The organism is Psychrobacter sp. I-STPA6b (assembly GCF_020662265.1).
Classification (GTDB): domain Bacteria; phylum Pseudomonadota; class Gammaproteobacteria; order Pseudomonadales; family Moraxellaceae; genus Psychrobacter.
Map to the genome: position 1 here is coordinate 115,344 of NZ_VEWM01000057.1, position 57,671 is coordinate 173,014.

The 57,671-nt window shown below is 39.5% G+C and carries 41 protein-coding genes and 1 tRNA gene (2 of these 42 cut by a window edge); 14 read left to right on the top strand and 28 right to left on the bottom strand.

The annotated features are described in order from the left end of the window. The 3 genes from FHK88_RS04500 to pheA form a co-directional block, all read right to left on the bottom strand. Positions 1-591 carry the 5' end (the start) of a bifunctional prephenate dehydrogenase/3-phosphoshikimate 1-carboxyvinyltransferase gene (locus FHK88_RS04500; protein ID WP_227429568.1) on the bottom strand. It extends 1,719 nt beyond the left edge of the window, so the window shows 591 of its 2,310 coding nt (coding positions 1-591); its start codon is at positions 589-591; its stop codon lies beyond the left edge, outside the window. A gap of 3 nt (positions 592-594) precedes the next feature. Beyond that, entirely contained in the window at positions 595-1,722 is a 1,128-nt protein-coding gene (hisC, locus tag FHK88_RS04505) for a histidinol-phosphate transaminase (protein ID WP_227429683.1), read from the bottom strand. A 129-nt stretch (positions 1,723-1,851) separates the two neighbouring features. Further along, on the bottom strand, positions 1,852-2,991 hold the full coding sequence (gene pheA / locus FHK88_RS04510) for a prephenate dehydratase (protein WP_227429569.1): 1,140 nt from the start codon (positions 2,989-2,991) through the stop codon (positions 1,852-1,854). A gap of 223 nt (positions 2,992-3,214) precedes the next feature. Between pheA and FHK88_RS04515 the strand changes: the two genes are divergently transcribed. Beyond that, positions 3,215-4,150, top strand: a complete 936-nt coding sequence (locus tag FHK88_RS04515; RefSeq protein ID WP_227429570.1) for a transaldolase — start codon at positions 3,215-3,217, stop codon at positions 4,148-4,150. A gap of 215 nt (positions 4,151-4,365) precedes the next feature. Here FHK88_RS04515 and FHK88_RS04520 read toward each other — a convergent pair whose 3' ends face one another. Beyond that, entirely contained in the window at positions 4,366-4,914 is a 549-nt protein-coding gene (locus tag FHK88_RS04520; RefSeq protein WP_227429571.1) for an adenine phosphoribosyltransferase, read from the bottom strand. 363 nt (positions 4,915-5,277) lie between these two features. On the opposite strand from FHK88_RS04520, the gene FHK88_RS04525 reads away from it, so the two are divergent. Together FHK88_RS04525 and FHK88_RS04530 are read left to right on the top strand one after the other, a co-directional pair. Next, positions 5,278-5,442, top strand: coding sequence for a rubredoxin (locus tag FHK88_RS04525; RefSeq protein WP_227429572.1), 165 nt, complete (start codon positions 5,278-5,280; stop codon positions 5,440-5,442). A gap of 355 nt (positions 5,443-5,797) precedes the next feature. Continuing rightward, a complete protein-coding gene (locus FHK88_RS04530) occupies positions 5,798-6,712 on the top strand; it encodes an alpha/beta fold hydrolase (RefSeq protein WP_227429684.1) in 915 nt (304 codons plus the stop codon). A gap of 142 nt (positions 6,713-6,854) precedes the next feature. Here FHK88_RS04530 and FHK88_RS04535 read toward each other — a convergent pair whose 3' ends face one another. From FHK88_RS04535 to glmM, 6 genes are all read right to left on the bottom strand, one after another. Next, on the bottom strand, positions 6,855-7,259 hold the full coding sequence (locus FHK88_RS04535) for a DUF4377 domain-containing protein (protein ID WP_227429573.1): 405 nt from the start codon (positions 7,257-7,259) through the stop codon (positions 6,855-6,857). A gap of 196 nt (positions 7,260-7,455) precedes the next feature. Further along, complete coding sequence (gene argJ, locus FHK88_RS04540; RefSeq protein WP_227429574.1) at positions 7,456-8,682, bottom strand: bifunctional glutamate N-acetyltransferase/amino-acid acetyltransferase ArgJ; 1,227 nt, start codon at positions 8,680-8,682, stop codon at positions 7,456-7,458. Positions 8,683-8,963: 281 nt separating this feature from the next. Then, positions 8,964-9,794 (bottom strand): exodeoxyribonuclease III, encoded by an 831-nt coding sequence (gene xthA / locus FHK88_RS04545; RefSeq protein WP_227429575.1) that lies wholly within the window; start codon positions 9,792-9,794, stop codon positions 8,964-8,966. Between the two features lie 261 nt (positions 9,795-10,055). Further along, positions 10,056-11,726, bottom strand: coding sequence for a fatty acid--CoA ligase (locus FHK88_RS04550; RefSeq protein WP_227429576.1), 1,671 nt, complete (start codon positions 11,724-11,726; stop codon positions 10,056-10,058). A 178-nt stretch (positions 11,727-11,904) separates the two neighbouring features. Then, complete coding sequence (pdxH, locus tag FHK88_RS04555; RefSeq protein ID WP_227429685.1) at positions 11,905-12,555, bottom strand: pyridoxamine 5'-phosphate oxidase; 651 nt, start codon at positions 12,553-12,555, stop codon at positions 11,905-11,907. Positions 12,556-12,572: 17 nt separating this feature from the next. Beyond that, positions 12,573-13,934, bottom strand: a complete 1,362-nt coding sequence (glmM, locus tag FHK88_RS04560) for a phosphoglucosamine mutase (RefSeq protein ID WP_227429577.1) — start codon at positions 13,932-13,934, stop codon at positions 12,573-12,575. Between the two features lie 265 nt (positions 13,935-14,199). Between glmM and FHK88_RS04565 the strand changes: the two genes are divergently transcribed. Then, positions 14,200-14,511, top strand: coding sequence for a hypothetical protein (locus FHK88_RS04565; RefSeq protein ID WP_227429578.1), 312 nt, complete (start codon positions 14,200-14,202; stop codon positions 14,509-14,511). Positions 14,512-14,754: 243 nt separating this feature from the next. Here the strand turns inward: FHK88_RS04565 and FHK88_RS04570 are convergent, their stop codons facing one another. The 3 genes from FHK88_RS04570 to cysS form a co-directional block, all read right to left on the bottom strand. Further along, positions 14,755-16,791 carry a tetratricopeptide repeat protein gene (locus FHK88_RS04570; protein WP_227429579.1) on the bottom strand — a complete coding sequence of 679 codons (2,037 nt, stop codon included), beginning with the start codon at positions 16,789-16,791 and terminating at the stop codon, positions 14,755-14,757. Positions 16,792-16,910: 119 nt separating this feature from the next. Next, a complete protein-coding gene (guaB, locus tag FHK88_RS04575) occupies positions 16,911-18,383 on the bottom strand; it encodes an IMP dehydrogenase (RefSeq protein WP_227429580.1) in 1,473 nt (490 codons plus the stop codon). A gap of 155 nt (positions 18,384-18,538) precedes the next feature. Next, the gene (gene cysS / locus FHK88_RS04580) at positions 18,539-19,999 is read right to left on the bottom strand and encodes a cysteine--tRNA ligase (RefSeq protein WP_227429581.1); all 1,461 of its coding nucleotides are present in this window, start codon (positions 19,997-19,999) and stop codon (positions 18,539-18,541) included. Between the two features lie 144 nt (positions 20,000-20,143). On the opposite strand from cysS, the gene FHK88_RS04585 reads away from it, so the two are divergent. Beyond that, the gene (locus tag FHK88_RS04585) at positions 20,144-20,800 is read left to right on the top strand and encodes a cob(I)yrinic acid a,c-diamide adenosyltransferase (RefSeq protein WP_227429582.1); all 657 of its coding nucleotides are present in this window, start codon (positions 20,144-20,146) and stop codon (positions 20,798-20,800) included. A 139-nt stretch (positions 20,801-20,939) separates the two neighbouring features. Here FHK88_RS04585 and FHK88_RS04590 read toward each other — a convergent pair whose 3' ends face one another. Further along, on the bottom strand, positions 20,940-21,974 hold the full coding sequence (locus tag FHK88_RS04590) for a hypothetical protein (protein ID WP_227429583.1): 1,035 nt from the start codon (positions 21,972-21,974) through the stop codon (positions 20,940-20,942). Positions 21,975-22,480: 506 nt separating this feature from the next. Here FHK88_RS04590 and FHK88_RS04595 point away from each other — a divergent pair. From FHK88_RS04595 to FHK88_RS04625, 7 genes are all read left to right on the top strand, one after another. Further along, entirely contained in the window at positions 22,481-23,356 is an 876-nt protein-coding gene (locus FHK88_RS04595) for a glycerophosphodiester phosphodiesterase (RefSeq protein WP_227429584.1), read from the top strand. Positions 23,357-23,703: 347 nt separating this feature from the next. After that, entirely contained in the window at positions 23,704-25,128 is a 1,425-nt protein-coding gene (locus tag FHK88_RS04600; RefSeq protein WP_227429585.1) for an acyl-CoA desaturase, read from the top strand. Positions 25,129-25,294: 166 nt separating this feature from the next. Next, the gene (locus FHK88_RS04605; RefSeq protein WP_227429586.1) at positions 25,295-26,797 is read left to right on the top strand and encodes a protein adenylyltransferase SelO; all 1,503 of its coding nucleotides are present in this window, start codon (positions 25,295-25,297) and stop codon (positions 26,795-26,797) included. Between the two features lie 403 nt (positions 26,798-27,200). Next, positions 27,201-29,480 (top strand): NADP-dependent malic enzyme, encoded by a 2,280-nt coding sequence (locus FHK88_RS04610; RefSeq protein ID WP_227429686.1) that lies wholly within the window; start codon positions 27,201-27,203, stop codon positions 29,478-29,480. A gap of 288 nt (positions 29,481-29,768) precedes the next feature. Beyond that, entirely contained in the window at positions 29,769-30,983 is a 1,215-nt protein-coding gene (locus tag FHK88_RS14155; RefSeq protein WP_264480609.1) for a tRNA nucleotidyltransferase, read from the top strand. 100 nt (positions 30,984-31,083) lie between these two features. Then, a tRNA-Ile gene (locus tag FHK88_RS04620) sits at positions 31,084-31,160 on the top strand. Between the two features lie 202 nt (positions 31,161-31,362). Then, entirely contained in the window at positions 31,363-32,598 is a 1,236-nt protein-coding gene (locus FHK88_RS04625; RefSeq protein ID WP_227429587.1) for a cupin domain-containing protein, read from the top strand. A 91-nt stretch (positions 32,599-32,689) separates the two neighbouring features. Here the strand turns inward: FHK88_RS04625 and FHK88_RS04630 are convergent, their stop codons facing one another. The 14 genes from FHK88_RS04630 to FHK88_RS04695 form a co-directional block, all read right to left on the bottom strand. Then, positions 32,690-34,129, bottom strand: coding sequence for an SLC13 family permease (locus FHK88_RS04630; RefSeq protein ID WP_227429588.1), 1,440 nt, complete (start codon positions 34,127-34,129; stop codon positions 32,690-32,692). A 251-nt stretch (positions 34,130-34,380) separates the two neighbouring features. Further along, positions 34,381-35,286, bottom strand: coding sequence for an OmpA family protein (locus tag FHK88_RS04635; protein WP_227429589.1), 906 nt, complete (start codon positions 35,284-35,286; stop codon positions 34,381-34,383). A gap of 91 nt (positions 35,287-35,377) precedes the next feature. Then, positions 35,378-43,600: an ESPR-type extended signal peptide-containing protein gene (locus FHK88_RS04640; protein ID WP_227429590.1), complete on the bottom strand. Its 8,223-nt coding sequence runs from the start codon at positions 43,598-43,600 to the stop codon at positions 35,378-35,380. 1,266 nt (positions 43,601-44,866) lie between these two features. Next, on the bottom strand, positions 44,867-46,402 hold the full coding sequence (purF, locus tag FHK88_RS04645) for an amidophosphoribosyltransferase (protein WP_227429591.1): 1,536 nt from the start codon (positions 46,400-46,402) through the stop codon (positions 44,867-44,869). A 143-nt stretch (positions 46,403-46,545) separates the two neighbouring features. Continuing rightward, the gene (locus tag FHK88_RS04650) at positions 46,546-47,043 is read right to left on the bottom strand and encodes a CvpA family protein (RefSeq protein WP_227429592.1); all 498 of its coding nucleotides are present in this window, start codon (positions 47,041-47,043) and stop codon (positions 46,546-46,548) included. Between the two features lie 96 nt (positions 47,044-47,139). Next, positions 47,140-48,177: a quinone-dependent dihydroorotate dehydrogenase gene (locus FHK88_RS04655; RefSeq protein WP_227429593.1), complete on the bottom strand. Its 1,038-nt coding sequence runs from the start codon at positions 48,175-48,177 to the stop codon at positions 47,140-47,142. 205 nt (positions 48,178-48,382) lie between these two features. Next, positions 48,383-48,877, bottom strand: a complete 495-nt coding sequence (locus FHK88_RS04660; protein ID WP_227429594.1) for a DUF4870 family protein — start codon at positions 48,875-48,877, stop codon at positions 48,383-48,385. 91 nt (positions 48,878-48,968) lie between these two features. Next, on the bottom strand, positions 48,969-49,547 hold the full coding sequence (gene gspM / locus FHK88_RS04665; protein ID WP_227429595.1) for a type II secretion system protein GspM: 579 nt from the start codon (positions 49,545-49,547) through the stop codon (positions 48,969-48,971). A 181-nt stretch (positions 49,548-49,728) separates the two neighbouring features. Then, positions 49,729-51,054, bottom strand: a complete 1,326-nt coding sequence (locus tag FHK88_RS04670) for a type II secretion system protein GspL (protein ID WP_227429596.1) — start codon at positions 51,052-51,054, stop codon at positions 49,729-49,731. Between the two features lie 134 nt (positions 51,055-51,188). Beyond that, positions 51,189-51,644, bottom strand: a complete 456-nt coding sequence (gene sixA, locus FHK88_RS04675) for a phosphohistidine phosphatase SixA (protein WP_227429597.1) — start codon at positions 51,642-51,644, stop codon at positions 51,189-51,191. Positions 51,645-51,685: 41 nt separating this feature from the next. Next, the gene (locus FHK88_RS04680; protein ID WP_227429598.1) at positions 51,686-52,960 is read right to left on the bottom strand and encodes an NAD(P)H-dependent glycerol-3-phosphate dehydrogenase; all 1,275 of its coding nucleotides are present in this window, start codon (positions 52,958-52,960) and stop codon (positions 51,686-51,688) included. Positions 52,961-53,021: 61 nt separating this feature from the next. Continuing rightward, positions 53,022-53,654: a nitroreductase gene (locus tag FHK88_RS04685; RefSeq protein ID WP_227429599.1), complete on the bottom strand. Its 633-nt coding sequence runs from the start codon at positions 53,652-53,654 to the stop codon at positions 53,022-53,024. 80 nt (positions 53,655-53,734) lie between these two features. After that, positions 53,735-54,835 (bottom strand): cell division protein ZapE, encoded by a 1,101-nt coding sequence (zapE, locus tag FHK88_RS04690; RefSeq protein WP_227429600.1) that lies wholly within the window; start codon positions 54,833-54,835, stop codon positions 53,735-53,737. A gap of 151 nt (positions 54,836-54,986) precedes the next feature. Beyond that, entirely contained in the window at positions 54,987-55,655 is a 669-nt protein-coding gene (locus FHK88_RS04695) for an alpha/beta hydrolase (protein WP_227429601.1), read from the bottom strand. A gap of 432 nt (positions 55,656-56,087) precedes the next feature. Between FHK88_RS04695 and FHK88_RS04700 the strand changes: the two genes are divergently transcribed. Next, complete coding sequence (locus tag FHK88_RS04700; RefSeq protein WP_227429602.1) at positions 56,088-56,456, top strand: hypothetical protein; 369 nt, start codon at positions 56,088-56,090, stop codon at positions 56,454-56,456. Positions 56,457-56,626: 170 nt separating this feature from the next. Beyond that, positions 56,627-57,671, top strand: the 5' portion of a protein-coding gene (gene xseA, locus FHK88_RS04705) for an exodeoxyribonuclease VII large subunit (protein ID WP_227429603.1). 470 nt of this gene lie beyond the right edge of the window; the window shows 1,045 of its 1,515 coding nt (coding positions 1-1,045); it begins with the start codon at positions 56,627-56,629; the stop codon falls past the right edge of the window.

Consider the following 57,671-nt stretch of genomic DNA (forward strand, 5'->3'; position numbering starts at 1 on the left):
ATGATAATCTGCGGTCATTTTCATCACCGTTGCACCCACTGCTTGCCACAATGACTGCAAACGTAAAATAGCCGTTGCTGAACTAGATGGCAACTCACACACTATCACACTATGATTAACAAATAAGTCAGCTCGGCGGGCATGGAAACCAGAGTTTTCAGCACCAGCAATCGGATGTGCTGGCACAAGTCCCACTGGCAATGTCTGACCAAAAGCTGTCTGAGCCGCCGCAATAACATTTTTTTTGGTGCTACACACATCACTAATCACACACTCAGTGCTAATCAGTCCTTTGTGCATGGCTTGCTGTATCTCTACAAATGCCTGCCCTACAGCTTTTACGGGAATGGCAATCACAATACAGTCACTACCTGCCACCACCTGTTGCAATGAGGCAGCACCCGCATCAATAACATCTTCTGCCAAGGCGGCTTCTATACTGGCAAGGTTTCTATCTACAGCCACTATACGTGTGCTTAACTGACGATTGCGAATCGCCTGTGCCAAACTTGCACCAATCAAGCCCAAACCAATAATACAAACTTGCTTAAATATTGGCGACTTAGCATGTTTATCTATATAGGGTTGCATGGCTTAACTCAATACAGTTTTCAATGTATCAATCAATAATGTATTTTCTTCTGGTAATCCTACTGTAATTCGTAACCACTCAGGCAAACCATAACCTAACAATGGACGCACAATAACGCCCTGCTCTAACAATGCTTGATTTACCTTGGCAGCATCACCCACGTTGACCATGATAAAGTTACCTGCTGAGGGTATAAAACCCAGCCCCAACGCATCAAACTGCTTTGATAACCAGCGCATTTGTCCATCGTTTAGTTTACGAACCTTTTCAATATACTCTTGGTCTTTTAAAGCTGCTTTTGCTGCTGCTTGAGCAACCGCACTGACATTAAACGGCTGACGAATGCGATTAAGCATATCAGCAACATAAGGAGAACTTAGCGCATAGCCAACACGCAGACCCGCTAGACCATAAGCCTTAGACAAAGTACGCACTAAAATCACATTATCAAACTCATCAATTAAAGCACGGTTATTGCTATTTGGACTATACTCAATATAGGCTTCATCAATCACCACCACAACAGTAGATGGCACTTGACTGACAAACTCATATAACGCTTCTCGGCTAAGTAATGTCCCTGTAGGATTATTAGGATTGGCAATAAAAACGAGCTTTACAGGGGCTTGTGAGCTGTCTGAAAAGCTGGATTGTACAGCCGTAAGCATCGCCTCCAAATCATGACCAAAACGCTTGGCAGGTACTTCAACTGCCTGCGCTCCCAGCATTTTTGTCAGCATAGAATACACAATAAACCCATATTGACTATAAACAATAGCATGATCACGACTAACAAATGTACGGGCAATAATGTCTAGCAAATCATTTGAACCATTACCCAGTGTAATCTGATTCATCTCTGTTTCTGTCAAATCAGCAATAACTTGCTTTAAATAGTAGCCATTACCGTCAGGATAGCGTGCCAACTGCCCCAATTGCTCAGTAACTGCCAAGGTCACCGCAGGTGAACAACCTAACGGATTTTCATTACTCGCCAGCTTCACAACATCATAAATACCATATTCACGAGTTAGCTCATCAACTGGCTTACCTGTCTGATAGGCGGCTAACTGTTGGATACTATCATATGCTGGAGGCAGTCTGGTTGCTATATCAGACTTATCTACCATCTCTACCTCTACGGATGCACTATCAACTGAACTCATAATCAAACCCTTTTATCAATTATTTTGGCATGTGGCATTACTATCTATACTCGCTATACTCGATTAGCTGATATTAATTTTAGTTTTCTTTAACTATAAAACAGCTTTTGGGTAAGAGCCAAGTATACGCAGCTCTTTAACAAGTGGACGTATTTCTTCTATGGCTGCACTAACATTAGGCTCATCAATATGACCATTCATATCAATAAAGAATACATATGCCCACTTATTTGGACGCTCAGGACGGGTCTCAATACTGGTCATTGATACCCCATGCTCTGACAACGGTTTTAAAATCTCAATCAAAGCACCTGCCTTATCATGCGCTGATACCACAATAGAGGTTTTATCTTGTCCAGATGGCGCCACAGACTCACGACCAATGATTAAAAAGCGAGTGGTGTTACCCGGATTGTCTTCAATATTCTCATGAAGCTTATGTAAGTCATACTCTGCAACTGCCACATCACCAGCAATCGCTGCAGAATGCCACTCATTTTTTAAGCGACGAGCAGCTTCACCATTACTAGACACAGAAACACGTTCAACATTAGGATAATTAACATCCAACCAATGGCGACACTGCGCCAACGACTGCTGATGTGAATAAATACGACTTAAACTTTCAACTTTCGTATGTGGTGCAACCAAAAAGTTTTGGTGAATGGGTAACTCAACCTCACCAATAATTTTTAAGGATGAGGATAAAAAGCCATCTAAAGTATGATTAACAACCCCTTCTGAAGAGTTCTCCACAGGTACAACACCATACATTGCAGAGCCTGACTCCACTTCACGAAACACATCAGTAATGGTAGTTAATGGAATAGTGGTCGACGCCTTACCAAAGTGTTTTAATGCAGCAGCATGAGTAAATGTACCAATCGGTCCTAAGAATGCGATTTTTTGTGGCGCTTCTAAATCCAAACAAACAGACATAATTTCACGAAACAACTTACCCATTTTTTCATCAGCAATCGGCCCTGTATTGCGCGCCATCACCGCTTTTAGCACTTGAGCCTCACGCTCAGGACGATAAAATATTGGATGATCTTCGTAGTCTTTTTTAACTGTTGCCACTTTTTGTGCCAATGTCGCACGCTCATTAAGTAGTGTCTGAATTTGTTGGTCAACATCATCAATTTGATGACGCAACTCATTTAAAAAATTCTTACTGACTTGCTCAGACTGTTTATTTTCTGAAGTATTGTCTGTATTTGGTGTACTACTCATAATTTTTTCCTTAATATCTTTCTTAATAGAAATCTTGGGGTTACTATAACAAAATTGACAATTTTTTTGTGAGCCAATTCGCATAAAAACACAACAATATGACGGTTATTTTAATAAACGATGCTATCATCACCTACGAATCCACATTGGCAAAAATATCTTATCGTGTTATGTTCATAAAAAATAGCACAAACCCCATCTTAGACATTTGACAGGAACTTTTATGAATGCGTTAGAACAATTAAAAACGATGACAACCATTGTTGCTGATACTGGCGACTTACAAGCTATCGCTCGCCTAAAGCCAGTCGATGCAACCACCAACCCAAGTCTAATTACCAAAGCACTAACCCACCCTGATAAACAAGCCATGCTTGCTGACACACTCAGCCGTTTTTCTGGTGATATTGATGCGGTTATTGATGACTTAACCATTCAAGTCGGCTGTGACATTCTTGCTCTTATTGAAGGGCGAGTATCTACTGAAGTAGATGCCAGACTCTCATATGATACTGAAGCCACTATCACTAAAGCCCATGAATTTATAGAAGCCTATGCAAAAGCAGGTGTTGACACCCAGCGTATTTTGATTAAGATTGCCGCCACATGGCAAGGAATCGAAGCCGCCAAACAGCTTGAAAAACAAGGCATCCACTGCAACCTAACCCTACTCTTTGGACAACACCAAGCCGTTGCTTGTGCAGATGCAGGCGTGACTCTAATCTCACCATTTGTTGGACGCATCTTAGACTGGCAAAAACGCGAACAAGACCGCCAAGACATTGACGTTAGTGAAGACCTTGGTGTGCAATCTGTTAAGCGTACTTATCAATACTACAAACAACATGGCTACCAAACACAAGTGATGGGCGCAAGCTTTCGCAGTACCGCTCAAATCCTTGCCTTAGCAGGTTGTGATTTACTAACAATCTCTCCCAACCTACTGGACGAACTCAGCACCATCACAGACCCTGTTGTGCAACAGCTATCAGCAGACATGACATGTGAGCCTATGAAAAAAGTCAGTCTTGATGCTCAAGCATTTAGCAATGCCTATGAGCAAGACAGTATCACTCAAGCACTGTTACCAAAAGGTATTGATGGCTTTATTCAAGCCCGAGAGGAACTGGCTCAAGCATTACGTGCTTTATCGCGCTAATCCCTATCAATAGTTATCTCTTTGCCAACCTAATAAGCTCTCTACCGATACATAGCACAATGACAGGTAGAGAGCTTATATTTTATACAGTTATTTAAATATAACTATTTAGATACAGTTGTTTAGATACAGTTATTCAGAGTCTATTGTATACAAACATGCTAACCCATTTAGCAAATATACCAATGAGGAATATCAGTATGTGCATGAATCTACTACGCTTTTAATACAGTATAGACTGGTACAGGAAATTTATCATGCAATGCTTCTAAATCCAATAACACCAGAGCAGCAGCCACATCATGACCTGCTGAGCAACATAACTCATATGCCGTTGTTAACGTACCACCTGTTGCCAAAATATCATCAACCAATAATACTTTTGCACGTGGTAAATCATCTTGCATCTCTAAAGTATCTTTTCCATATTCCAGTGCATATGACTTATTAGCGACAGGTGGTGGCAGTTTGCCTTGTTTTCTTAACAAAATAATGCCTTTACCAAGTCTCCCTGCTAATAAACTAGCAAATACAAAGCCACGAGCTTCAATCGCCGCTAAACAGTCCACCTCATCTAGCAACCCTTCCGGTAAAGCAGCAAGTAAAGCATCAATAACTTGGTCAACATGATTGCGTAATAGTGGTGTGATGTCATAAAAGTCAATACCTGCTTTTGGGAAGTCCGGTACGGTTCGAATAATATCCCAAAAATAATGGCGCTCAGTATTTTGTATTGAAGCATCTACTGATGTAAGCTCTGACATAAAAAAATTCCCATAATGATTGAACAAACCTAAATCGTAAGCTCTATTTATCTATAAGTGCATATTTTCTCTTGCAAAGATATTTATTATCTCTGACAAACATTGGTTAAATGGATAAACTATCCAGCAAACCCCATAAAGCTTTAATCCTATTTTAACAGATAACCAGATGACTGGATAACGGTAAGATAGATAATATACTTCTTTATTGGATTTGCTTATGAAAAGAGTTTATTTTAGTCAACATGCTAAAACTTCATTAAACCTTGAAATATGCTACACTAGCCACAAAATTGGTAACGATAGCAATTTTTGCTCAATTTATAGCGCTGTCAATGTATTATGCAGTAAAGGATCAATGTAATGAAAAAATATGAATGTATCGTCTGTGGCTGGGTTTATGATGAAGAACTTGGTTGTCCAGAAGAGGGTATTGCTCCCGGTACAAAATGGGAAGACATTCCTGATGACTGGACTTGTCCAGAATGTGGTGTGGGTAAACTTGACTTTGAAATGGTTGAGATTTAAGCACAGACTTTATTCTATTTAAGGCGAACATTGCCAGATTACTATTTTTTTATACCGTCTTATTTTGCAACCGAGCAAGCATTTAATAAAAATTTATTAAAACATAGGACACAGTTAACAAGTGTTGGTAGTATAAGCTATAGTAAAGCATCAATACCACACTTGTTAATGATAAGCCCCTACCATGTCAAACTCAAAATCTCACACTGTAGTTGATAAAGATAGCAACGCTTACCCACACCATCATGCTATTGTAGAGCCGACTGCAAACACATCCCCCATACACGCCTCACCTGCTACTCATTGTAACAAGCTTGCAAGGTTTGATTGGCAGCCATCCTCACTATGCCCACAAATGTATGAAACCATGATACCAATCAAGGGGGATTTACAACTGTGTGTCGAAGCAGGTGGTAACCCTCAAAACCCACCAATTATCCTTATTATGGGTCTTGGCTCTCAGATGGTATTTTGGCCAAATAGCTTTATCCAGCGCCTCATTCAAGCAGGATTTTTTGTCATTCGCTTTGATAATCGTGATATTGGCTTATCATCCAAGATTTATCGAGATGATATAAAAATCAGTAAAAGCAACCTGATACAAATGATGTTACGCCTGCAAACAGGGTTAAGTAATCGCCATACCAAAGTTGCCTATCACCTTACTGATTTAGCAGAAGATACTGCCCAACTAATACAAGCTTTGGACTTAGGCAAAGTACATCTGATTGGTGCTTCTATGGGCGGCATGATTGCACAAATACTAGCTGCCCAGTACCCTCATCTTATACAGCGCATGGGCTTATTATTTACCACCAATAACCACCCTTTTTTACCAACGCCAAAACCCAAACAACTATATACCTTTTTCAAAAAGCCTGATAGCCTAAATCAAGAGGATGTCATTCGTCATAGCTTATGGTTTATGGAAACGGTTGGTAGCCCAGGACATATCAATATCCAGCAAACCAATCACATAGCAAAAATACGTTATCAACGTAACTTTTATCCACGGGGAACTGTGCAACAGCTGCATGCTATTTTGGCAACAGGTGCTATTACACATTATAGTCGCCAAGTGACTGCACCAACACTTATTTTACATGGTAGCCAAGATGGACTCCTACCACTATCACATGGACGGCGTGTTGCTCGTGATATACCAAATGCACAATTCCAGCTGATTGATGGTATGGGGCATGATATCCCCGCATACTATCAGCCTTTTATTGTCCAAAAACTAGCACAACACTTTGCTAGCTCTATTTAGATATCCCTACCGTAAAATACCAAACCATAAGAGACAGATATTAAAAAAACCCTTAGTTTATAATCAAACTAAGGGTTTTAATACTACTTTAATATTTATTCAAATTCTAAATATTAACTAGCCAAATAAAAGCTATTTTCAATTACAATACTTCTGCTACTTTTGAAACTTCTTCATTTAAAATCCAAACTGGCTTCACTTGACCAGAAGCTTCATCTGCAACAGTTTCTTGACGAACGTCTAGGACATAACGATGACCTGGCTCGTAGTTGAATCCTTGGATATTACCATGTAAAGTATTGAAGTTCTTTTGGAATGGTTGACGGTATTGTAAACATTCAGACTCAACAACATTACCTTCAGTAGTTGGTACTTCACAAACAGCTTTACGTGGGGCAATTTCTACTTTAAAGCTAGGAATGTTAACTACTTTTACTACAGTAGGCTCGCCATCAACAACAAGTTGACGCTCATTATCTAGTTGGGTAGTTGAACAACCAGCTAACGCTAAACTAGCAAGAAGTGATGCTATTGCAAATTTTTTCATTATATACCCTCTTCTATTAATTACTGTGTTAATAATGGATTTTAATTAACATTATCATTAAGTAGTATTCGTTTAAAATAACACTTGATATGTCAAAAAATTGAACTTAAAAGTAAGTTTCCGTCAAAAAGTATACAAGAGCAAACAAGTTTCAATCTATGTTTACTTTGTAAATTAACGTAAGGATTTATCACAATTAACTGCGATAATCTGCATTAATTTTTATATACTCATAGGATAAATCGCAAGTATATACCGTATCTGTATAGTCACCTCGACCCAAATCAATCTCAATTACTATCTCTGGACGCGACATCGCTACCTGTCCTTGCTCTTCAGTATAATCTGGCGCAATTTGACCACGCTCACAAATACTCACCTCATTGAGCTTAACAGAAACCAAGTGTTGTTGCAGATCTGCCACCCCTGCATAGCCAATAGCTGCTAAGAGTCGTCCCCAGTTTGGGTCACTTGCAAAACAAGCTGTTTTTACCAATGGTGAGTGAGCCACTGCATAAGCAACATCACAACATTCTTGCTGCGTTCTACCCCCTGCCACTGTAACAGTAATAAACTTTGTCGCACCTTCACCATCACGTACAATCAAATGTGCCAAACGTAAAAATACTTTTTTCAATGCTTCGAAAAGCACTTGATAATGTGGATGCTGTACAGAGTCAATCACAGTCTGGCTTACCTGAGCAGTTGCCATCAATACACAACAGTCATTCGTCGATGTATCACCATCAACAGTAATTCGGTTAAACGACTGCTCAGTGAGCTCATTAAGCATCTGCTGTAAAAGCTGCTGTTCAATATTTGCATCCGTTGCCACAAAGCCTAACATGGTTGCCATATTTGGGCGAATCATGCCAGCCCCTTTAGAAATACCGGTAATATGATACGTTGTACCATCTTCTGTCACAACTTGAACACTATCAAGCTTTGGTACAGTATCGGTAGTACAGATACCTTTGGCTGCTCGCACCCAATTATCTGTTTTAAAATCAGCAACAATATCATCCAAGCCAGCGATAATTGCTTGATGGCGCAATGGTTCACCAATCACTCCTGTTGAAAACGGCCATACAGCTTGTGGTGCTATACCCATTTTATCTGCCACTGCCTGACAGGTTTCATACGCACTTTTTAGCCCAAGCTCGCCTGTCCCTGCATTGGCATTACCTGTATTAATAATCAGATAGCGACTATCTGCTTGCTGGCTATGTTCACGTACTACCTGCACAGGGGCAGCGCAAAAACCACTTTGTGTCGTCACGACAGCACTCTTCGTACCTTCTACTAACTCAAAAACCACCAAATCATCACGGTTTTTATAGCGCACACCAGCCGATGTTACACCAATACGTACACCTTGAATTTCAAAAATAGTCTCTGGAATCGCAACATTACCAACTGCCATAACGCTTGTCCTTTTATTTATTACAGTGAAGAAATTAATCAATTATTAAGTTTTAGGGTCTGTTGAACACTCACCCCGTTAGGCTAATGCCTACAAGGAATACAGCTATTTTTTACTTTCATGTAAAAATTGGCTAAATTTGCCTTATTCTGCGTCAATGAACTGGTTAATATCCTGCTTTGATAAATAAGCTACCTGCGTTCATTGCCTTGACTAAGTCACTGTTTATTAAAATCAGTATCTCAATTTTTCCTATGAAGATGAATGTTCAACAGATCCTACTATTTTTCACCATTCGATGAAAAATCAAACGCAGCCCAGATAGGTGCGTGATCAGATGGTTTATCCATACCTCGAAGTTGATAACTAATACCTGCATCTTGGCAATGTGATTTTAAATTTGGTGTGCACAAAATATGGTCAATACGTAATCCTCGTTTTGGATCATCATTAAATCCACGGCTACGATAATCAAACCAACTTAACTCCTGACTTTCTGGATAGTGCAAACGATAAGTATCATAAAGCTCTCGAGACATAAGGCTAGAGTACCACTCGCGCTCCTCTGGTAAAAAAGAGCATTTGCCCGTCTTAAGCCAGCGTTTTGCATTCACCTCACCAATGCCCACGTCAATATCTTGTGGTGCAATATTCATATCTCCCATCACAATCAACGCACGCTCTTGAGCAATGAGTTCATCAATATAAGCCATCAGGCTGGCATAGTAAGCACGCTTCATTGGAAACTTAGTCTCATGGCTTCGGCTTTCTCCTTGCGGAAAGTAGCCATTTAACACATCAACTTCCTGTCCATCAAATTCATAACGAGCATGAATAAACCGTTTTTGTGACTCTTCACTATCTGTAGGAAAACCTTTATGCACATAAATTGGTGCAGACTTTGATAATAGCGCCACACCATAATGAGCTTTCTGCCCAAAATACTCAACATGATAGCCCAAGCTTTCTACCTGACTAAGCGGAAACTGCTCATCATGTACTTTTGTTTCTTGTAGCCCTATCACATCAGGGTTTATCACCTCACGTAATGCTTCTAACTGATGTTGACGAGCGCGGATTCCATTGATATTAAAACTAACAAAACGGGGCATACCATATCCTAAATACTATCTAAAACATTAACTAAAGATTAAGTCACTTAAAAATGCTAACTATACTAAATAAGACCTTTGAACAAAATTTCAATAGGTGTTATTTAGGTAACAATCACTCAATTATGACAAATAAATAACCCGTATCCAGCCACTTATCTATATGACTGTTTACGGGTCTATAACAACACTGCTTATGAAAGCTTGCAACTGAATAATGGTAACGGTTTAGAGAAAACCATCACAACCAACACTCTCTATTTATACCTCTGTTTGGTTAGCATACATCTCACGCATGGCTTTTTTATCATGCTTACCAACAGAAGTTTTTGGCATTTCAGTAACAAACTTATACTGCTCAGGTACACCATACTTTGGAATCATACCTTTTTGAGCAGCTTGCTCTGCCACTGCTTGAATATCTTTGGCTTGTGTATCCTGATGGTCTGGTTTAAGCACAATAATGGCTAACGGACGCTCGCCCCATTTTTCATCACGTACACCAATTACCGATACATCCGCTACGGCTGGGTGTAATGATAAAATCGTCTCAATCTCTAATGAAGAAATCCATTCACCACCAGACTTAATGACATCTTTTAGACGGTCAGTAATGGTGATATAACCATCAGCACGCATTTTTGCAATGTCTTGCGTGTGCATATAGCCACCTTCCCACAGCTCTTCACCCGCATCTGGATTTTTAAAATAGCTTTGAGTAAGCCAAGGTGAACGCAGCACCAGCTCTCCAGTTTGCTCATTATCATGAGGCAAAGATTCACCTGACTCATTCCAAATCTGAGCATCAACCATCAACACTGGTTTACCTGTCATACAGCGACGCTGGATATCTTCCTCTTCTGTCATCGCAGGCTCGTTAAGACTAAAATCTGTCAAGCTAATTAATGGTGCTGTCTCAGACATACCATAACCTGTATAGACCTCAATATCCTGTGCTAAAGCTGCTTTTGCCAAGCCTTCTGTTAGACGTGACCCACCGATAATCATTTTTAATCCATCAAATGTCTCATTACGGCTTTGAGCTTCTTTCAGTAGCATTTGCAAAATGGTTGGCACACAATGCGTCAAGCTCACTTTCTCACTTTTGATGAGATTCATCAGTACATCAGGGGCATAGCGTCCTGGATATACTTGCTTTAGTCCAACCATCGTCGCAGTAAATGGGAAGCCCCAAGCCAATACATGAAACATTGGTGTCATTGGCATATAGACATCACCATAGCTAAGACCTTGTTTTGGTGGTAAACAACCCAAAGAAGCCGCTTCTGTCAGCGCATGTAAAACCAATTGACGATGACTAAAAAATACGCCTTTTGGGTTACCCGTTGTACCTGATGTATAAAAAGTACAAGCAATGGTGTTTTCATCAAAGTCTGGAAAATCAAACTCAGTGCTGGCTGACTCTAATAACGCTTCATACTCACCAACGACACGGCTTTGATTACCACCAAAGACACCTTCGCTACTTACCCCATTATCATCAAGCCAAATAATATGCTCAATAGATGAGTTTTCAAACTGATAGTTTTTGACCAAAGGCGCAAACTCAGAGTTTAGTAATAACACCTTAGGCTTAGCATGATTAATGGTATATAAAATCTTTTCTGGAGACAGGCGAATATTTACTGTCTGAATAATTAGCTCAGACATTGGTATGGCAAAATATGACTCCAAATAACGGTGACTATCCCAATCCATCACCGCCACAACATCACCTTTTTCTAGCTTTAAATCTGCCAACACATTAGCAAGTTTATTAATACGGTTAAAAAGCTCTGCATAAGTAAAACGTTTTTTATCTGCATAAAGAATTTCTTGTGTTGAAGAGGTTTGGCGAGAGCGGTTTAACAGTTGTTTGATAAGCAATGGAAAGTGATAGGCTTGTGGAGCAGAAGTATAAACATTTGACATAACTGATGTCTTCCTTGTAAACAATTAACAGTAAAAGCTTTTTAATAGTTGTAATAAAATAGATGCTTTTAATTGCAATTAAAAGCACCCTAATTATATAGATATCACAAAAAATATGATAGCCACAGTATTACAGTATAATACATCACTAAGATAAATAAGCTTATGGTAGTTAACCCTACGGTAAGCGACGCTCTACATGCCAGCCACTATCCTGTGCTGACTGGCGTTGATACACAATGCGGTCATGCATCCGATTTGCTCGTCCCTGCCAAAATTCAATCTCATCTGCAAGCAACTCATACCCACCCCAAAACTCAGGACGTGGTACAACAGCATCATCTGGATACTCAGCTTTTAACTCAGCAAACTTTTGCTCCATCACATCACGGCTCTCCACTACTCCACTTTGGGGCTGACTCACCCATGCTGCTAACTGGCTATCATGTGGACGCTTATGAAAATAAGCATCTGACTGCGCTTCAGGTAGTTTTTTAATCGTGCCACGAATACGAATCTGACGCTCTAATTCATGCCAAAAAAACAATACCTCGGCATGAGGATTTTCTAGCATATCCTGAGCTTTTGCGCTTAAATAGTTGGTATAAAACACCAGCCCATTTTCAGTAATCTCACGCATCAATACAATGCGTACTGAAGGCATGCCATCATCACCACACGTTGCCAAGCTCATGGCATAAGGCTCATTTACTTGCTTATCTATGGCAGTTTGTATCCATTGATGTAACAGTACAAAAGCATCTGTTGGCAAGTTACTTTCATCCAGCATGCTTTTTTCATAAGAAACACGCTGGTCACTAAAATCCATCTTCATACTATCACCTCCTAACCCATCTCAACTTCAATCTTCATCGCAAGCTCTTCAGCCAACTGTTGACAATAAGCGGCATCATCAGACTCAACCATCACTCGAATCACAGGCTCAGTTCCTGATACTCGAATCAACAGCCGCCCTTTGCCTTCCAGACTACTACTTGCTTCAGTAAAAGCCTCAACTAAAGCAGGATAGTTATAAGGGTCTTCTTTTTTGGCCAAACGAACATTAATCAATGTCTGTGGTAGAGCTGTAAATCCTGACACCAACTGACTTAATGTCTTTTTCGTCTCTGCCATGACTGCCAAAACTTGCATCGCTGCGACCAAAGCATCACCCGTACGGCTCTTATCAAGACACAGAATATGTCCTGATGGCTCACCGCCCAATATCCAGCCTTGAGCCTCCAGCCCTTGCATCACATATCGGTCACCAACTTTTGCTCTATCAAAAGGAATATCCGCCTCATGCAATGCCAGCTCTAGGCCCATATTACTCATGACAGTACCCACAACGCCAGCAACCTTGATATTGCCTTGCGTGGCTAAAATATACAAGATACCATCACCATCTATCAGTTCGCCGTGTTCATCAACCATGATAATACGGTCACCGTCACCATCAAGGGCGATACCCAAATCAGCCTGATGCTCAATAACTGCTTTCTGTAGCGACTCTGGATGCGTCGAGCCACAGCCATCATTGATGTTGACACCATCAGGCGTATTATGAATCGCAATAACTTGTGCGCCCAGCTCACGTAGCACACGAGGTCCGACGCTATAACCAGCCCCATTGGCACAATCAATGACAATTTTAAGATGACTCAAGTCATATTGATAAGGGAAACTCCCCTTACAAAACTCAATATAACGCCCTTTAGCATCATCAATACGATGATTTTTTCCAATATTGGCAGGACTAGAGAGTGCTAACTCAGCATCACTGCCTGCTTGTAGCATCTGGCTAAGTTTTTTATTAATAGAGTCCTGCATCGCATCAGGTATCTTTTTACCCTCTGCGGTAAAGAACTTCACGCCGTTATCTTGATAGGGGTTATGTGATGCAGAAATCACCACGCCTGCATCTGCATGAAAACTGCGGGTCAAGTGTGCAATGGCGGGTGTTGGTAAAGGTCCTAACATATGTACATCGACCCCTGCAGCATTAAACCCTGCCTGTAGCGCTGCCTCAATGACATAGCCAGAAAGACGCGTGTCCTTACCAATAACCACACTCGGCTTACGCTCTGGATGCTCATTGCTTTCTACCAAAACCTGTCCTGTCACATAACCGAGCTTTAAAATAAAATCAGGGGTAATTGGAAACTGTCCAAATTGTCCACGAATACCATCCGTTCCAAAATAGCTCATAATATGACAACCTTATTTGAATTAATTTATAAAATGATTAACCAAAGTATAAACCCAGTCAGCAATAGGGTCTAGTAGTTTTTGATAGACAGTTCAGCTAAATAATAATTTTTCATCTATAAAAACTATTTATACAGACCAAGTTTTATATTAAACTTTTTTAATATAAAGCTGCTCACATTCACAATTCATTTTAAATAAATTTTATGATACAATATCCCAATATACTGGTTTATAAAAGAATATAAAAACTATAGGTCAACAAATGGTTAATAAGCGAATTAACACCTATGCTTACCAGTTAGGATTTGTACCCATACTAGATAAATGGTTGCTGACTCTAAACAACCTAATAAATCAAACAAAGATAGATAACACAGAAGATAAAGCTGAGTTTTTAGAAAACTTAGATGCTTTGATTATTTTATATAGCAACGGCACTTACTATGAAGTTGATCAAGACAATATAAAAAAAATCAATAAAATAAAAACAAAATTAAAAAATTTCCTTGATAAATATCAATGGACAGAAGATGAACATGATTTATTATACAGAGTGTACTTACACTCGTTTTAATTTTATGCTCATTATAAACAATTAATAAATAATTATTTAGTTATGCATTTTTTAAATAAAATTTTATTTATGAATTAGTCATACAACTTATCACATCATACCTACCTTATAAATTAATTCTGTAGCTAACTCAAGACAGTACTGTTGCTAAGAAAAATGCGCGAAGGTGTATTTATTTTTATAAAAGCAGGTACTGCAAGCAAGTTTGACGACCTGACCATTTTGTATTGTGCCGACTATAACTTATAAATGTTTCGTCTTAAACGTCACCCAAATGAATACCAATGCCACCATCACAAAAAAGACAATCAAAAATGTATTACGCATTTTGTTTAAAGATTGCTGAGTACTATTGCCAGAAGGGCTGAGGTTATGCGTTTGTAGTATCTGCTGATAGGCTTGGTCTGCATCGAAGCTATCATCTCTTTTTGGGCGATTCGCCATTTCACACTGGCGAATATTTTCACGAATATCAGCAATGGTCATCGCACTTAAAGATTGCTCTACATGGGCTTGCAGTGCTTGACGATACCATTGCAACGCTGTTTTGCTATCTTGTGCCACTCCACGACCATGATGATAACAACTGGCAACTTGTAAAATCCCATCTGCCCAGCCACGTTTTGCCGTTTCTTGATACAGAGAAAATGCCAACTGTTGGGCTTTTTCTAAATTTGGAAATTGCAAACTCAAATCAATGGCTAACTGATGTAACGCTTTGGTATCATACTCTGCACTATTTTGCTGTGCATGCTGTGCCTTTTGATAAATACCATCAGAAAGTTGAATCAGCATCGCACTGGCTTTTTTTGCCAGATCTGGATACTCTCTTTTTTTACTGATACTCTGCAAATATGTCTTGGCTTGTTGTTCGTTTTTCTCTATCCACTCCCCTTTTAAATAGGCATTTGCCATAAAGAATCGGGCAGGTATATGATAATGATTTTCTGCCAAATCTGATAAGCAATCAATGCCATATTTTATATCTTCATTGGCTAAGGCTTGCTGTGCTTTTATCTTATCTAAGGACTTATTAGGTGACGCTTCATTGAGTAACTGCTTATCCAATGATTTCTTTATCGCTTGCGCCTTTTTTATGGTAGCAATTGCCACATAATAGCAAGCATTATTGTGTGGAGCTGAGTCACTATCACCAATCTCAACGACTTTTTTATACAGCTCAACAGCTTGGGTACTATTTTTGGGAACATGAATACCCAAACGATAACAGTTAGCCAACTCATATAATGCCAAATACTGCCCTGACCACTCTTGTTTTGCCAAAGCCTCAAAGTAGTGATAAGCTTTTTTGGCGTATTCTTTATTATCTGTATGATAGTCTGGGTTGTTAGACGAGGCGTTAAAATCTCCATGTTTATAACACAATCCCAGTATAAAATCAGCATTGCGCAATCGTTGCTGGCTGGCTTTTTCTAACCAAGCAAGGGCTTTATCTTTATCTGCTTTGATATGGTAGTTTTCACCACCTTCTACATATAACGTAGCAAGTTCATACTGTGCCAATGCATCACCTGCATTTGCCCCTTTCTCTAAATATTGCCTTGCCATCTGATAGTTTCTATCACACCCTCGACCGATGCTATATAGCCAATATAGATGACAATTTGCTGGTATATAACCACACTTACTAGCCCTTACCATCGCATTGATGCTGAGACTCCATTCTTGTACTTGTTCAAACCATAAAGCTAACGCAAATAAGGCAATCCCTTTTCCTTGCTCTGACAATTGCTCGACACGTTGGTAAAAAAATGCCTCATCCGCATCCACAGGGGAAACTTGCTCATTTGGCATGGTTAATGGCAATAGTCTGTCCGCTATTTCATCTTGGGGAATGGTGACCAAGGTTTTAAAATAGCGTTTTTGTTGCCCACTATTATCAGTGACTGTAAAGCTTTCTATGGTCGGTGACTTTTTACTATTGACACTATTTAATGCCACGCCAATGGGCTCACCATTATCAAAATACAAGGTTTGCCATACTTGGGAGAATTGTGCGCGCACACCACGCCCCTCATAGGTACGAATATGCAAAACAAGGTCACCTTTTTTTATCAAGCGTCCATCGGTATAACGTAGTGGATTTTGCTGAGATGAAAACTGAGTACAATCTTTTAATGGGGCAGGCTTTTTCTCATCATTTTTGACAGAAGCGGGGTGTAAAGACTGCTTTGTAGGTTCACTATTAATCATATTAGATAATTGTTTATCAATATTTTTATTTTGTTGCTGGATTGGATTTTTATTCTGTATGTTCATCTAATCATCTTCGTAGGTAGTAGTTTACTAAATTATTCTATTGTATAAATAAAAGGCAGTTATTTTCCATAACTGCCTCTATCATCTAAAGCTTTAAGACTTTAAAACAGTCATTAATATTAATTTACCCGATAGTTAGGGGCTTCTTTAGTAATTTGCACATCATGAACGTGCGACTCTTTCATGCCCGCAGAAGTCACTTTGATAAATTCTGGTTTGGTACGCATCTCATCAATAGTACCACAGCCTGTATAGCCCATTGAAGAGCGTAAGCCACCAACCAACTGATTAACAATACCACTTACAGGTCCTTTATAAGGAACTCGCCCTTCGATACCTTCAGGAACCAGCTTTTCCACACCGTCTTTAGCATCTTGGAAATAGCGGTCTGATGAGCCATTTTGCCCAGACATCGCACCCAAGCTTCCCATACCACGGTAAGCCTTGTAATAGCGACCTTGGAATAATTCCACTTCACCCGGAGCTTCTTCTGTACCTGCCAGTAATGAACCTACCATAATACAAGATGCGCCAGCAGCGATGGCTTTTGCCATATCACCTGAGAAGCGAATACCACCATCAGCAATCAAAGGTATGCTATCTTTTAAAGCACTGGCAACATTATCAATGGCAGAAATCTGTGGTACACCAATACCAGCGATAATACGTGTTGTACAAATTGACCCTGGACCGATACCAACTTTTACTGCATCTGCACCCGCATCACGCAACGCCAATGCAGCATCACCCGTGGCAATATTACCGCCAATGACTTGAATGTGAGGGAAGTTCTTTTTCACCCAAGCCACTTTTTCAATCACCCCTTTGGAATGACCATGTGCTGTATCTACTACAATAATGTCTGCTGCTGCATCAACCAGCGCTTCAACACGGGCTTCTGTGTCTGCGCCTGTACCCACTGCTGCACCCACTCTAAGGCGTCCTTGTGCATCTTTACACGCATTAGGATTGTTTTCAGCTTTATTAAAGTCATTGACAGTAATCAAACCTTTAAGACGAAAATCATCATCAACAACCACTACTTTTTCGATACGGTGCTCATGTAGTAGTTTTTTGATGTTTTCGTTACTTTCACCTTCTTTTACGGTTACCAGCTTATCTTGTGGAGTCATCACATTACTGACAGGTTGACGCAAATTGGTCTCAAAACGTAAATCACGATGCGTCACAATCCCAACAACTTTTTCACTACCTTGCTCAACAACTGGAACACCAGATATATTATTAGTTTTAGTAATGTGTAGTAGTTCTCCAACAGTAATATCAGGGGTAACAGTAATCGGGTCTACTACAGTCCCTGCTTCAAACTTTTTCACTCGGCGTACTTGCATTGCCTGTTTGGTAATATCCATATTTTTATGCAAAATACCTAAGCCACCAAGCTGGGCCATGGTAATTGCCATATCAGATTCTGTCACTGTATCCATAGCAGCAGAAATAACTGGTAAATTTAAAGAGATCTCTTTTGTTAATCGTGTTGATAAATCAACACTCTTTGGTAAAATTTGCGAATAGGCAGGTAATAATAAAACATCATCAAAAGTTAAAGCTTCAGCAACTATACGTAGCATACATACCCCTTAGCGTGGTTATGGTTATTGTAGTAGCTGTATCAATCACATAAGCCAATCAATATCAGGCTACCTATAAAATAACGGAGCATTATAACAAATAATGCTCTCATTTCGTACTAGAGTCGGTACATTATCCGTATACCTTTTTTCACCTAGCCTTCCCGTCGCCATGTCGTTCCCTGTCGGCTGTCTTCTAAAACAATACCTTGCTCTTTTAATGCTTCACGAATCTCATCAGCACGAGCAAACTCTTTATTTGCTTTTGCCTCTTGACGCTCAGCAATCAATGCCTCAATATCACTATCTGTTAGACCATCTTGACTTTCATCACCCACCACTGCCTGTAAAAATGCTTGTGCGGATTGTTGGACAAGATTGAGGCTCGCTGACAATGTTTTTAGTTGTTGCAGCAAAATAGTGACCTGTGCCTTATTTTCTTCTTTTACTGCTTTATTAATCTGCCTTGCCAGATTAAATAACACACTCATTGCCGCCACAGTATTAAAGTCGTCGTTCATTGCTTGTATAAATGCTTTACCCGCTTCAGAGTCATAAACTTCTTGTTGTATGGCAGTATTTGCGATATCTGCTACATCGCAGGTAATACCCAACTGTTCAGCACTTTTAACAGCTTGATACAAGCGACTTAGCCCAGCATGTGCATCATGCAACGCTGTATCAGAGAAATTCACCTGACTACGATAATGGCTAGATAAGATAAAGAAACGAATCGTCTCTGGGTGGAATTTTTGCATGACCTCTCGAATGGTAAAAAAATTGCCCAATGACTTCGACATTTTTTCACCGTCAACATTAATAAAGCCAACATGTATCCAATTATTTGCATAAGTACAGCCAGTTGCCGCCTCTGATTGGGCGATTTCATTTTCATGATGGGGAAACTGTAAATCGTGACCACCACCATGAATATCAAAAGTATTTCCCAAGCACTTTATAGACATAGCTGAACATTCAATGTGCCAACCGGGGCGGCCATTACCCCAAGGTGACTGCCATTGTGGCTCATTTGGTTTAGCCGCTTTCCATAAAACAAAATCAAAAGGATTGCGTTTAACACTATCTATCTCTACTCGTGAGCCAGCCTGCATATCATCCAGATTTCTATTAGACAATTTGCCATAATCAGCAAAACTATCAACCGCATAATACACATCACCATTCTCAGCAGCATAAGCATGATTGGATGCAACTAAAGTTTCAATCATATCTTGCATTTGAGGGATATGCTCAGTTGCTTTCGGCTCTACATCAGGACGCATACAGCCCAGTGCATCAGCATCTTCATGCATTGCGGTAATAAAACGGTTGGTTAACTCACCAATAGATTCCCCATTCTCAGCAGCTCTAGCGATAATCTTGTCATCTATGTCTGTGATATTGCGTATATAGGTCACATCATAGCCAATCTGCTGAAACCAACGCACCATCATATCAAACGCAACCATGACACGAGCATGACCAATATGACAATAATCATAAACGGTCATACCACACACATACATTGATACTTTGCCTGTTTCGATGGGGGTAAATTGGCGTTTTTGAGTGGTTAGTGAATCATAAATGTATAATGCAGGCATGTCATTCGTCATGATGGGTCAAATCCTCTTAAATAAAACAAATATTTTGTTATGATAAACACTCTATCTTATCGAATTCACACTAAAATTGCCATGATTTACCTTGTTATGGCACATCTTTACACAATTTAGTTAATGTAATTAATCAGGACAATCATGGGCAATCGATTAAGCAAAATTTATACACGTACAGGTGATGATGGTAATACTGGCATGGCTGATGGTCGCCGTCTTAGTAAAGCTGACATCAGATTTGAAGTCATGGGTGATATTGATGAATTAAATGCACATATCGGTATGATTCAATCCCTATTACCTCAATCACCTAGCCATACAGCAGAAAAATCACACGCTATCTTTAACTTAGATAAGACACAAAAACAGCTTCATATACTCCAGCATCTACTATTTAATATTGGCGGTGAGTTAGCAATGCCAGAATATCAAGGTATCGACACAATCCATGTCCAATGGCTAGAAAATAGTATTGATACCATGAATCAACACCTACCCGCATTAAAAGACTTTATCTTACCTGCCGGCAGTCAACTGGTGAGCCAAATCCATATTGCCCGTACTGTTTGTCGTCGAGCTGAGCGTCATGCCGTTTTATTATGTACCGATGATGATAATGCTTTATCTAGTAGCACTCGGCAGTTTATTAACCGTCTCTCCGACTGGCTATTTGTTTTTGCCCGTATTTGCACACGCCTGCCTACAACAACAAATCATGATTCAAGTTTATATCAAAGTGATACTGAGGTTTTGTGGGATAAAAATATCCTATCGCAATCCTTTGACTCAAATACATAACGTATCTATCTAATAGAATCAATCACATAACCGCTATGCTAACAATATATTAAAAAACCACCTATCTACATGCCTACATGACAGTAGATAGGTGGTGTAATATGACACTTTACTAAATATGATTTAAAAAGGTTGCAAACTAATAAGTTGCGTTTTCCTCAATAATTACCATATCAATACTATTATCAGTTGGTGTATTAAGCTTCGTATCTGGTGCAACCACTGTTGTCTCAGGCTGTGTATTCAGCGGACTACTCGCCTGCTCTTCTTTTTCTTTTCTTGCACGAGTAGGCACACGTTTTTCAGTCAAACGACTTTGAGCTTTCACATTACCATTTTCATCTATGGTTGGTTGCTCTAAAGTTGGCAATCTGCGGGCTGATTGCGCTTGAGTCTGATCTTCTACTGTTGGCTCAGGTGGATTACGTACAGGTCTAGGTGGTGTTGGTACAGTAATAACAGCTGGTTTTTGTGTACGCTCTGTGGCTGGTCTTTGTCTTCTTTGTTGCTGTGCAACTGCTGGCTGATTAGCATCCATTAATGCTTTTAATTGAGATTTTGCCACCATGTCTGCCACCACACGAATAATCGCAGGCTGTCCAATAACTTTGGCTACTTTTTGTCCATTTTGAGTACCAACCACATAGGTAAAGTTTTCATCTACCAACATGTTGTTATTTAGACGGATGTTATAAGCCGCCAACATTTGTGGCATATTTTTTCCATCTACTGCATTATACACTTCATTTGCACGATAGATACTTTCACTTGGCAAGGTCAAGCTTAAACTCGCCTGACAAGTTTGCATACCACTGGCAGTAGAGTTTTGTAGCGCTTTAGGTGTACCTAAATCTACCAAGACTTCATCAACTGTACCAACGGCAGCTGAGGTATCCAAACTTGTACCAACTTGATTGGCATAGCCAGTCATGACACTACGTGTTTGTTGCTTGAGTGTATTTTTAATGGAGTCAGATAAACTATTTAGTGCAGACGCATCATCACATGGCACCATCACCACTTCTGGTACAGCCACTTCTTGTACTGTTTCTTCTGTCTCTGTTGCAACAGTTTGTTCTTTATCTTTTTTGCTACATGCTGTCATTGTCATGCCACATAACAAACTTAGACTCAGTACATAGACCCAATTGCCTTTTTGGTGCATAAATGCCATTGCTAAAACCTCACTTAAATGATGAAATACTTCAACTAATATTTGAAATGACTAATAATCTTGTATCTTTATAATATCATTAGCCCAATTGGCAAATTATACCAATCTCAAAACGATAAAACACGAACATATCGTATCAATATGTTCATTTAACAAATTTATGAGACGAAAAGGGGAATTTTTCCGCTAAACTGTATATTTTTTCTTGCCAACTACAAACATTGTAGATGATACAAAACCATACTCTCAACAAAACTTTCTCAACACAAAAAATATGACGTCATTAAAGTATATCATTTCATAATCCTTTAATATCATACTATTAACAACAATACCCTAAAATAGCTATCTACTAAATCCTATTCAACTTTTCATTATATGGATGATATAGACCAAGACATATAATGTCTAAAAAACCAGCACAACTTTCATAATAGCAAAAATCTAGCTAGCGCCAAATAAACCTCTTGAAATTAAATTTTATAAGTTATAGGAGATACCATCATATGACATTTTCACACTCTAATCCTAAATATGAGTATGACTCTACTCAACATCTGCACAGCAAACTACTCGGACATCGTGGCGCTCGTGGGGAATATTTAGAAAATAGTGCCATAGGCTTTGAATACCTACAGTCTCTATCTAATCACTCTCCACAACAGACCATACCAACTCAACCACCCTTAGCCAAACCATCTTTTGCACTCCCCTTAATTGGTGTTGAGTTTGATGTACAGTTAACTGCTGATGGTATATTGGTTGTTTATCATGATGATAACCTAGAGCGCCTCTATCAACATCAAGCGCGCCTTGATGACTTGAGATATCAACAACTGATGCGCCTAACACAACCTACCCTACCCATTTTGCGTTTAGATGAAATGCTGCCCTTTTTGACAGGATATCAACGCATTGAGCTGGAAGTTAAAACTCACATCCGCAGTCATATCCCTGCATTAGTAACAGCCTTACAACACACATTAAGCACCAGTGATGTTGCTTCCAAATTTATGACATTACCCATCACTCTTACCAGTTTTGATACCAGCTTACATGCCAGCTTGCAACGCTGTAAAAAATTGGCTCATTATCCGCGTGGCTTATTGGTAGAAAAAGATAATAACTTTCATAACCATAGCATTAGCACCATCATGGATGAAAAACTAGAGATGGCACAGCGTCTTGGTTGCCAGCATTTAGGACTTCAACATTCACTGATTGACAAAAGCTTCGTACAAAAATGCCATAAAAGGAATCTAACCCTAAGTGCTTGGACAGTCAATGATGAAGAGCAGGTCAAAAAGCTAGCAACACTTGGTGTTCATTATATTATTACCGACTACCCCAGCCTCTTTTCTACGAAAATGATACCAGAATAGAAACAGGACAAAAGTTATGATTTTAGCAGAGTCTGTTGAACATTCATCTTCATAGAAAAACTTCATAGAAAAAATTGAGATACAGCTCCAACCCTGTTAGATATTAGTCTGACGGGGTGAAAGTTCAACAAGAGCCTAGTAATATCAGTGAGATAAAAGCCTACCATATCACATAAGTTAGACAGAGATACAATCAAGTTAGATTGCGACATTTCTACTACAAAGGCGCATGAAAACTACTGCTTTTTATAGTGTATGAGTGTTCACTTTTTTATAAAATTAGAGTAAGCTATAGATACTAACTTCTTACCTAATTTAATATCTTTTCTGTCGTTAGGACTACCACTATGAAAGTAAAACAGATTGCAAAAATGGGCATCCAGCTTCCTCTTAATATCATGCGCCACTCAGTCAATCTTGGTAAGAATCTGTTAAATATAGCAACTGAACAAGTAAATATGCGTTTTAATACAAATTCAGCAGCCAAAAAGACGGGTTCAACACAAGTCAACACGTCAACGGCGCTGAATACTGACTTAACTTCAGTACAATCAGCACAAAATGGTGATACTGTGAATGATGAAAAGGAACTGGCTTTTCGTCATGCTTCTATCAACTGGATTCCTGCAACCATCTTAGTTGCTACACCACTTGCTGCTGCCATTATTACCCCGTGGTATTTAATGACGCATCATGTCAGTACCTCAGTTTGGGTAGTTTTTGGAATATTTATGGCATGGACGGGCTTAAGTATCACCGCAGGTTACCACCGATTGATGGCGCATCGTGCTTACAAAGCACATCCCATCGTTCGTAACTTCTTTTTACTTGGTGCAACTTTAGCCGTTGAAGGCTCTGCATTTGATTGGTGCTCTGGACATCGCACCCACCATCGTCATGTTGATGACCCCATCCAAGACCCGTACTCTGCCAAACGGGGCTTTTGGTTTAGCCATATTGGCTGGATGCTACGTAAATACCCTAGTGGACAGTTTGACTATAAAAATATCCCCGACCTAACCCGAGATAAAGTGCTACAAATCCAGCACAAATATTATGGCTTATGGGTCTTAGCAACCAATATTGGTTTGGTCTCTGCTGTCGGCTGGATGATTGGTGATGTCTGGGGTACATTGGTGCTGGCAGGGCTTCTGCGTTTGGTATTAACCCACCACTTTACATTCTTTATTAACTCATTATGTCACATGATTGGTACACGTCCCTATACAGATACCAACACAGCACGTGACAACTTTATCTTAGCCATCGCAACATGGGGTGAAGGCTATCATAACTATCACCACTTCTTCCAATATGACTACCGTAATGGTGTCAAATGGTGGCAATATGACCCCACAAAATGGCTGATTGTTGCCTTAGCAAAAGTTGGATTAGCCAGCGACTTACGCACAGTAGATGATGTCACCATCAAACATGCTGAAGTACAAATGCAGTTTAAACGAGCACAACAAAAAATCGACACCCTTGCCGAAATTGGTCCTTCTAATCTAACGCAAGCAATGCTAACATTTAAAGATCGTATTTCCTTTGAATATGCACAATTTAATGATACTATTAAAGAGTGGCAAGAATTAAAGACCAAAGCAATAGAAATGAAAAAGAATGAGTTTGCTGATCGTCTGCATGAAGTTGATGAGTTGTTAAAAGATCAATATGCACTGATAGAGAAAAAAATCTTGATGCATAATCGCAATCTAAAACAAGCATTTCGTATGATTGCCAATCAGCCCATTAAAGCTGACAATGCTTAAGTAAAACCAAAATCACACCCATGACTTTCTCCTACCTCTCGTTTCTGACGAGAGGTTTTTTTTATTGATCAGTTTGGCAGTTTGATATTTCTATCTACTTTGACCTTGTTAAATACTTCTCTCTCCCCCACTTTTTAATAAACAGACTAGATAATAGACACAGACCATGAACTTTGCAAATAGCTATGCCACACTTGACCCTCGTCTCTACCATAAACAACATCCACAGCCCCTAAAAAATCCACAGGCAGGACATTTTAACCCACTGGTCGCACAAAAAATTGGCTGGAATGACGATACATTTTTGATGCAAAATTGGGTGTCTATCATGGGTGGTGAGCAAGTGCCACAAGGATTTGAGCCTTTAGCAATGGCATATGCTGGACATCAATTTGGACACTGGGCAGGACAGCTTGGTGACGGGCGTGGATTACTCATGGCACAAGTACAAGACCGTCATTATCAGCAAAACCATCTATTACATGATTTGCATCTAAAAGGTGCTGGTCTGACCCCTTACTCTCGTATGGGTGATGGACGTGCTGTATTACGCAGTACTATCCGTGAGTATCTATGCGGGCATGCCATGAGCCAATTAGGTATCGCTTCTTCATCGGCACTTGGATTTGTCACCTCTGAAACATTAGTTCGGCGAGAACGTATAGAGCACGCTGCAATGTTGATGCGTGTTTCTGATTGTCATATTCGGCTTGGGCATATTGAATGGATTGCCAGCTTTGCTCCTGACCTACTGGCAGAGTTTACAGATTATATGATTGATACCTATTATCCAGCGTACAGACAAGCACAGCATCCTATAGCAGACTTTTTGACCCAAGTTATCAAAAATACTGCCATTATGATTGCAAACTGGCAATTAATCGGCTTTGCACATGGAGTGATGAATACAGATAATCTATCCATTACTGGTAGTACCATTGATTATGGACCGTTTGGATTTATGGAGCGCTTTAATCCTGCATGGATTAATAACCACTCTGATCACACAGGACGCTACGCTTATCAAAACCAGCCTGCCATTGGATACTGGAATTTAAATGTTTGGTTGCCACACTTTATGCGACTTCAACATGCTGGCATCAATCGTGATACCCTAGCAGAATGTCTTGGACACTATGAAAGTACATTTATGTCTCATTACCAGCATGGTATCTGCAAAAAAATTGGTCTGAATTACAACCCAGAGCAGTCACAAACGCCGTTAGCATTGGCATATGATCTACTGACATTTATTGAAGATAATCGTCTGGATTATAGTAATAGCTTCCGTATGCTTTTAGCTATCATTGACCCTGATAACTTTGACTTTGAACAACAACTACTGACTGAAACACTTCGCACATTATCTGACTCAGAGTGCTCGGCATGGCAGCACTGGCAAGCTCGCTACCAGCGCTACATTGAGCAATCACAACTTGAGCAATCACAAATCATCGAGATGCTCAGTAGCCACAATCCTGTATATGTCCTGCGTAATGCCATGGCTCAACGCGCCATTGATAGTGCTGAAACAGGTAACTTTGATGAGGTTCAACGACTATTTCAACTGCTCACCACTCCCTATACAGTGCAAAATATTGCTACTGAAACTGACCATACACCACCTGCTCCCGATGCACCTGATATTGTAGTGAGTTGCTCATCTTAACTGAAAGTCGTTGCTTGATATCTTCAATTAAAACCATGATATATGGCTAATGAGCAAATAAAAAACTTTTATTTATCATTAACACTTTATTAAAATTTATGATGATAGTTGATTTGATATTTCAATAATAAATATAATTATTTTTTGCAGTGATAACTGTGACTTTTTGCAGTTAGATACTGGTCATCTATAAAATTAGTGTTAAAATGGTTACCAAATTATCATCATACCAAGCCCTAAGAATATATAGCATAGGGTTTATCTGGTTTGATGTTTCAGATATTGATTTACGTAATTTTTTCATTTAACTAATTTTCATTTAACTAAGTTGGTTCTAACAATGAGCAATACATCAAACAAAACTTCTTCTACAGCCGAAGACTCTCTCCCTACAGGAAATAATATGAATGCTGAGCAGTTTGAACAAGCCGCCCTACACTATCATGAGCATCCAGTTCCCGGAAAAATTTCTGTTACGCCAACCAAACAGCTAGCAAACCAACGCGACTTAGCACTTGCCTACTCTCCAGGGGTTGCTGTACCGTGTTTAGAAATTGAAAAAGACCCTATGCTTGCTGCTCGCTACACAGCACGTAATAACTTAGTCGGTGTTATTACCAATGGTACAGCCGTATTAGGTTTGGGTAACATTGGACCGTTGGCATCCAAGCCTGTGATGGAAGGGAAAGGTGTCTTATTTAAGAAGTTTGCGGGTATTGATGTATTTGATATTGAAGTCGCACAAAATGACCCAGATAAATTTATTGAAGCAGTTGCTGCATTAGAGCCTACATTTGGTGGTATTAACCTAGAAGACATCAAAGCACCAGAATGCTTTAAAATTGAGCGTGAGCTACGTGAGCGCATGAATATCCCAGTCTTCCATGATGACCAGCATGGTACATCCATTATTGTTGGTGCTGCTTTACTTAACGCACTGGCTTTAATTAATAAAAAAATTGAAGACATCAAAGTTGTTTGTTCTGGTGCAGGTGCTGCTGCCATTTCTTGCCTAGACTTGATTTGTGCCTTAGGTGTGCAAAAATCAAACATCTATGTTTCTGACTCACGTGGCATCATCTCAACCAGTCGAGACAACCTCGATGACTCTAAAAAACGCTATGCTCGTGATACACAAGCAAAAACCATTGATGATGTTATTGCTGATACTGATATGTTCTTGGGTCTGTCTATGGCAGGTATTTTGACCCCTGAGATGGTCAAAAAAATGGCAAAAGACCCCATTATCTTTGCGCTTGCAAACCCAACACCTGAAATTATGCCTGAGCTGGCACACGCTGTCCGTGATGATGTCATCATGGCAACTGGACGCTCAGACTACCCCAATCAGGTGAATAATGCCTTGTGTTTCCCATACATCTTCCGTGGTGCACTTGATGTTGGTGCAACCACTGTCAATGAAGAGATGAAAATTGCCTGTGTACATGCCATTGCAGCCATGGCACATGTCGAAGCTACGCCAATGCTTGGCTCAAACAAGACTGATACCACCAAACGCTTTGGGCGTGACTACCTGATTCCAGGTCCTTTAGAGCCAAACTTAATCTTGGAGATTGCACCTGCTGTTGCAAAAGCAGCCATGGACTCTGGTGTTGCCACACTACCTATTGAAGACTTTGGTGCTTATCATCAAAAATTATCTGAGTTTGTATATAACTCAGCATTTGTAATGAAGCCTATCTTTGCCAAAGCCAAATCAGCACCAAAACGCATTGTATACTGTGAAGGTGAAGATCCAAACGTACTACGTGCTGTGCAAGTAGTGGTCGATGAAGGATTGGCACAGCCTATCTTGGTTGGTCGTCCTGCAGTCATTGAAGCTCAAATCCAAGCACTGGGCTTACGCTTAAAAGAAGGCGAAAATATCGATATCGTCAATCAAGACAGCGACCCTCGTTACAAAGACTACTGGCAATTTTATTATGAGAAAAATAAGCGTCGTGGTGTCAGTATCGAATTGGCTCGCCGTGATGTGCGTCGTAAAACTTCACTTATCGGCTCACTATTGGTCGAAAAAGGTGATGCAGACGGTATGATTTGTGGTACATTCAGCCATTATCATTTGCACCTCAAATATGTGCAAAATGTTATTGGTAAAAAAGAAGGTGTCAAAGACTTCTATGCAATGAATGCTGTTTTAATGCAAAACCGTAATATCTTTATTGCTGATACCTATATTCATGAAGACCCAACTGCTGAACAACTGGCTGAAATGACCATACTGGCTGCAGAGCAAATCAAGCGCTTTGGTATCACACCTCGTGTAGCCTTATTATCACATTCAAACTTTGGTACATCAGACCGTGCCAGTGCTGTTAAGATGCGCCGCGTCTATGAGCTACTAACAGAAATGAATGTAGACTTTGACTTTGATGGTGAAATGCATGGTGATGCTGCTCTAGATGAGCGTATTCGTCAGCATGACTTACCATCTAGTACACTAAAAGGCTCAGCAAACTTATTGATTATGCCAACACTAGATGCAGCAAATATTGCATTTAACCTACTTAAAACAGGAACGAAGAGTGCCTCATTAGGTCCTATCTTACTAGGCGCAAACAAACCTGTACATATCTTAACGCCTTCTGCTACTGCTCGACGTGTTGTAAACATGACTGCTCTTGCTGTTACAGAAGCTCAAGATTTGGAAGAGCAAAAATAGATGGCCGTCAAATATGTTATGTGCGTTGCTAACTATTTTCTAATGGATTAGTAATGCAGACTAAGTAAGGCATCGTATCTATAAGCCAGTTAATAACATCTAACATCGTTATTAGCTGGCTTTTTTTATTATAATGATTTCTTTATCATAATATAGTCAGCGAAGTTATAAACTGCTACAAGGCAGGCGAGTACAGATAGTACGATTGTACAGCAAGCGAGCCTAACACCGTAACAGTTGTCAAGTTCGTTGACTATAGTTTCCTCATAAGCTCAAAGGATGTATAACATGCAAGTCTATCTCGTTGGTGGTGCCGTTCGTGATAAAATGCTGGGTAAACCCATCAAAGACCGTGATTTTGTTGTCGTTGGTAGCAATGTACAACAAATGCTGGATGCAGGATTCCATCAAGTTGGGGCAGACTTTCCTGTCTTTTTACATCCTCAAACCAAAGAAGAATACGCCCTAGCACGTACTGAGCGCAAATCTGGGCATGGCTATCAGGGTTTTTCTATTTATGCCAGTCCAGAAGTGACATTAGAAGAAGACTTGCAAAGACGAGATCTAACCATTAATGCAATGGCAATTGAGGTGCATGGCTTGCATGATAGCCGTCCCTTAAACAATCAAATTATCGACCCTTATGGTGGGCTAAATGACATTAAGGATAAACAACTTCGTCATGTATCTATGGCATTTGTTGAAGACCCTTTACGTGTTTTACGTGTTGCTCGCTTTTATGCCCGCTATTTTTTTGATGGTTTTCAAGTCGCTGCAGAAACCCAAGCACTAATGACCCAGTTGGCAAACTCAGGTGAACTTAACCACCTAACCCCTGAGCGAGTGTGGCAAGAGTCCAGCCGTGCATTGATGCAAACAGCACCACATGTCTACTGGCAGATACTATATGATACTCAAGCACTCACTCAGCTATGCCCTACTCTCGCAAATGCTTGGGATACCGATAAAAAGTTGCAGCTACTAAGCCTTACTGCTTTGGCACTTAGTGCAACTCATCATCTTGAGATACAACAACGCTGGGCAATATTAATGTCCAGCTTTGCTGACGATGCTAATCATATATTACAGGCTAATAATACTACCTCACCTACAGTCATACAGGATAAAGCAACAACAAACACAGCATGGCAATCTCATATCTCAGAGATGGCTCAGCGGCTAAAACCACCTAAGCTCTTGACCAAATTTGCCTTATTATATGCACGCCACCATTCACAGCTTCGCAACTTTGTGCAACTATCAGCCAGTGAGCAAATACACCTAATCGAACAAACCGGCGCACATAAAGACGCCACACCATTACAGCAACTTCTCTCTGTCAATAAAATCTTGGCATTAGCAGCAGAAACTATTGCTCTAAAGCAAGCCCTTCATTGCTTTCATCAAGTTGGTATGAGTAGTATTGATCCAAACTTAAAAGGAGCAGAGATTGGAGCCGCGTTGACACAGGCTCGCATTGATACTTTAAAATTGATGCTTTAAATAAGTAACTTAGTACATAAACAACGCATTATTTTTGTAATTAAGCAATTTTTTACTTGAAAAAATAAAATATTCTGTTAGAATTTTCAATCTAAATTTAGGGCCCATAGCTCAGTTGGTTAGAGCAGAGGACTCATAATCCTTTGGTCGTAGGTTCAAGTCCTACTGGGCCCACCATATTTAAACCCTTACAAGCTTCTGTTTGTAAGGGTTTTCTATTTGTACTCCATTATTTATATCTACATAATAGTATTCTTGTTTGTATGGATACTTTTTTACGTATACTTCCTATTCTACTTCTACAACAAGGGGTAGTAGAAGTATGTTTTGTTGAGACTGCTATAATTGTTATAAAATTTAATCATCTCTAGGAAAAAACATGCACAATCCCACAATCCCCCACTGCTTACCCAATGATATTTCACCAGAACAGTTTTTGGCTGAATATTGGCAAAAAAAGCCATTATTGATTAAGCAAGGCTTACCACAATTAGCAGGTATGTTTGAGCCTGACGATATTTTGGGGTTAGCCCTTGAAGAAGAAGTGACGGCTCGGCTCATCACGCAAACAAAAACGACCAATCCTGCAAACCAACCCCACCCCTATCAATGGCAAGTTAAAAAAAGTCCATTAGCAGAAAGTGATTTTGAACCGTTAATAAATTCAGATAATGAGTTATGGACAGTATTGGTGCAGAATCTGGAACAATGGTCACCTGAGCTTGGGCAGTTATGGCATGCGTTTGACTTTATTCCCAGTTGGCAACGTGATGATATTATGGTGTCCTATGCCCCACAAGGTGCTTCGGTAGGCAAGCATTATGATGATTATGACGTATTTTTGGCACAAGGCTATGGTCACAGACGCTGGCAGTTAGGCAAATATTGTGATGAAACAACAGAGTTTGTCGAAGGACAACCCATTCGTATTTTTGATGATATGGGTGAGATTATTTTTGATGAGGTGTTGCAGGCAGGTGATGTGCTGTATGTACCACCCAAACTGTCACATTTTGGCGTGGCAGAAGATGAGTGTTTGACTTTCTCATTTGGTTTTCGCCGTCCCAATCTCATGCAAGTATTAGACGGTTTGGCAGATATAGCGACCAGTGAAAGCTCGTTGTTTGTGCCTATGTTATTAGAGCAAACGCAACAGCCCGCAGGACAGTTAAGCCAAGCCAGTATATCTGCGATAAAACAGCAATTAATTGTTATGTTAAATTCACCATTGGGCGAGCGATTAATCACCCAAACAGTGAGTGAAGTGGTCAGCAAACGCCAATACGATATTTTAACGCCAGAAGATATGCTCTCTACCGATGAAATGCTGGAAGCATTGACAGATGGCGCGAGTATTCAAGCCGATTATAATAGTCGTTTGTTATATGTCGAAAATAAACAAAACTCCGAAGATACAATCAGTATTTATGCTAATGGTCAGCCTTTAGCCGATTTAACCTCATCTGAAATACAGGCCTTAAAACGCTTGGCAGATGGTGAGTGTTTGTATCAAGAGGATTTGGCAAACATCGACCCTGATAACATTATGGAATGGCTGGAAAATAGCTGGGCGTGGCTTGATACAACTATGTTTGATGATGAATATGATGACTAGACTTTAATATCAACCAGCATTAAAAAAACCGCTAATCTTACAAATTAGCGGTTTTTTATTTTAATCAATAAATTTATCACTTAATGACTGATTACAATAAAAACAAATAAGCCCATAAACCAATGACGATAGTTGAAACAATATTCAGCACAATACCAACCCTTACCATTTCAGACTGCTTAATCAACCCAGTACCAAAAACAATGGCATTAGGAGGTGTGGCAACTGGTAACATAAAGGCACATGATGCACCGATACCAATAATCAATACCAACACTTCATGAGGAATACTCATATGTTCAGCAATCGCCATAAATACAGGCACAAGCAATGCCGCTGACGCAGTATTAGAAGCAAATTCAGTTAAGAAAATAATAAAGGCAGCAACTGCTAACATTACTAATAATAACGGTGCTGCTGATAATGCTGATGCCACGCTCTCACCCATCACTAATGAGGCACCTGATAGTTTTAAGACATTTGATAGTGCAATACCACCACCAAACAGCATGAGCACACCCCAGTCAGTATTATCTGAGACCTGCTTCCATGATACCAACCCTAGGCTCACTACCGCTGCCGCCGCACTTAATGCAATAATAGAGTCCATCTTAGCAATATCGAAGATTTCACTAAGTTGCTTACTCATAATCCATGATAACGCTGTCGCAAGAAATACAATAATGGTCAATATACGTGGTACTGTCCAAGGAATGACTTCTTTATCGACAGCGGCAAACTCAACCTTACGACTCAAATTTGGTTTTAAAATTAAATACATAACACCAAGTAACAGTGGCGTTAATATCAACATCATCGGAATACCAAACTTCATCCATTCAGTAAAGCTAAGCTCTAATGCTTTGGCTGCAATGGCATTTGGTGGTGAACCAATCAAAGTCCCTAAACCACCCAAACTGGCAGAATAGGCAATCCCTAATAGTACGAAAACAAATGTACCACGATCTTTTTCTCTATCAACTTGGCTAAGCATACCAATTGCCAAGGGTAACATCATCGCTGCAGTGGCAGTATTTGAAATCCACATCGATAACAATGCTGTTGCAGCAAATATCATCACGACAGCAACACTTAAACGACCACCTGATAGCGATAAGATTTTTAAAGCAATTTTTTTATCCAACTGCTGAACATGTAAAGCTGCGGCTAACGCAAAACCACCAAAGAAAATATAAATAATCGGATTGGCAAAGCTAGCAAGGGCACTGGTTGTATCAAACTCAGGAATACCAATGGCAACACCAATAACCATTACTAAAATTGCAGTAATCGTTACATGAATGGCTTCAGTAAGCCACAATGCACCAATAAAGACCAACATTGCCAAACCTTTATTGACATCATTATCAAAAGGCATGACATTATATAGGATAATACTAATTACCGCTGCAATGGCAACAATAATCAAGCCTTTACCTGTACCTTTAGGAAAAGTATCTGTGAATAAATATTCATTACCATCATCAGGTAAGTGCTTTTCTAAATTGTTATCAGAAGAGTTTTGTGACATAGGAATTCCTTTTGCCAATCCATGAATATACTAACTCTAAAAAATAGACTATCTCTAATTAATAAATAAATGCCTTATCATCCATAAAGATAATAATATCTAATATTTAATATAGGTTTTTCTTTAGAATTAGTGCCCAGTAATTCTGTATTTTAACAGAAACATTGCCATACGTAACCACAAATAACTGCTTTATCCATAAAAAAACACCCTATATTTAGGGTGTTTATGACGCTAATATTTTAGGTTAATTAATTTTGTGGTGTATAAACAGTTACTGCAACTTCTACACGACGATTTGGCTGCAAACAGTTAATGAGTGTTTGACGACTTAATGTATTTGAGCAGTGAACCACTGGTTGAGATTCACCTGCACCAGATGCGACCATAGATGATGGGTCAATACCCTGTGTAATCAGATATTCACGTACAGTTTGTGCCCGCAATTGGGACAGATTCAAGTTATAAACATCATCACCTAGTCTATCTGTATAACCTGTAATGATAATTCGACTATCTCCTTGAACTTGATAATGTTTCAATTTTGTCGCCAAGTTATCCAAAGATTGTCTACCTTGTGAGGTCATATCATTGGTACGCCACTTATTAAACTGAAATAATGTATCTGCTGATAGATTAATTCTTTCATTAATAATTGGTGTATGTGGTGCTAATACTGAGATATTACTTTGAATCGGCTGTTCCTGTACTTGTATCAATTGTGGTTGTATCTCTGTGAACTCTGCACAATCTTGAGGCTGCCAATAAAACTCTTGGGCATAAAAATCTTTATCAAAAATAATTTTATATTGGCAAGTTTTTACTGTGCCATCAGTCTGATTAAAATTTAGAATGTAGTCCCACTCTTGGGCATGTTGTGCCTCACTAAAATGAGGAGGTCCGATCAATTGATATATAACATCTTTATTCATTCCAGCCCGAATATTACTCAGATTTTCACGATTAGGAAATGTTCCTTGATTTCTCCATGCTTTATTTTGATCAGGGAATACTAAGTCTGAAACAGCAACATGTCCATCTCTACTAATATTACTACTGACCGTATGAGTGCAACCAACACTCACTAGCATACTCATACAAGATAATGCGATAGCCAGATGTCTTACTGATGATTTCAATTGGATATTGTGTATCATTATTTTTCCTTAATTAAATTGATAAATCAAAAATTAGCAAAAGTATCTACTTAATAGACACTTTTGCTGATAACAAAAACATCCATCTAAATTACCAGTGCATACCAATACCAGCAGATGCACCTGCATTACCTTGAGTATCTGCAGAACCATTCATCTTAAAGACCCAGCGTCCATTGTCAGATAGTTTTGACACACCAACAGCAACGGCGCCTTCTCCATTATAGCTAGCAATACCTCCAGAAATCATACTCTTACCAGGCAAATAGGCTTGTGGTAATGATGCCATTGCCATTGCTGAAGAAATTCCTGCATTAGCTTGTTTTTCTACATCATTAACTTTATAGCCCAGTGCATTAATAGAGTTATTTACTTTATTATCCAAAGCAGCTAACTGACTGACATTCACAGCATCTGTTGGTGCAGCACCTGCTGAAACATTACTAACTCTTCTAGTTGCATTAGGCGCACCAACTGAAACTTCACCAGCGACATCTTTACCAACACCAGCTACTTCAGCATAATTAGAACCATAAACAGACTGTGCTTGTAATTCAGCTACTGGCTTGTCAGCAACAGAGCCTGCTCCTAAGGCTACACTGTTTTCTGTATTTGCCTTCGCATTATGACCAATCGCAACCGCCGATTTTGCATTATCTGCTACATTTGCATGACTACCAATAGCCAAGCTATCTGTAGCATCTGCACCTACAGCAGCTTGAACACCAATTGCTGTAGAGCGCGCTGCTTGAGCGCTTGAGTCTTGGGTTTTACCAGTCGGTTTATTGGCATTAGTATCTGCACCATTAGTATGGAAATATTGAATACCTTCTTCATTCATGTGATTAATAGCTTCAATAATCGTTTGATCTTCATTGATACTTTGATTGGCCACATTAAAAGTTTTAACTTTAACTGGTTTACCATCTTTATCCACATTACCAATCACATTTTTCTCAATATTTTCAAGTTCTGTTTTTACTTCAACAGTTTGAGTCGTGACTTCACCAATCGCATTTGTAAGCTGAGCAACGTTTACAGCATCTGTATCAGCTTGCCCTGTACCAACATTACGAATAACGTTACCACCATTATCTAAACCATTAGCACTCACACTAACAGGCGCTTTACCACTCTCAGCTGGTGTAATGGTAATACCAGAAGCATCATATTGAGCTTGATTACCCTCTTTATCTGTAACTGTTGTGCCATTTGCTGTCAGTGTCGTGCTATTACCATTACCATCTTTCGCCGTTATTGTGTTTGCATCTACACTGTCAAACGAAACGTTATCACTGGTAGCAACTTCATAGTCATTACCATTTTTAGTAACAATGATATTTTTGCCAGCACTCACAGTAGTTTTCACACCTGCTTTACTGTCAATCGCTCTAATAGCATCATCAATGGTATCTTTACCTGTTCCGCCGATATCTGTGATCGTTACTACACCATTCTTATTAACTGCATTACCACCTAAAACATTGGTAATACTATTAGCAGTATCAAACAGCTGTCCACCATTAACAGCGTCAGTGCTGTCTTTAGAGATTTCGCCTTTCGCTACATTGCTAATCTTGTTGTTGTTGGCATTGATGCCAGCGTCACTAATATAAGTGTTGCCACCTACATTGACACCTTTGTCATCTAAGACAACTCGGCTTGTACCTGCTCCTGCAGTCACTGTGTTAAAGCTAACGTCATCTTTGGTCTTAACGGTGTAGATCTTATGTCCATCTGCTGCATCTGTTGATGTGACTGTGATGTTGTCTCCTTCAACAACTTCTGTCTTTGAGGCCACACTCTGCTTACCTATCGCTTCTGCTACGGTGTCATAGTTGGTGCCATTAACGTTGAATTTACCATCTATGCTACCTGCATTATTAGTAGTGCCACCGCCTAGGATGTCAGCAACAGAGTCTACGCTACTATTAAGTTGACTACCATTAATCGCGTCAGTGCTGTCTTTAGAGATTTCGCCTTTCGCTACATTGCTAATCTTGTTGTTGTTGGCATTGATGCCAGCGTCACTAATATAAGTGTTGCCACCTACATTGACACCATCATTATTTAAGACGACTTGGTTGCCACCTGTGCCTGCGGTCACACTGTCAAAGTTGACATCTTTGGCTGTGGCAACTTTGATTGAACCACTTTCGTTGCTCAGCACAATGTTATCACCTGTGACGAAGTTGGCTGCTTTGTTGTCTTTATTAATGGTTTTAACATCAACACCATCAATCTGAGTCACTACTTCTTGTACTGCACTGTCTGCTTTAGCCAAGCTGTCTTTGCTTGCTTGGTTTAGGCTAACAGCGTAGTCAGTAATGTCTTTACCCTTATCTGTTGCGGTAACTGTGATGCCGTCACCTTGTGTAACGGTGCTTTTCTCAGCATTGATTGTGTATTCGGTGTTGTTACCTTGTACGTCTTTGCTAACGGTGGTGTTGTTGCCTGCAACGACACTGGTCGTTTTCTCGGTGGCACTTAGTTGTTCTGTGAGTTGCGATACATTCACTGCATCTGTATCTGCTGTGCCTTTGGCTACACCTGTGATTCTCTGATTACCTGCGTCTATACCTTGGGCACTGACTTTACCAGCAAACGTCGGAGCATCTGCCAATAGTATGTCTATGTTGCCACTGCTATCTGCTATGGTGCGAATGTTGCTGTTTGAGGCGGATCTTGCTTTATCTAGTCCACCTTTGATGCTCACTTTGTCGCCAAGTTGACGGTTAAAGTTACCTTCGTTACCTGCAAAGTTTAAGCCTTGGTTAATGGCGGTTTGGTTTGCAGTAACTTTTGTGTTAGTTGTATGCAATTGTCCACCATTAACGGCATCGGTGCTGTCTTTAGAGACATCACCTGCTTTTACATTGCTAATCTTGTTGTTGTTGGCGTTTAACCCAGCTTTGCTAATATAGTTAGCACCACCTACATTGACACCATCATTATTTAAGACGACTTGGTTGCCACCTGTGCCTGCGGTCACACTGTCAAAGTTGACCTCTTTGGCTGTGGCAACTTTGATTGAACCACTTTCGTTGCTCAGCACAATGTTATCACCTGTGACGAAGTTGGCTGCTTTGTTGTCTTTATTAATGGTTTTAACATCAACACCATCAATCTGAGTCACTACTTCTTGTACTGCACTGTCTGCTTTAGCCAAGCTGTCTTTGCTTGCTTGGTTTAGGCTAACAGCGTAGTCAGTAATGTCTTTACCCTTATCTGTTGCGGTAACTGTGATGCCGTCACCTTGTGTAACGGTGCTTTTCTCAGCATTGACGGTATATATCGTTGGATCAGTAACTGCTTTGGTAGCAGTATTGTCAGTAACTGTGACATTGTTACCCGCTTCAACTTCTGTTTTCGCTGCTTTCGCTGCGGCGTTTAACTGGCTGACATTTACTGCATGGTCATCAGCTGTACCTGCTTTTACATTCCGAAGTGTAGTACGGGCATTAGTACTTCCATCAGCATTTTTAACAGAAGCTACAATCTTACTAGGAACTATTACATCACCAATACCTTGTTTATTATTATAAAAGTTATCACCAACTTTATAGACTTTATTACCATCCTGATCAGTGTATACAACAGGTAATTCACTTCTACCAATGGCATTATTAGCTACAGATTTCAGCTGTGCTACGTTAACCGCATCGGTATCATCAGAACCAGCAGCCAAGCCTGTAATTTGGCGGGTCTTCCATTTGCTCTTATCTGTATCAGAAGTATCACCAACAGACACCGCGCCCAAGTTACCTTTTACAGTTGCTTTAACTTTATCTTCTTCTGAACCAACCATCGCATAGACTTGGTTTTTAGAAGCGTTATCATCCTTCTGTGATACTGCAAAAGTAGCTAAACTTGTATCAAGAGCAGCACGATCTGCAACCGAGCCACTACCCAAAGCAACAGCATCGTCTTTAGAGCTATAAGCCTGTTTACCCAAAGCAACACTATTATCTTTTTGTGCATAGGAAAGAGTTCCTATAGCAACCGAATGTGCACCACTTATTTTGTTAAAGCTTTTTACCCCTTGGACACGCTGACCATCATCTTCGCCATATAACTCTCCTGTGGCATCACCTGCTGTCGCTGTCAAGCCAAAAGCTATAGAGCCATCATGTAGAGCTTGAGCATGCGTTCCCCATGATTGAGAATTATCTCCAAGTGCAATGTTACGACGGAAGGCTTTTCCTACAGATGGCAAAGTTTCATAAATACCAATTTTGTCGCCATTTTCAGCTGTTGGCTGAGTATATTGCAGATATTCAGAGCCAGGTTTGATTAGATCATTTTCAGCAGAACGGTTTCCACCTGACGACATTGATGCATAGCCCTGTGCAAGTGCATCATTGCCAAGTGCCGTCGATTGCCCACCCAGTGCTGATGCTCGCAAGCCTACAGCAACAGATTCATTAGTTTTTGCCCTTGCAAGATCACCAATTGCTGTGGAGCGAGAACCTTCTGCTTTTGCAGAATTACCTACTGCTGTTGATTTAAGACCTTGTGCCTTCGCAAACATACCAGCCGCTAATGAATAGGTACCTGTTGCACCAGCTGCTTCATTAATTTTACCCTTATTTGAGTTTGCATCACCACCTGTATTACTTCCTGTATTTACGTGGAAATACATAGGCGTATCAGCAATAGCTTGCAGCTGATCTTCAGTTGCAGCACGCCCACTTACTGCTGTGCCGCTCCATGTTTTATTGGTTAGGCCAGTTAATGTACCTTCTTTAGCATCCAGCTTAAGTTTATTGGTTTGGGTAGGAGTTGTAGCATCTGCAGCAATCAGTGCAATACTTTCCAAACCTTTTAGATCTTTGGCTAACTGGACTTTTAAACCATCTGTACTATCACCTGTCACACCAATATTATTATCAGTCAACTTACTCTGATCAGCACCACCAGTAATCTTCAATGTCTCGCCTAATTTACGCTGAACACTGACAGCATTATTATCGCCTTCAAAAGTTAGCCCTTTGTTAGTGACATCAAGCACCGCATTATTCAGGTCACCTGCATTAACTGCTTTATCTGCATTAGCTTCTTTTGTGTAATCTCCAGCACTAGCGACGTTCTTCAGGCTAGTACCTCCATCTGTAGTAATTACACCTGTCGCGCTATCTTTATCTGCAACAACAGTAGCACCTTTAAATGTAATATTTGACAAATCAGGATTGCTAGGGTCTGTTTGCTCTTGATCATATTTCACAGCAAATTTGTCTGTTTTTTCCAATGCTGTTGTAACTGCAAATAACTGGCTACCATTAATTGCGTCAGTACTGCTATTTGATATTCGCCCTGCTGCCAAATTAGTCAAAGTACGTTCTTGACCTGCCTTACCAATACTAAGTGTTGAGTCTGCACTAGAACCAGCAAAGTCATATTTAGTACCGTTAATTGTATGTTTACTTGTACTAACAGCAACATCTGTAACAGAGCCACTACCCAAAGCAACCGAACGCTGATGAGTAGATTCAGCACCTTCACCAATAGCAACTGCACCATCAGATAGTGCTTTACTCTGAGTACCAATTGCTATTGGTGTCAGAAAACCACTATTTTTTGTTGAAGAATCAAATATTGCTTGAGCTTCACGTCCAATAGCAATACTGCCTCCCTGTTGAGAATTCGTTATGTAATCACCATTTGAATCCTTACCAGCAGCTTCGGCTTTGACACCTATAGCAATAGCACCTACTGTATTTCCTTTAGCTTTTGCACCTATAGAAACAGCACCTCCCTCATGACTACTTACCGCACTGGCCTGATAACCAAGTACAGTATTAGGTAAATGAGTATCACTAGTCTGTGTAGTGTCAGTAAATCCACTGAATGCCTCGCTACCAATGACGATATCACCTTTGCGAGCATTACCAGTTGGATCAACCTTATTCTTCGCACCACGACCAATCACAATGGCATCGGTAGTCAATGCTTTGGCGTCCTTTCCTACTGCAACTGCATTATCACCCACAGCATTTGCACCCACACCAGCTGCAAGAGCGTTAACACCCACTGCACCTTTATTGTCTTTATTATTATTTGTGGTTGTATCTGTACGCGGGGTAGCACCATCATTAACACTGTAATAACGTACTTGTTTATCCGCTACAGCATAAAGCTGGCTACCGTTAATCGCATCGGTACTATCACTACTGATTTTACCAGCAGCAACGTTAATCAATTGACGCTCGCCCCCTTTGCTACCAACACTGACTACACCATTCGCTGGAGAACCGATGCCTGCAAAGCCACTATAAGTAATGCCATTAACTGTTGCATCATTCTCTGGTGTCGCCTCACGATCAGTAGATAAATTACCAAGTATGACACTATTTTTTTGGCTAGTAGTTACGCTATTACCCAATACGAAAGTGTTGGCTTGTCCAATGTTATTGTTATTACCTACAGCGTAAGAATTATCACCAGTAATGGTCGTAGGATCACCAAAGGCACCTGAATAGTCACCACTTACACGGTGACCTTTACCAACGGCAATAGACTGAGTACCACTAACATTATTACCATCACCTATAGCCACTGAACTATCGGCAGAAATTCTATTACTAATACCTAAAGCTGCTGATCTTTCTGCCTGAATATTATTACTTTGACCTACGGCAGTTGAGTAATGTTTATAGATACGATCTTTTGAAACACCATTATCAAACCCAATTTTATTCCCATGACCTAATGCTACACTTCGATTACCAACAACCTTAGCACCAGCAGCAGAAAGAGAATACTGACCTATCGCTTCACTATTTGTGCCCAAAGCAGTTGCATGTGTTGAGTTAGTAACCGTATTTACACCCAGTGCAAGATTGTAAAAATGCTTTGCCTTACTATTAGAACCGATGGCTATACTTTTGATTGAATTCCGGTTAACTGCCGCATCCTTACCGATAGCAATACCTTGAGTGGCATCATCACCTGTATTAGCTCCATCGCCTATAGCAATACTTGAGTCCCTAAGCGCAAGTGCTCTATTACCAATTGCAATTGAATTAGTGTAAGTACCAGTTTCCCTAAAGCCCGCCCCAGCCACACTACCATTACCAATGGCAACACCGTTGTTACCGTAAACGCTTGCATAATAACCAGTAGCAACTGATTTATCGGCTTTTGCTCTTGCATTAACACCAGCAGCCAATGAATAAGCGCCTTGTGCACCAGCCGTGTCAGATATAGATCCACTATTATTGTTAACTAGATCAGTAGCTGCAGTACTATCTGGGTTGACATGGAAATAGGTAGTTTGATTAGCCACGCCACGTAGCTGGGCAACATTAACGGCATCAGTATCTGCTGAACCTGCAGCTAAACCTGTCAACTGACGAGTCTTAATACTGCTGGTATCAGTAGTATCACCAATCGATAACGCACCGAAGTTACCTTTAACAGTATTTTTAATGGCTTCCTTATATGAATTTTTTGTATTAGCAACAGCATATACTTCATTATTTGCAACTGTTGCATTCTCTTTGACATTAATAGTGCCACTCAATGCTGCCCGATCAGCTATCGACTGAGAACCAACAGCGACTGATTTTTCTGCCTGAGCCCAACTATTTGCACCCAATGCGGTTGCACTACCACCTTCATAGTCAGATACGTCTAAAAGGCCTGATGTCTTTTTACCAGATACTTTACCAGCGGTTGCTCCATTACCAAAAGCAAGGCTATCATCTGTCAATGCTTGAGCTCGTGAGCCAACAGCAGTTGAGCCAGTTCCCAATGAAAGGGTTTTTCTATAAAGGTTACTTGGGGTGTCTTTATAGTATCCATAACCAAGAGGAACAACCTTTGACTCATCTTTACCGGCATCATCACCACCAAAAGCAACTGAGCCACGACCAGCAGCAATGGTATCGTTACCGATTGCCGTTGCATTTATCCCTGAAGCTTCAACTCGAGAGCCAAAGGAAACTGACTGAGGTCCTGTTGAGTTAGCTTTTATACCTACAGCTACCCCACCGTTTTCACTTACATTATAGTATGCTTCTGTTTCTGGCCCACATACAAAACTTCGATTAACAGGAGTACTATTAACCATGGCTTTGCATGCAAATGACTGACCACCAGTAGTGTCAGTTAAATTTTCTGCCATCGCCTGTCCACTTATCCCCAAACATACTAATATGGCAGAAGATAAGCTAGTTAACTTCAACATAGCTCTAACTACTTTGGTATTTCCTCTAACAGAGCCACTGCCTTTGCCTTGTGATTTTGCAAATTCAGCAACAGCAATAAACGTACCTGTTGCTTTACAAAATATAACTTTATAAATATGGTTCATAATACTGCCTTAATTGGGTGCCATCAAAATAAATATACTAGAAAATATTCAATAACCGACTATTCCTAAAATATTGGCTTAACAAGCGAAAAATCCAGTATCTTCATATAAGAAATAGTTAGACTTATTAATGGCTTAAGTATAAAACTTAGTCTATTAATAATTTATAGTAAAGACTACTATATATTTCCAGAAATTTTTAAAGATTAAAGACAAAAGGTACAATATTGAAGATTAATGGTATAGCTTTTTACCCTAAGAAAGACAGCAGTGACTATAGTAAACAAACCATAAAGAAGCACAATCAAATTCTTTAAAGCATCCTGTTACTACACAAAAAGGATATGAAATACACCTTCTGAACTTATTTTCCCAATTTCTTGATTTTAGTATATTCAAGTCAAAATAATACTGCTACTAGGGAAACAAGAAAGGATGTAAAATTAATATTGTAAACAGTTTTGTATTGATTTGACTATAACAACAAAAAATTTATGAAACACTTAAATAAATTTAAGTTTTGCAGAACCAGTATAATAACTAAAGATAAGCATAATATATTAAATCAGAAGTATAGTCAGTGAAGTAATAAACTGGTACAAGGCAGGCGAGTGCAGATAATACATTGAGTGCAGTCAACACCTCGGTAGATTTATATTAGGCAGACTATAGGTTATGTGACTATAATAGATACATTATCTTATTTTGGATTAAATATAAAGATTAATGTTTATATCGTATTTTTGGTTTATTATTCTATTTTATTTATCTATATGTTCATTTTAAATTTACTGAACTATTAATTATACAGTAGCTAATTTCATTTTAAGAGCAATTTGATGATAACTGTTTTATCTACAAAGATTAATTTTAGTTGGAGAGTCATAAAATAAGGGCTATCAATTCAAAATAATATTGTTTTATAAAAGACAAAGAAAAGTTTACATATCGTACTGCAACTGACCACAAAATACAGCTTAGTATTAGGTCGATAATACAAAATAATATTTATTATAGTTAGTCAAAGTAGCTACTATTAAACATTTATATTCATAGGAAAGATTGAAATAAATTTGTTTTAGTTATTATCCTTTAATGAGCAGATGCTCAACAATCTCAATCAACAATACCCAATAAAGACACGTAAATTTTTATATAAAATATATAAAAGTAAGATATTAACCTGAGTTTTTGCCTTCAACTCAGGTTAACTCAATCTAAACAACAATAAACATATATTACTTAATACAACTTAGTACTTCAATCCTACCCTTCTTGAACACCAGTCATATCAACAGGTGTATCAGAAATAACTTGGACACCAGATGATTGGGACTTTGCCATATCATTACGTTGTTGTTGCAAATAATCTAGATATGCCTCATTAATCTGACCTGTAATATAGCACCCATTAAACACCGCACAATCAAAGCCTTCTACTCGACTATGTTTGGTATCTTTGACTGCTTCTATCAAGTCATCAAGGTCTTGGAAAATCAAACGATCTGCACCAATAATTTCTCTTACCTCTTCATCACTATGACCAGAAGCAATCAGCTCACTACGCGCAGGCATATCAATACCATACACATTGGGGAATTTTACTGGAGGTGCTGCGCTGGCAAAAAATACCTTTTTGGCACCTGCATCTCGTGCCATTTGGATAATTTCATGACAAGTTGTTCCTCGAACAATTGAGTCATCAACCAACAAGACATTCTTATTTTTAAATTCTAACGGTACAGCATTCAGCTTTTGTCGCACTGATTTTTTACGTTGTTGCTGTCCGGGCATAATAAATGTCCGACCGATATAACGATTCTTCATAAATCCTTCACGATACTTGACATTTAGCTGTAGCGCCAACTCCATAGCCGAAGTTCGAGACGTATCTGGAATAGGGATGACCACATCAATATCATGTTCTTCTCCCCACTCATTTAATATTTTTTGTGCCAGTTTTTCTCCCATTCTTAGACGGGCTTTATACACAGAAATATTATCCATAATCGAATCAGGACGAGCAAAGTAGACATACTCAAATATACAAGGTGTATATTCTTTTGGCTCAATACACTGATAAGTATGAAGCTGGTTATCCAAATCAATGTAAATGGCTTCACCTGGCTTAATATCACGAACAATACTAAAGCCAGCACCTGTCAATGCAACTGACTCAGATGCCACCATATACTCTGTGCCACCATTATCAGCCAGCCTTTCACCAAAGATTAAAGGACGGATACCATTGGGGTCACGAAATGCAATCAATCCATGCCCTGTAATCATAGCAACAACCGCATATGCACCTTCAAGACGCTGATACATTGAGCCAATCGCAGTAAAGATATCCTGTGGTGTTGGGCTAGTTTTACCAAGATTTTGCATTTCATGTGCTAACACATTAAGCAAAACTTCTGAATCCGAGCTGGTATTTAAATGTCGCAAATCATCTTGATACAACTCTTTTGCTAATACCTCTGCATTAGTCAAGTTACCATTATGCGCCAACGTAATACCATAAGGAGAGTTTACATAAAAAGGCTGCGCTTCAGCACTACTGGAAGTACCTGCTGTTGGGTAGCGAACATGCCCAATACCAAACTCTCCAATTAAACGCATCATATGCCGTGTCATAAAGACATCACGCACCATGCCATTATCTTTTCGTAAAAACAGGCGACCATCTTTCATTGTCACAATACCAGCTGCATCTTGCCCGCGATGCTGTAACACAGTCAAAGCATCATACAATAGCTGATTTACTGGTCCATGAGCTGCAACGCCAACGACTCCACACATAAATAATTCCCAATAGGATAGACATAAAAAAAGGACAGTTTTCACTGACCATACATTAAGTAAATCAAATCACTCTCAAAACAACAAAGCTCAGCTTAAAGAAATGGCAACAACCTACGCATAAACATATGATAATTTAATGATTATGGATGGTTTAACTGTTGCCAAGCATCACCCAAAACTTCAGTAGCCAACTGTCTTGCTAAGGGGGCATAAGGCATTAATTCTTGAGCTAAATAAGATTCCTGCCACGTTGCTGTCTGTACTAAGACTGGAGATAACACACTCAGTAAAACTAAGACCACCAATAAATTTTTAGCCACACCAGCAATGGCACCAGCCATTTTATCCAATATTCCAAGCTTTAAGCTATTAATTGCGCTACTAGCAATAAATCCGATGAGGTGAATCATCACCATAACAACCAAAACGACGACTAAAAAACCCAATGCTGTTTGTAATACAGGCGAATCCACAATAGATGACATTTGTGGTGCAACATCATCTGCCAAACGCGTCGCTGCTACAAGTGCAATGAACCAGCCAACCAGCCCAATCATGGTTTTAATAAACCCAAGCTGAAAGCCTCTCCATAATCCTATTAATGCCAATAGAGCGATTATCAAATCAAAAATACTCATCAGATTTCCTCGCTCATCTTGCTATCTATTCTTTGTATGTAAACTGTATGAATCATAAATCAATAGTTTATACAGTCAAGGCTCTTACAGTTCCTACTACAGCTCTTCTTGTAGCTGATAATAATCACCAATTGCATCAACACAATGACGTACTAAACTAGGTCCACTATAAACTAGTCCAGAATATAGCTGAACCAACGTCGCTCCTGCTTTGATTTTTCTAACAGCACCATCCGCCTTATCAATCCCACCAACACCAATTAACGCCACCTGATCACCCAATCTTTCAGCAAACTGAGCTAAAATTTGAGTACTACTATGGATAATCGGACGACCTGATAACCCTCCTGTCTCATTACCATAAGGAAGATCTTCCACACCAATCCGACTTAATGTCGTATTCGTTGCAATCAAGCCATCAATCTCAAAATCTAATAACTGCTGAGCAATAAAGTCAACTTGTGCCTCTTCTAAGTCAGGGGCAACTTTTAACACCAAAGGTACATAAAATCCGTAGCTGGTCGCTAATTGCTGATGTTTATTAACAATGGTATCTAACAGTTGTGTTAAGGCTGTACCACTTTGTAGATCACGTAGATTCTTTGTGTTTGGAGAGGAAATGTTGATGGTAATATAGGAGGCATGTGGATAAACACGTTCAAGGCAATAAACATAATCATCGGCAGCATTTTCTACAGGGGTCACAGCATTTTTACCGATATTAATGCCTATATTACCTTGATACTGGCAATTTTGAATATTATGAATGAGATGATCAACGCCTAAGTTATTAAATCCCATGCGATTAATGATGGCATTTGCTTGCTTAATGCGAAACATTCTAGGCTTTTCATTACCATGTTGTGGTTTTGGTGTTACTGTTCCTACTTCAATAAAGCCAAAACCTAACTCTGCTAATGCGTCGATATAGTCACCATTTTTATCCAAACCGGCAGCTAATCCAACAGGATTAGAAAACTGAAGCCCCATACATTCCACAGGCAATACAGGCTGATCATATAACAGCCCCAAACTACGAGCTTTATGAGCTTTATCTAGTATAGACAGCGTTATCTCATGCGCACGTTCAGGGTCAAGGCTAAATAAAAAGGGACGTAATAGAGCATAAGCCATAACAAAGTACAAACCTTTTTTAAATACAACATAAAAAATAACAGCAACAACACATCTTTCAGATTATAACAGTTCTACCCTATAGAAAAAACTCTCTGATAAGAGTCTACTGAACATAGGTAGATTATTTATCAATGAGATATGAACAAGTTCCTTAATATTACGTCAGGTAAACTTAGCCAATGGTTAACCAATAGATAGTGTTCTAGAGAACAGGACGACCATCATTTAAAGCAATCCAACCTTTAACAATACGATATAAATACCAAATACAACTAAAGATAATTAACAATACCCCAGAAACACCAAATATCATTGAACCATACACACCTTCCACACTATCTGCAAAAACACTGACGCCCAACGTACCTACCCCAACCACAAAAGCAGTAATAGCAAAACAACTCATAATAAAGCTGTACCAAAAAGTTTTAATTTGCCAATCAAAATGGCTTGCTAACCAACTATAGCGTGCTTCTTTACGGCGGGCATAATTCATAATAATAGGAACAATGATTAACAACCCTGCAGAAAAAAAGCTCAAAATATACAGCAGATAAGTCAAATGATTATAAAAAACCAGCCGTCTCTCTTCTTCTTGACTGAGTGTAACTGGAGTTCTTGATTGCAGTGATGACATCGCATTTTGAGAGAAGGTTGACTGTGTGGAAGACGACTGCTTTATATTATCATAAGCCATATAAAAACCACTCATTACAAATGACAGGGAGTTTATATACAGTATAACTTCATATAGTATTGATATATGTAGATATTTACGTATAAATATATTAACGCGTAACAGTAACTTGTACCTGTATACTTTTATCTACAGGATTTTGTTGCATATTTAACCGTGAAAGTGATAAACCTTTTTTAACTAACGCATCTAGTGCATTGCTAATAACAGCTTGATTATTATGAATAAAGCTTAGTTGTACACCATCACCCACTGCCAATACCTGAGGGTTATTAATCCCTGCCTGAGAAAGTTGCTGCTTCACTTCAACATCAAGAGTCTGTCCAGCTTCTAAACTAGCCTCACTATTAATGTTACCTGCCTGCCCACGCAACCAGAAATAATCACTCACTGCTGCTTGATAGGAAGCCTGCTGTGTATTTGCTTGCCGATTAAGTTCGTAACCACCATAGCCACCCACAACCAATAATAAAAAGATAGCTAAAAACATTAAAGCCAGTTGATCACGAGAAGGAAGTGCTTGCCAACGTTGTTGCAATTGATTGCCATATTGTTGCCATGCACTGGATGTTTTAGCTACACCTGTTTTTATACCATTCTCATCTTGGGATGCCAAAGAAGACTTTTTCTTCTTTATAAATGATAAGGGTGATGAGGGCTTTTTTATCATAAAATTAGATCACTTATCAGCATACTGGTCACAAATTACTATATGAAACTTTTAAAATGTATAACTCTATCCATAGTGGGTTGGGTACTAGGGTCTGTTAAATATTGACCTTGGTAGAATAAGTTTAAAATGTTTACTTATTATAAATACCAAACTTAACACAATAGATACTTAACGGCCACTAAGATATACCAGAGTTTTTAGTTGTATCCACAACACCTAAAGGTAGCATCAACTCACCAATCACACCATCCTCTCCTTGAGCCTGCGGTGTGACACTACCTAAATTCGCATTAATGCCTTGCTCTGCCAATGTAGTCACTAAGGCATCTAATGCTTCTCGCCGTTGACTTAACAAAGTTAGACGAATTGCTCCATCATCCCATGATAAATTCTGCGCAGACATACCCGACTGTTTAATTAAAGGAGCAATACGACTTAACACACCTAACTGCGATGTATCTGTCGTTTGTGCTGGCAGTAGTCTTGGCTCGACTTGAGCTATCAATGTAGTGCGTGAATTTAGAGGCTCATTATTGAACCAGTAAGCATACTGTTCTGCTGTCTTCTCTTGAGTAGACACAGTTGCTTGTTGATATTGGTACCACTGGAAAGCATCAGCACTCATTTGCAATACCCCTGCAAATAAAGCCACAAAAACTGTTGCTTTAAGATAAGGAGATAGTATTTGTTGGCGTTGCTTTTCTACCATATTCAGTGCATGTCGCTCTGGATACTCCAATGGTACAGGAGATTCTGTGCTAATATGAATCAGAGCATTGCTCTGATTCAATATCGTTGCAAGCTCCACAGAAGATTGTACGACAGGCTGATTCTCTGGTGCAGACTGTTCTTCTGTTGTTACCATTGTTGTGGAAACCATTTGTAACTGTTGCACACTACTAATCAGTTGTTGATTATCTGCAGGAGTAATTAAGGTTAGCTCATCTAATGCTGGTAACTCATTTAACTGAGAAGATAATAATGGCAAATAGCTGACTGCCATACCACAAGCTACAGACGTACGCAGCAGCGTTGTGTCATCGTCATGATAAATAACTACTTGACTGCCTTCTCTAACCTCAGGAATTGGTAATAAAATAAAATCTGGAAGAATTGCCTGTACAGTAACATCTGCTAAAGTCGCACTTTGTTGCCACTGCTCTATTTGAGAACTTGCCAGTGCATATAAATAGTGCTGGCTAGGTGTTGATAATATCTTAACGTGTAGCTGCTCTACAGCTGACAAGGAAATATCTTCAAACAAATACTGTTGACCAGATGTACCCAACTGTTTTAACTGTGCAACGCTTAACTCAGACTCCACACTTAACACTGACTGAGTCGGAATATATAAGCAAACAACCTTATCTGATATATTATTATCATTATAAAACGACCGTAATGCCTGCCAGTCACTGAGCCACTGCCACGTTTTTTGCGCCGCCACCCAGACTCGCAAGCTTCCATTTTTATTAGGCTGCGTGGCTAGCCAAATATGTTGCACTGATGTGATTCCTTAGCTAAAAATGATAAGAGTATGATAATAATAAAATATCGTTAATGGTAGCAAAAGAGTAAATATCTAAACAGCTGTATAATAAAATCTTACGAAGCTAATAAATATTAAGAAAGCACTTATTATGGTTGTGTTGGTACAAAACGATCAATCTCTTGCCCCATATCTGCTGCCAGTATTTCCATTTCAAATACACGTGCTTCTGCCAGTGCATAAGACTCAGCATGAGTGGCTGTTACTAATGCTGCCATTTTTGCAACAATAGGCATATGACACACAACCAATACACATTCTGCAGAGACATCACCCAAATGTCGCAATGCACTCATAGCATTATCTGCTGGCGTGATATCGGCATAAGTTTGTATCTCAACCTCTGGTGCTAGCTGTGTAAACTTAGCCAAAGTCTGTTGCGCCCTATCATATGGACTAACAATAAATAAGTCAGGCTGATATTTCTGCATAATATATTGGGCCGTTTGTTGTGCCTGTTGTTGTCCAAACGCTGTTAACTGTCTTGTCTTATCATTCTGCTGATAATCTTCAGCCTGCCCATGACGTACTAAAATTAACTTCATAGAACCCCCTTTAGTAGCTATCCACCTTAACTTATCATCTATTATTGCTGCTCTTGATTGATGGTTTGATTATTGGTACTTGTTGTTGCCAGTATTTGTGCATTTAATGAGGCATTACTTTGCTCATGTGGCATCACAAACTCAACATCACTACGGAATCCTGCTTCCATTAAGTTTAATGCTACTCCCAATGCCACTTGGTCTTCAAAGATGACTGCATGTAGCGCATGGGTAATGGGCATATAAATACCCTCTTGACTTGCTTTTTCATGCACTTGCTGGATGGTGTTGATACCTTCGGCTGTTTGTCCCAGCTTTTTAATAGCAGACTCTAAGCTAATCCCACGCCCAAGCATATTACCAATACGATAGTTACGACTTAGCTCCGAGCTACAGGTAGCATATAAATCACCCACACCTGATAGCCCCAAAAATGTCAATGGGTTTGCACCCGATGCCATACCAAAACGGCTCATCTCTGCTAAGGCTCTTGTCAACAACATCGCTTTTGTATTTTCACCCACATCATATGCAGCAGCCATCCCCATCGCAATGGCATAAATATTCTTTAATGCACCACCCAGCTCAACACCACGAACATCATCACTGGCAAAAATACGGAAAAAAGCACTATGTAATGCAGCTTGCACAGCATGACGAAGTGGCTCAGACTCACTGGCAATCACTGAGGCCGATGGCATGTTTTCCATAATCTCTTTAGCTAGATTAGGACCTGACATCACACCAAAATTTACTTCAGGAAGTTCCTCAGTGATAATATCACTCATTAATGCAAACGTATCTTTTTCAATACCTTTAGTTAATGAAATGACGGATTGCCCTGTTAATAAAGGTGCTATTTGTTGTAGTATCTCTCGAAAAGCAGAGCTGGGTACAGCAACAAATATAATATCTTTATCTTTAATAGCCTCTGCTAAATCATGAGTAAACTTCAATCTGTCATCTAACACATGGTCTGGTAGGTATTTTTTATTCACACGTGTTTTTTGTAGGGCTTTTACTGTACGCTTTTTACGTACCCAAAGTGTCGACTGACATCCATTTTTAGCAGCCAAGTTTGCCATTGCTGTCCCAAAGCTACCCCCACCCAAAAAGGCCAAACGTAACGGCGTATGTACTGGCTTTTTGCTATTATCTTTAGCAGTTTGTGATGAGATGGTAGACTGATTATTATTTGTACCGTCTTTGCTATTGCTATCTTTTTGTTTATTAGCTTTACTCAAAATAGATGCTTTTTCAAGAATGGCAGAAAGCAGATTACTTGAGGATTTCTCTTTATCGCTATGATTTGCCATATATTTTTATCCTTATTCCATCAACAATATATTCTTTTCCAAACAGATCCTACTCATCCTACTATTCTTCAAAACGCAGCAATTCATCTGTATCTATGGGATCACGTTTTGGAAAATCGCATGGACTACTGCCAGTATAAACAAAAGCAACAATATAATCATCTTCATTGACATTAAAATAAGCCTTAACTGCTGGCTCATTTGCTAATAATCCAGTACGCCAAACAGTACTAAACCCCTGTGCCTTTAATGCTAAAATTAAATTTTGTACCGCTGCACCTGCACTGAGTAACTGCTCAAACTCTGGTACTTTTTCATGCGCCTGCATCTTGGTTGTCACTGTAATAATCATTGGCGCACGCAAAGGCAGGTTATAGGTTTTTTGACGAACTTGATCACTCAAAGTTGTTCCGTCTTCTAGTGCTTTATCTTCTGCTGCTGCCAATAACGCCTTACCCAAACGATGACGCGCATTACCTTCAGTCACGATAAATCGCCAAGGTTGCAGCTTTTTATGGTCGGGTGCTGTCATCGCACAGGCAATGGCCGCTCTTACCTGTTTATGAGTGGGGGCAGGAATGTTTAAATTACCAATACTACGCCGTGACTTTATCCAGTTAATTAACTGCTCATCAGTGACTTTAACATTTTGTTGACCTGTCAATGTATGTTCTAGCTCAGCATCATGTGTCATACGATACCTCTACGTTTTCATGAATTTATTTTTATGGATTTATTTCTATTGCATCATATTGGTTGTAAAGTAAAAATGATTTAAGCACCTTCATCAAGGCGATGCTCTAAGGTTAAATACTCTTCTGACTGCATTTCTAGCAGCCGAGAGCGTGTCCGTTCAATTTCAAATGCCAATTTTTCACCTTGATAAAGCTCAATAATTGGCTGCTCAGCACGAACCAATAACTTGACTCGGCGATCATAAAACTCATCAACCAAATAAATAAACCGTCTGGTTGGGTCTCTAATATCATCATTTAAAAAGGGAACGTGGTCTACCAATACTGTACTAAAACGATTGGCTATTTCAATAAAATCTGATGCTGACCGAGGCTCCATACATAACTGTCTAAAGTCACAAAATAACGTCGTTTCTGTACGTGCATTAATCGTAATTTGTCTGCCATTAACTTCTATTGGCTCTTTTTGGATTTTTTGACTATTTGCCAGCTCTGCAAAACGATTTGCCAACCAGTGATGATTCTCTTTAGTTAATGGTGACTTATACAACTCCGCCTGTTGCAATACACGCAAGCGATAATCAATACCCGCATCAATATTCATCACCTGTGTATGCTCTTTTACCTCTTTAATCGCAGGTAAAAAACGGTCTCGATGCAACCCATCTTTATATAGTCCATCTGGTGCAATATTTGATGTAGCAATCAAGGTAATACCTCGCTCAAAGAGCATGGTAAATAAATCACCCAAAATCATCGCATCAGAGACATTTGATACGAAAAACTCATCAAAACAAATAACGGTCGCTTCTTTATGGATAATATCGGCAACTTTTTGTAATGGATCTGCTTGTCCTTGTAGCCCATTTAGCTCATGGTGTACTCGTTTCATAAAATGATGAAAGTGCATACGTAGTTTACGAGGTGTAGTCAAGGACTCAAAAAACATATCCATCATCCATGTTTTACCACGACCAACACCACCCCACATATACAGACCCTTTGGTGGCTTGGGATCTGACTTTAAAAAACTAAAAAACCCTTTTTTCTCTTCGGCATTCTCTTGTAACGTATGGTAAACCTGATCCAAATAGCTCATTGCCGCAAACTGCTGTTCATCACGTGTAAACTCACCTGAGCTGATGGCTTGTTCATATCGTTGTAACGGAGATAAATTCATACCTTTAGTCCAAAGTTGTTTTAAAGTCTTTTGGTTAATTAAATGTGCTTTCTTAATTGTCCAAACCTTTTTTATCAGACACTATCGTATTATCAGTGAATGTTTCATAGGCTTCATGCAATCATTATTAGTGCTATTAACACCTGTAATATTAACGTTTTCGATTAATAAAACACTCTGTTAATATTTGCTTTAATTCACCAAGTCGTCCATGAAAAAAATGCCCTGCTCCCTCTACAATATGATAGTCAATCTGCATACGCTGTGCAAAACTAAGCATACTGTCCGGCTGGATAACCTCGTCAGCATCACCAAATATTTGCAATGTTTTTTGTGTGGGTAAGCTTAAATCACTCACATTATTACGCTCAACTGAAGGTGCAATTAGTGCAACTTGCTCTATTGCCACATCACCCAAACCCCAGACATGAGGGGTTAACATCATCTGTTCAGCAACCCGAGCAGTTACATAGCCTCCAAAAGAAAAACCACCTAGCCAAACGCGCTGTGCCTGAGTTTGTGACATTGCCCATTGCAATACAGTCATGGCATCAGCCACCTCACCAACACCATAGTCATGTTCACCTGTCGACTTACCAACACCGCGAAAATTAAAACGAACCACATGCATACCATTATCACGAGCAAAACGATACATCGTGGTCACGACTTTATTACTCATTGTGCCTTGAAACAAAGGGTTGGGATGACACAGCAATGCCAATGTTGTTGTCTGGCTATCTTGTGGGTCATTGTTTTGCCATAAAGTATCAACTTCAAGCTGTCCGACAGGTCCATCTATACAAAATGTTTTACTCATAATCTATTTACTGTTTATTACCATCAAAATCTGCTTTGAAAATATTTATTACCTCAGACATCAGTATCTGAATAACTCTGGCATTATTATGCGTGCTATCTGGCACATTACAAGTATTTTGTTGTTTCCATACTTATTCACCATTAACCAAAATGCTCCATATATAAGCACCATTCTGTAGCATTATTTATGTTTATGATTGCTCAATAAAATCTAAGCAATAATAAATAGGGTAAACAATAAAACAACAATCCCACCCATAACCTTGCATAAAAATGCAATGGATATGTTACAGTGATGAAATAATACACACAATAAGAAGCTAGAAGATAATTAAGAACTCTCTATAATATTGTTTAAGCATTTATAAAATGCACTTTGCATCATATAAAATCTCATTTATATAAATACTAACTTTGAGGAGAACACACTATGTTACCACAACCTAAGCATCTCATGGCAGCATGTGCAGTTATTGCTATGTTTTCTTTAAGTGCTTGTCAAAGTACACCTACAGCACCTGTTATGCAACGTGCAGACCGTACTTTTGAAACCACAGGCCTAGGCAAAACCAAAGTACAAGCACAGCAAAATGCTTTAGATAGTGCTAAAAAACAATGTGGCATGCGTCAGCCCATCATCTTAACCAATGATGTCAAATATAATGGCGTACTAGACGAGCGTACAGGTAGAATGGTCGACCAAGTGGGTGCTGTTGTTGGTGCAGTTCTTGGTACAAGCTCACCCAATCTATCTCGTGATGATGATTTTGAATATAACATCACTTTCCGTTGTCAGTAACCCATAAAAAAACATCCATAAAAAGACTTTAACTCTATAGGGTCTGTTAAACTTTCATACTGTTTAACCTGACGATAGTAAATTTAGTATAGTTGCTTAATAGACCCTAAACTTACCTTTAGACTCTTTCTTATCCTTAACTTATATCGCACCCATGATAATATGAATATATGAGCAAACTGGACTTATCTCGACTCGACATGCTAAGCCAGACATCTACACCAGCAGACACTGCTCCCAGCTTGTCTACTATGAAGCTAGATGAAGATGAGCAGGTATCATTAGAGGGTACAGTGTTACGGCTAAGTGATTATTTGCAAGCGACAGAAATGGTGATTAAAGAGACCTTTTCTCATCATGTCTGGGTCAAAGCTGAAATACGCAACCTTTCTAGCAAAGGTGGACACTATTACTTTGAGTTAGCAGAAAAAGAAGATACTGGAAAAGTCATCGCCAGTTGTCGAGGTAATCTATGGCGTTTTAAAGCCAGCTCAATTTTAGCAAAGTTCGAACGTATGACAGGTATGCCACTTAGCCGTGACCTGATGGTATTACTAAAAGTAAACGCTACCTTTCATCCACAATATGGCTTTTCACTAAACATTCATGACATTGACCCAACCTACACACTAGGTGACTTGGCACGTCAATACAATGCCATGCTTGAATGTCTAGCAGGCGAAGGATTATTAACCCTTAACAAATCTTTAGCAGCACCTTTTGATATTGAGCATGTTATTGTTATCGCCCCTGAAAAAGCTGCTGGATTGGGTGATTTTCAAGCTGATGCCAATCGTTTGTCGCAGACAGGCGCATGTCATTTCCATTATCATCATGCAACATTCCAAGGCAATCATGCCCCAACTGAGATTCGCCAAGCCATCAGCAATAGTATGCAAGATTTTTATCATACCTATCAGCGCCAACCCGACCTAATGGTCATCATTCGTGGTGGTGGTGCTGTTGGTGACCTTGCTTATCTCAATGATTACGAATTGGCTGCCCTTATTGCTGAACAGCCCATACCGGTTTGGGTAGGTATTGGGCATGAAAGAGACAGAGTCATACTAGATGAAGTTGCTCATACCAGCTTTGACACACCTTCAAAAGTCATCGCTGCCATTCAGTCTCATCTCTTGCTATTAATACAACAAACACAAAGATATGCTCAGCAAATACAAAATCTTAGCCATAAAAAATTGCAACAAAGTCAGC

What these genes read in the sequence shown, in the direction of transcription:
- hisC (WP_227429683.1), bottom strand. Translation starts at nt 1,722, where the DNA reads ATGGTAGATAAGTCTGATATAGCAACCAGACTGCCTCCAGCATATGAT.
- pheA (WP_227429569.1), bottom strand. Translation starts at nt 2,991, where the DNA reads ATGAGTAGTACACCAAATACAGACAATACTTCAGAAAATAAACAGTCT.
- FHK88_RS04515 (WP_227429570.1), top strand. Translation starts at nt 3,215, where the DNA reads ATGAATGCGTTAGAACAATTAAAAACGATGACAACCATTGTTGCTGAT.
- FHK88_RS04520 (WP_227429571.1), bottom strand. Translation starts at nt 4,914, where the DNA reads ATGTCAGAGCTTACATCAGTAGATGCTTCAATACAAAATACTGAGCGC.
- FHK88_RS04525 (WP_227429572.1), top strand. Translation starts at nt 5,278, where the DNA reads ATGAAAAAATATGAATGTATCGTCTGTGGCTGGGTTTATGATGAAGAA.
- FHK88_RS04530 (WP_227429684.1), top strand. Translation starts at nt 5,798, where the DNA reads ATGTATGAAACCATGATACCAATCAAGGGGGATTTACAACTGTGTGTC.
- FHK88_RS04535 (WP_227429573.1), bottom strand. Translation starts at nt 7,259, where the DNA reads ATGAAAAAATTTGCAATAGCATCACTTCTTGCTAGTTTAGCGTTAGCT.
- argJ (WP_227429574.1), bottom strand. Translation starts at nt 8,682, where the DNA reads ATGGCAGTTGGTAATGTTGCGATTCCAGAGACTATTTTTGAAATTCAA.
- xthA (WP_227429575.1), bottom strand. Translation starts at nt 9,794, where the DNA reads ATGCCCCGTTTTGTTAGTTTTAATATCAATGGAATCCGCGCTCGTCAA.
- FHK88_RS04550 (WP_227429576.1), bottom strand. Translation starts at nt 11,726, where the DNA reads ATGTCAAATGTTTATACTTCTGCTCCACAAGCCTATCACTTTCCATTG.
- pdxH (WP_227429685.1), bottom strand. Translation starts at nt 12,555, where the DNA reads ATGGATTTTAGTGACCAGCGTGTTTCTTATGAAAAAAGCATGCTGGAT.
- glmM (WP_227429577.1), bottom strand. Translation starts at nt 13,934, where the DNA reads ATGAGCTATTTTGGAACGGATGGTATTCGTGGACAATTTGGACAGTTT.
- FHK88_RS04565 (WP_227429578.1), top strand. Translation starts at nt 14,200, where the DNA reads ATGGTTAATAAGCGAATTAACACCTATGCTTACCAGTTAGGATTTGTA.
- FHK88_RS04570 (WP_227429579.1), bottom strand. Translation starts at nt 16,791, where the DNA reads ATGAACATACAGAATAAAAATCCAATCCAGCAACAAAATAAAAATATT.
- guaB (WP_227429580.1), bottom strand. Translation starts at nt 18,383, where the DNA reads ATGCTACGTATAGTTGCTGAAGCTTTAACTTTTGATGATGTTTTATTA.
- cysS (WP_227429581.1), bottom strand. Translation starts at nt 19,999, where the DNA reads ATGACGAATGACATGCCTGCATTATACATTTATGATTCACTAACCACT.
- FHK88_RS04585 (WP_227429582.1), top strand. Translation starts at nt 20,144, where the DNA reads ATGGGCAATCGATTAAGCAAAATTTATACACGTACAGGTGATGATGGT.
- FHK88_RS04590 (WP_227429583.1), bottom strand. Translation starts at nt 21,974, where the DNA reads ATGGCATTTATGCACCAAAAAGGCAATTGGGTCTATGTACTGAGTCTA.
- FHK88_RS04595 (WP_227429584.1), top strand. Translation starts at nt 22,481, where the DNA reads ATGACATTTTCACACTCTAATCCTAAATATGAGTATGACTCTACTCAA.
- FHK88_RS04600 (WP_227429585.1), top strand. Translation starts at nt 23,704, where the DNA reads ATGAAAGTAAAACAGATTGCAAAAATGGGCATCCAGCTTCCTCTTAAT.
- FHK88_RS04605 (WP_227429586.1), top strand. Translation starts at nt 25,295, where the DNA reads ATGAACTTTGCAAATAGCTATGCCACACTTGACCCTCGTCTCTACCAT.
- FHK88_RS04610 (WP_227429686.1), top strand. Translation starts at nt 27,201, where the DNA reads ATGAATGCTGAGCAGTTTGAACAAGCCGCCCTACACTATCATGAGCAT.
- FHK88_RS14155 (WP_264480609.1), top strand. Translation starts at nt 29,769, where the DNA reads ATGCAAGTCTATCTCGTTGGTGGTGCCGTTCGTGATAAAATGCTGGGT.
- FHK88_RS04625 (WP_227429587.1), top strand. Translation starts at nt 31,363, where the DNA reads ATGCACAATCCCACAATCCCCCACTGCTTACCCAATGATATTTCACCA.
- FHK88_RS04630 (WP_227429588.1), bottom strand. Translation starts at nt 34,129, where the DNA reads ATGTCACAAAACTCTTCTGATAACAATTTAGAAAAGCACTTACCTGAT.
- FHK88_RS04635 (WP_227429589.1), bottom strand. Translation starts at nt 35,286, where the DNA reads ATGATACACAATATCCAATTGAAATCATCAGTAAGACATCTGGCTATC.
- FHK88_RS04640 (WP_227429590.1), bottom strand. Translation starts at nt 43,600, where the DNA reads ATGAACCATATTTATAAAGTTATATTTTGTAAAGCAACAGGTACGTTT.
- purF (WP_227429591.1), bottom strand. Translation starts at nt 46,402, where the DNA reads ATGTGTGGAGTCGTTGGCGTTGCAGCTCATGGACCAGTAAATCAGCTA.
- FHK88_RS04650 (WP_227429592.1), bottom strand. Translation starts at nt 47,043, where the DNA reads ATGAGTATTTTTGATTTGATAATCGCTCTATTGGCATTAATAGGATTA.
- FHK88_RS04655 (WP_227429593.1), bottom strand. Translation starts at nt 48,177, where the DNA reads ATGGCTTATGCTCTATTACGTCCCTTTTTATTTAGCCTTGACCCTGAA.
- FHK88_RS04660 (WP_227429594.1), bottom strand. Translation starts at nt 48,877, where the DNA reads ATGGCTTATGATAATATAAAGCAGTCGTCTTCCACACAGTCAACCTTC.
- gspM (WP_227429595.1), bottom strand. Translation starts at nt 49,547, where the DNA reads ATGATAAAAAAGCCCTCATCACCCTTATCATTTATAAAGAAGAAAAAG.
- sixA (WP_227429597.1), bottom strand. Translation starts at nt 51,644, where the DNA reads ATGAAGTTAATTTTAGTACGTCATGGGCAGGCTGAAGATTATCAGCAG.
- FHK88_RS04680 (WP_227429598.1), bottom strand. Translation starts at nt 52,960, where the DNA reads ATGGCAAATCATAGCGATAAAGAGAAATCCTCAAGTAATCTGCTTTCT.
- FHK88_RS04685 (WP_227429599.1), bottom strand. Translation starts at nt 53,654, where the DNA reads ATGACACATGATGCTGAGCTAGAACATACATTGACAGGTCAACAAAAT.
- zapE (WP_227429600.1), bottom strand. Translation starts at nt 54,835, where the DNA reads ATGAATTTATCTCCGTTACAACGATATGAACAAGCCATCAGCTCAGGT.
- FHK88_RS04695 (WP_227429601.1), bottom strand. Translation starts at nt 55,655, where the DNA reads ATGAGTAAAACATTTTGTATAGATGGACCTGTCGGACAGCTTGAAGTT.
- FHK88_RS04700 (WP_227429602.1), top strand. Translation starts at nt 56,088, where the DNA reads ATGTTACCACAACCTAAGCATCTCATGGCAGCATGTGCAGTTATTGCT.